This window comes from Streptomyces sp. L2, assembly GCF_004124325.1.
Lineage (GTDB): Bacteria > Actinomycetota > Actinomycetes > Streptomycetales > Streptomycetaceae > Streptomyces.
In genome coordinates, this window is record NZ_QBDT01000001.1 from 226,690 (window position 1) to 284,360 (window position 57,671).

The 57,671-nt window shown below is 74.3% G+C and carries 45 protein-coding genes, 1 pseudogene and 1 riboswitch (2 of these 47 only partly in view); of the genes and pseudogenes, 24 read left to right on the forward strand and 22 right to left on the reverse strand.

Annotation, left to right across the window (positions count from 1 at the left end; genetic code table 11):
- The 3 genes from DBP14_RS00975 to DBP14_RS00985 all read left to right on the forward strand — a co-directional run.
- Nucleotides 1–134 carry the end of a TetR family transcriptional regulator gene (locus tag DBP14_RS00975; protein ID WP_129305154.1) on the forward strand. Its footprint begins 634 nt before the window's first position, so 134 of the gene's 768 nt are visible here — the last part of the coding sequence; its start codon lies off the left edge, out of view; it ends in the stop codon at nt 132–134.
- A 146-nt stretch (nt 135–280) separates the two neighbouring features.
- Nucleotides 281–697, forward strand: a complete 417-nt coding sequence (locus DBP14_RS00980) for a hypothetical protein (RefSeq protein WP_129305155.1) — start codon at nt 281–283, stop codon at nt 695–697.
- Between the two features lie 163 nt (nt 698–860).
- A riboswitch (ZMP/ZTP riboswitch) is annotated at nt 861–948 on the forward strand.
- A gap of 19 nt (nt 949–967) precedes the next feature.
- Entirely contained in the window at nt 968–1,741 is a 774-nt protein-coding gene (locus DBP14_RS00985; RefSeq protein WP_129305156.1) for a maleylpyruvate isomerase family mycothiol-dependent enzyme, read from the forward strand.
- A gap of 129 nt (nt 1,742–1,870) precedes the next feature.
- Here DBP14_RS00985 and DBP14_RS00990 read toward each other — a convergent pair whose 3' ends face one another.
- Together DBP14_RS00990 and DBP14_RS00995 are read right to left on the reverse strand one after the other, a co-directional pair.
- The gene (locus tag DBP14_RS00990; RefSeq protein WP_129305157.1) at nt 1,871–2,257 is read right to left on the reverse strand and encodes a PPOX class F420-dependent oxidoreductase; all 387 of its coding nucleotides are present in this window, start codon (nt 2,255–2,257) and stop codon (nt 1,871–1,873) included.
- A gap of 77 nt (nt 2,258–2,334) precedes the next feature.
- Nucleotides 2,335–3,513, reverse strand: coding sequence for an aminotransferase class I/II-fold pyridoxal phosphate-dependent enzyme (locus DBP14_RS00995; protein ID WP_129305158.1), 1,179 nt, complete (start codon nt 3,511–3,513; stop codon nt 2,335–2,337).
- 24 nt (nt 3,514–3,537) lie between these two features.
- Here DBP14_RS00995 and DBP14_RS01000 point away from each other — a divergent pair, with 24 nt between their 5' ends.
- The 3 genes from DBP14_RS01000 to DBP14_RS01010 all read left to right on the forward strand — a co-directional run bounded on the left by DBP14_RS01000 (nt 3,538) and on the right by DBP14_RS01010 (nt 7,084).
- A complete protein-coding gene (locus DBP14_RS01000) occupies nt 3,538–4,638 on the forward strand; it encodes a DUF3800 domain-containing protein (RefSeq protein ID WP_206739182.1) in 1,101 nt (366 codons plus the stop codon).
- Nucleotides 4,639–4,690: 52 nt separating this feature from the next.
- A complete protein-coding gene (locus DBP14_RS01005; RefSeq protein WP_129305159.1) occupies nt 4,691–5,521 on the forward strand; it encodes an SAM-dependent methyltransferase in 831 nt (276 codons plus the stop codon).
- A gap of 174 nt (nt 5,522–5,695) precedes the next feature.
- Nucleotides 5,696–7,084, forward strand: coding sequence for a S1 family peptidase (locus tag DBP14_RS01010; RefSeq protein WP_129305160.1), 1,389 nt, complete (start codon nt 5,696–5,698; stop codon nt 7,082–7,084).
- Nucleotides 7,085–7,215: 131 nt separating this feature from the next.
- Here DBP14_RS01010 and DBP14_RS01015 read toward each other — a convergent pair whose 3' ends face one another.
- The 6 genes from DBP14_RS01015 to DBP14_RS01040 all read right to left on the reverse strand — a co-directional run bounded on the left by DBP14_RS01015 (nt 7,216) and on the right by DBP14_RS01040 (nt 11,577).
- On the reverse strand, nt 7,216–7,401 hold the full coding sequence (locus DBP14_RS01015; RefSeq protein WP_129305161.1) for a hypothetical protein: 186 nt from the start codon (nt 7,399–7,401) through the stop codon (nt 7,216–7,218).
- A gap of 123 nt (nt 7,402–7,524) precedes the next feature.
- A complete protein-coding gene (locus DBP14_RS01020) occupies nt 7,525–8,220 on the reverse strand; it encodes a L,D-transpeptidase family protein (RefSeq protein WP_129305162.1) in 696 nt (231 codons plus the stop codon).
- 170 nt (nt 8,221–8,390) lie between these two features.
- Nucleotides 8,391–9,182 (reverse strand): SDR family NAD(P)-dependent oxidoreductase, encoded by a 792-nt coding sequence (locus DBP14_RS01025; RefSeq protein WP_129305163.1) that lies wholly within the window; start codon nt 9,180–9,182, stop codon nt 8,391–8,393.
- A 55-nt stretch (nt 9,183–9,237) separates the two neighbouring features.
- Nucleotides 9,238–9,867, reverse strand: a complete 630-nt coding sequence (locus DBP14_RS01030) for an MBL fold metallo-hydrolase (RefSeq protein ID WP_129305164.1) — start codon at nt 9,865–9,867, stop codon at nt 9,238–9,240.
- Nucleotides 9,864–10,952: an S-(hydroxymethyl)mycothiol dehydrogenase gene (locus tag DBP14_RS01035; RefSeq protein WP_129305165.1), complete on the reverse strand. Its 1,089-nt coding sequence runs from the start codon at nt 10,950–10,952 to the stop codon at nt 9,864–9,866. Before DBP14_RS01035 ends, DBP14_RS01030 begins: the two co-directional genes overlap by 4 nt.
- A 319-nt stretch (nt 10,953–11,271) precedes the next feature.
- Nucleotides 11,272–11,577 (reverse strand): hypothetical protein, encoded by a 306-nt coding sequence (locus tag DBP14_RS01040; RefSeq protein ID WP_129305166.1) that lies wholly within the window; start codon nt 11,575–11,577, stop codon nt 11,272–11,274.
- Between the two features lie 170 nt (nt 11,578–11,747).
- Here DBP14_RS01040 and DBP14_RS01045 point away from each other — a divergent pair, with 170 nt between their 5' ends.
- Both DBP14_RS01045 and DBP14_RS01050 read left to right on the forward strand, forming a co-directional pair.
- Nucleotides 11,748–12,110 carry a nuclear transport factor 2 family protein gene (locus tag DBP14_RS01045; RefSeq protein ID WP_129305167.1) on the forward strand — a complete coding sequence of 121 codons (363 nt, stop codon included), beginning with the start codon at nt 11,748–11,750 and terminating at the stop codon, nt 12,108–12,110.
- 698 nt (nt 12,111–12,808) lie between these two features.
- Entirely contained in the window at nt 12,809–14,038 is a 1,230-nt protein-coding gene (locus tag DBP14_RS01050; protein ID WP_129311610.1) for a glycosyltransferase, read from the forward strand.
- Between the two features lie 435 nt (nt 14,039–14,473).
- On the opposite strand, the gene DBP14_RS01055 is transcribed toward DBP14_RS01050, so the two are convergent.
- Nucleotides 14,474–15,133, reverse strand: coding sequence for a TetR/AcrR family transcriptional regulator (locus DBP14_RS01055; protein ID WP_129305168.1), 660 nt, complete (start codon nt 15,131–15,133; stop codon nt 14,474–14,476).
- A gap of 169 nt (nt 15,134–15,302) precedes the next feature.
- Here DBP14_RS01055 and DBP14_RS01060 point away from each other — a divergent pair, with 169 nt between their 5' ends.
- Complete coding sequence (locus DBP14_RS01060; RefSeq protein ID WP_129305169.1) at nt 15,303–16,562, forward strand: YncE family protein; 1,260 nt, start codon at nt 15,303–15,305, stop codon at nt 16,560–16,562.
- Between the two features lie 39 nt (nt 16,563–16,601).
- Here DBP14_RS01060 and DBP14_RS01065 read toward each other — a convergent pair whose 3' ends face one another.
- Nucleotides 16,602–18,488, reverse strand: a complete 1,887-nt coding sequence (locus tag DBP14_RS01065) for a cellulase family glycosylhydrolase (RefSeq protein ID WP_129305170.1) — start codon at nt 18,486–18,488, stop codon at nt 16,602–16,604.
- 74 nt (nt 18,489–18,562) lie between these two features.
- Nucleotides 18,563–20,542 carry a TetM/TetW/TetO/TetS family tetracycline resistance ribosomal protection protein gene (locus DBP14_RS01070; protein ID WP_129305171.1) on the reverse strand — a complete coding sequence of 660 codons (1,980 nt, stop codon included), beginning with the start codon at nt 20,540–20,542 and terminating at the stop codon, nt 18,563–18,565.
- Between the two features lie 14 nt (nt 20,543–20,556).
- On the opposite strand from DBP14_RS01070, the gene DBP14_RS35900 reads away from it, so the two are divergent.
- Complete coding sequence (locus DBP14_RS35900; protein WP_164992226.1) at nt 20,557–20,703, forward strand: hypothetical protein; 147 nt, start codon at nt 20,557–20,559, stop codon at nt 20,701–20,703.
- 20 nt (nt 20,704–20,723) lie between these two features.
- Nucleotides 20,724–21,830, forward strand: a complete 1,107-nt coding sequence (locus DBP14_RS01075) for an XdhC/CoxI family protein (protein ID WP_129305172.1) — start codon at nt 20,724–20,726, stop codon at nt 21,828–21,830.
- A gap of 645 nt (nt 21,831–22,475) precedes the next feature.
- On the opposite strand, the gene DBP14_RS01080 is transcribed toward DBP14_RS01075, so the two are convergent.
- From DBP14_RS01080 to DBP14_RS01100, 5 genes are all read right to left on the reverse strand, one after another.
- Entirely contained in the window at nt 22,476–23,900 is a 1,425-nt protein-coding gene (locus DBP14_RS01080) for an MFS transporter (RefSeq protein WP_241740756.1), read from the reverse strand.
- 62 nt (nt 23,901–23,962) lie between these two features.
- Entirely contained in the window at nt 23,963–24,577 is a 615-nt protein-coding gene (locus tag DBP14_RS01085; protein WP_129305173.1) for a GNAT family N-acetyltransferase, read from the reverse strand.
- Between the two features lie 23 nt (nt 24,578–24,600).
- On the reverse strand, nt 24,601–25,101 hold the full coding sequence (locus DBP14_RS01090; RefSeq protein ID WP_129305174.1) for a metallophosphoesterase: 501 nt from the start codon (nt 25,099–25,101) through the stop codon (nt 24,601–24,603).
- Nucleotides 25,102–25,119: 18 nt separating this feature from the next.
- A complete protein-coding gene (locus DBP14_RS01095; RefSeq protein WP_129305175.1) occupies nt 25,120–26,121 on the reverse strand; it encodes an SDR family oxidoreductase in 1,002 nt (333 codons plus the stop codon).
- A gap of 77 nt (nt 26,122–26,198) precedes the next feature.
- Nucleotides 26,199–29,240 (reverse strand): FAD-binding and (Fe-S)-binding domain-containing protein, encoded by a 3,042-nt coding sequence (locus DBP14_RS01100; RefSeq protein WP_129305176.1) that lies wholly within the window; start codon nt 29,238–29,240, stop codon nt 26,199–26,201.
- 176 nt (nt 29,241–29,416) lie between these two features.
- Here DBP14_RS01100 and DBP14_RS01105 point away from each other — a divergent pair, with 176 nt between their 5' ends.
- Nucleotides 29,417–29,854: a MarR family transcriptional regulator gene (locus DBP14_RS01105; RefSeq protein WP_129305177.1), complete on the forward strand. Its 438-nt coding sequence runs from the start codon at nt 29,417–29,419 to the stop codon at nt 29,852–29,854.
- Nucleotides 29,855–30,205: 351 nt separating this feature from the next.
- A complete protein-coding gene (locus DBP14_RS01110; protein WP_129305178.1) occupies nt 30,206–30,790 on the forward strand; it encodes a hydrolase in 585 nt (194 codons plus the stop codon).
- Between the two features lie 77 nt (nt 30,791–30,867).
- On the opposite strand, the gene DBP14_RS35905 is transcribed toward DBP14_RS01110, so the two are convergent.
- The 4 genes from DBP14_RS35905 to DBP14_RS01125 all read right to left on the reverse strand — a co-directional run bounded on the left by DBP14_RS35905 (nt 30,868) and on the right by DBP14_RS01125 (nt 34,830).
- Entirely contained in the window at nt 30,868–31,041 is a 174-nt protein-coding gene (locus DBP14_RS35905; RefSeq protein WP_164992227.1) for a hypothetical protein, read from the reverse strand.
- A 144-nt stretch (nt 31,042–31,185) separates the two neighbouring features.
- The gene (locus DBP14_RS01115) at nt 31,186–31,542 is read right to left on the reverse strand and encodes a DUF6479 family protein (RefSeq protein ID WP_129305179.1); all 357 of its coding nucleotides are present in this window, start codon (nt 31,540–31,542) and stop codon (nt 31,186–31,188) included.
- 85 nt (nt 31,543–31,627) lie between these two features.
- On the reverse strand, nt 31,628–31,894 hold the full coding sequence (locus tag DBP14_RS01120) for a hypothetical protein (protein WP_129305180.1): 267 nt from the start codon (nt 31,892–31,894) through the stop codon (nt 31,628–31,630).
- A 488-nt stretch (nt 31,895–32,382) separates the two neighbouring features.
- Entirely contained in the window at nt 32,383–34,830 is a 2,448-nt protein-coding gene (locus DBP14_RS01125; protein ID WP_129305181.1) for a SpoIIE family protein phosphatase, read from the reverse strand.
- Nucleotides 34,831–35,133: 303 nt separating this feature from the next.
- On the opposite strand from DBP14_RS01125, the pseudogene lanKC reads away from it, so the two are divergent.
- The 4 genes and pseudogenes from lanKC to DBP14_RS01145 all read left to right on the forward strand — a co-directional run bounded on the left by lanKC (nt 35,134) and on the right by DBP14_RS01145 (nt 42,505).
- A pseudogene (gene lanKC, locus DBP14_RS01130) lies at nt 35,134–37,746 on the forward strand (class III lanthionine synthetase LanKC).
- Between the two features lie 49 nt (nt 37,747–37,795).
- Nucleotides 37,796–37,912 (forward strand): SapB/AmfS family lanthipeptide, encoded by a 117-nt coding sequence (locus tag DBP14_RS01135; RefSeq protein ID WP_129305182.1) that lies wholly within the window; start codon nt 37,796–37,798, stop codon nt 37,910–37,912.
- A 623-nt stretch (nt 37,913–38,535) separates the two neighbouring features.
- Nucleotides 38,536–40,182: an ABC transporter ATP-binding protein gene (locus tag DBP14_RS01140; RefSeq protein ID WP_241740757.1), complete on the forward strand. Its 1,647-nt coding sequence runs from the start codon at nt 38,536–38,538 to the stop codon at nt 40,180–40,182.
- 70 nt (nt 40,183–40,252) lie between these two features.
- The gene (locus tag DBP14_RS01145) at nt 40,253–42,505 is read left to right on the forward strand and encodes an ATP-binding cassette domain-containing protein (RefSeq protein ID WP_347239630.1); all 2,253 of its coding nucleotides are present in this window, start codon (nt 40,253–40,255) and stop codon (nt 42,503–42,505) included.
- Here the strand turns inward: DBP14_RS01145 and DBP14_RS01150 are convergent, their stop codons facing one another.
- Nucleotides 42,506–43,114, reverse strand: coding sequence for a response regulator transcription factor (locus tag DBP14_RS01150; RefSeq protein ID WP_129305184.1), 609 nt, complete (start codon nt 43,112–43,114; stop codon nt 42,506–42,508).
- A 420-nt stretch (nt 43,115–43,534) separates the two neighbouring features.
- Between DBP14_RS01150 and DBP14_RS01155 the strand changes: the two genes are divergently transcribed.
- Nucleotides 43,535–45,700, forward strand: a complete 2,166-nt coding sequence (locus DBP14_RS01155; protein WP_129305185.1) for a SpoIIE family protein phosphatase — start codon at nt 43,535–43,537, stop codon at nt 45,698–45,700.
- A gap of 347 nt (nt 45,701–46,047) precedes the next feature.
- Here DBP14_RS01155 and DBP14_RS01160 read toward each other — a convergent pair whose 3' ends face one another.
- Nucleotides 46,048–47,496 carry a S1 family peptidase gene (locus tag DBP14_RS01160; RefSeq protein WP_241740759.1) on the reverse strand — a complete coding sequence of 483 codons (1,449 nt, stop codon included), beginning with the start codon at nt 47,494–47,496 and terminating at the stop codon, nt 46,048–46,050.
- A gap of 614 nt (nt 47,497–48,110) precedes the next feature.
- Here DBP14_RS01160 and DBP14_RS01165 point away from each other — a divergent pair.
- The 6 genes from DBP14_RS01165 to DBP14_RS01190 form a co-directional block, all read left to right on the forward strand.
- On the forward strand, nt 48,111–48,326 hold the full coding sequence (locus DBP14_RS01165) for a type A2 lantipeptide (protein ID WP_129305186.1): 216 nt from the start codon (nt 48,111–48,113) through the stop codon (nt 48,324–48,326).
- A 108-nt stretch (nt 48,327–48,434) separates the two neighbouring features.
- On the forward strand, nt 48,435–49,241 hold the full coding sequence (locus DBP14_RS01170; RefSeq protein WP_129305187.1) for an HlyD family efflux transporter periplasmic adaptor subunit: 807 nt from the start codon (nt 48,435–48,437) through the stop codon (nt 49,239–49,241).
- Nucleotides 49,238–51,460, forward strand: coding sequence for an NHLP family bacteriocin export ABC transporter peptidase/permease/ATPase subunit (locus DBP14_RS01175; RefSeq protein WP_129305188.1), 2,223 nt, complete (start codon nt 49,238–49,240; stop codon nt 51,458–51,460). Before DBP14_RS01170 ends, DBP14_RS01175 begins: the two co-directional genes overlap by 4 nt.
- Before the next feature lies 1 nt (nt 51,461).
- Nucleotides 51,462–54,287, forward strand: a complete 2,826-nt coding sequence (locus DBP14_RS01180) for an NHLP bacteriocin export ABC transporter permease/ATPase subunit (RefSeq protein WP_129305189.1) — start codon at nt 51,462–51,464, stop codon at nt 54,285–54,287.
- 144 nt (nt 54,288–54,431) lie between these two features.
- Complete coding sequence (locus DBP14_RS01185) at nt 54,432–56,063, forward strand: FAD-dependent monooxygenase (RefSeq protein WP_129305190.1); 1,632 nt, start codon at nt 54,432–54,434, stop codon at nt 56,061–56,063.
- Between the two features lie 172 nt (nt 56,064–56,235).
- Nucleotides 56,236–57,671: the 5' portion of an MFS transporter gene (locus tag DBP14_RS01190; protein WP_129305191.1), read on the forward strand. Its footprint extends 76 nt past the window's final position; 1,436 of the gene's 1,512 nt are visible here — the first part of the coding sequence; it begins with the start codon at nt 56,236–56,238; its stop codon lies off the right edge, out of view.

Sequence of the window (57,671 nt, forward strand, 5' to 3'; positions counted from 1 at the left end):
AGCCGGCATCCGGGCCGGACGCCGATGCCGGGCAGCCGGCCGGCCCGGACGACGTGGTCGTCCTCGTGGCCCGGCGCGACGCCCCGCTGTGGCGGCTCGTCCGGGAACTGGAGGCCGTGCTCGACCGCTCGTGATCCGCGGGCCCGGCCGGACCCCGGAGAGAAATTCGGGGTACGCAGTGCCTTTACGAGTGACACTGAGTGCCATACCCTGTCGGCGTGCGCGGTGACACGGCAGCCGCGTGCGTGGGAAACCGGCCCAGCGCAGGGAGTTGACCAGCGTGTACCACCACTCAGCAAGCGTCTCGTTTCCGACGGCCGGCTCCGCGGCGGGCGTTCTCGACCCGGGAACCGCGGACACCCGGGACGCCATCCACTTCCAGCGCTGCACCTGGTGCGGCACCGCCATGCACCAGCGGCTGCTCTGCCCGGTGTGCCAGGGCAGCGAACTGCGCACGGAACGCAGCGAGGGCGTGGGCACGGTCCGCCACTCCACCGTGGTGCACCGCAACACCCCCGCGGCCCGCAACGTGTCACTGATCGAGATGGCCGAGGGATTCGTCGTACGCGGCCGGGTGATGGGCCCGCCCATCGGCATCCACAGCGGCGACCGCGTCCGCCTCTCCACCGCCCAGGACCCGGTCCGCGGCGAGCCCGTCTTCCAGCTCCTCGACGAGCCGTACCGCGCCTGGACCTGAGCACGGCCGCCCCCGCTAGGGCCTGTCTGACAATTCGCGTCTGCCGCGCGACGCCATGCACGCTCCCCCAGCCTCCGGCCGGGGGACCCCCAGAGCACGCACCTGACGCCGCGCGGCCCACCCTCCGGGCGACGACGCGAATTGTCAGACAGGCCCTAGGATGATCGCGGGCCGTGACTGGCGCTGGGGTGGGGCACCACCGGGGAGCGGCCCGGCCGTCAGGGTCTGTGCCGCGCGCCTGGGCGTCCCCGACGAGGCCCTGGAGCGCGTGTGACCCCCGTGATCGCCCCCGCCGACGCCGGCCGCCTGCTGGAGGACGTCCAGCGGTCCGGCAACCGGCTCGCCGGATCCCTGGCCGCCCTGACCGACGCGGAGGTGCGGGCGCCGTCACGGCTGCCCCGCTGGTCGCGCGGTCATGTGCTCACCCATGTCGCCCGCAGCGCGGACGCCTACGTCTGGATGCTGCGCCGGGCCCGCACCGGCGCCGAGTCCGGGCCCCGGACGACCGCGGCCGCCCTGGCCGAGGCGGTGGAGCTGGGCGCCGCCCGGCCGGCCGCCGACGTGGCCGCCGATGTGCGGGGCAGCGTGGATCGGTTCGTCGCGGAGGCCCGTCTCATGCCCCCGCACGGCTGGGAGCACCCGGTGACGGCACTGGCCGGCTGGCGGCATCCGGCCTGGTACACCCTGCTGCGCTGCCTGCGGGAGCTGGAGACCCACCACGTGGACCTCGGCCTCGGCTACGGCACCGGCAACTGGCCGAGCGGCTACGTCACGTGGGCGCTCGACGACACGCTCGGCACGCTGCGCGCCCGAGGCTTCCCGCTGGCCGCCGTCGAGGCGGCCGACCTCGGCCGGCGCTGGTCCCTCTCCCCCGAGGGCGCCACGATCGCCGCCCCCGGGCACCGTGTACTCGGCTGGCTCAGCGGCCGGACCCCGGTGAGCGAGATGGTGACCGACGGGACCGCCGCGGCGCTGCCCTCCCCGCCGCCCTGGCCCCAGCCTCCGCTGCCCGGCTGGGGCCGGGAGGGCGAGGACGGCGCCTGAGCCGAGGGACGGGACGGCGACGACTGCGTCTGAGCCGGGGACGGGACGGCGACGACGGTATCGGGGCCGGGTTCGGGAAGGCGACGACGGCATCCGGGCCGGGGTCCGGGCGGCGGATCCGGCCGTCGCTCACTGCGTGAGGGTCACCCTGATGCCGACCGTGCCGTCCCGGCCGCGGCGCAGTCGGCTGCCCAGCAGGCTGAGGCGGCCGAGGATGCCGTACTTGCGGGCGAGCAGGGTGCGGTAGCGGGCGGTGGTGGCCGCGTCGGTGATCTCGGCGGTGGCGGGGGTCTGTTCGCCGGTCGGGTTGCCGCGCACGTCGCAGGGGCCGACGAGGATGTCGGCGCGGCGCCGGATGCGTTTGACCTTCCCGCTGCCGGCGACCGTCCAGACGCCGAGGGTGGCGCCGTCCCGGACCACCCACACCGGGGTGGCGACGGGGCTGCCGTCCTTGCGGAAGCTGGTGACGAGCAGGTAGGTGCCGGCGCCGAGCCGGTCGAGCCGCGTGTCATCCATGGCGGAAGTCTAGGAGCCGGTGCGCGTCCGCAGGAGGGCCGCGAAGGCGTCCGTCGCGGCCGTGCCACCGCCCAGGTTCAGCGGATCGCCGCCGCCATCCGCCGTACGCCCTCCTCCAGCACCTCCGGCGAGGCCGCCAGGTTGAGGCGTACGTGGCCCGCGCCGCCCGTGCCGAAGGGCAGACCGGAGTTGAGGGCGACCCGGCCGCGGTCGAGGAAGGCCGCGGCCGGGTCGTCGCCGAGGCCGAGGGCGCGGCAGTCCAGCCAGGCGAGATAGGTGGCCTGGGCCGGGCGGTGGCGTACCGCGGGCAGGTGCCGGGCCAGCAGGCCGGTGAGCAGGCGCCGGTTGGTGTCGAGCCCCGCCAGCAGCGCGTCGAGCCAGCCGGTGCCGTCGCGCAGGGCCGCGGTGTGGGCGATGACGCCGAGGTGGCTGGGGCCGTGGCTCACCTCCTCGGGCAGCCGGGCGAGGTCGGCGGCGGCCCCCGGCCCGGCGAGGGCGAGGGCGGCCTTGAGCCCGGCCAGGTTCCAGCCCTTGGACGCCGACATCAGGGACAGGCCGCGTTCCGCGCCGGGGACGCTCAGATACGGCGTGAAGGGGACGCCGGGGGCGACCAGCGGGGCGTGGATCTCGTCCGCGACGACCCGGACGCCGTACCGCTCGGCGAGCGCGGCGACGGCGGCCAGTTCCGCGGCGGTGTGCACGGTGCCGGTCGGATTGTGCGGGCTGCACAGCAGGAAGGCGGCGCGGCCGCCGCCCGCGGCGGCCGCGCGGAAGGTGTCCTCCAGCGCGCCCAGGTCGATCCGCGCGTCCGCGCCGAGCGGGCACTCCACTACCCGGCGGTCCAGGTGGGTGACGAACTGGTAGAACGGCGGATAGACGGGCGAGTTGACGACGACCGGGTCACCGGGCGAGGTGACCAGCTTGAGCATCTCGACGACACCGAGCATCACGTCGGGCACGATCGCGGTGCGTTCGACGGCGAGCCCGTGCCAGTCCCAGCGCTTGCCGGCGAAGGCCGCGAGCGCGTCGGCGTAGGCGGTGCCCGCGGGGTACCCGGTGTCGCCGAGGGCGAGCGCGTCGGTGACGGCGCGGACGACGGGCTCGGCGAGCGGGACGTCCATCTCGGCCACCCACAGCGGCAGCACGTCCTCCGGGTAGGTGCGCCACTTCATGCTCGTACGGCGGCGCAGCTGATCGAGGCCCAGAACGCGCAGCGGATCGGGTTCGCCGGCCGTGTCGTGCGGGATGCTGGTCATGGGCTCAAGATAGGGGGCTGTGCGGTGGACCGGAACGGGGTGGGCGCGTCGGGCGGGGCGGCGGCGGAGGGCTTCCTGGAGGTCGCCTGTGACGAGTCGGGGTCGGACGGGGAGAACCTGACCGGCGGGAACACGGACGTGTTCGCGCACGCGAGCGTGGCGGTGCCGGTGGAGCGGGCCGAGGAGTGCCTGCGGGAGATCCGGCGCCGCATCCGGTCGCCCGCGCTGGAGTACAAGGCGAACCATCTGCTGCGGGAGAAGCACCGGGCGGTGCTGGAGTGGCTGCTCGACGCCGGCGGGCCGGTCCACGGCCGGGCGCACGTGCATCTGACGGAGAAGGCGTACGTCGTCGTCGAGCAGGCCGTGGACCTGCTGATCGGGGACGGCGGCGGCATCGAGGACAGCGGCGACGACTGCCGCGCCGGCGCCCGCGCCCTGTTCCGGGAGGGTCCGGAGGTCTTCGGCGAGCGGGGGTGGCGGGAGTTCCTGGCGGCCGCCAACCGCCTGCTGCGGGTCCGGAGCGACGGGGAGCCGCCCGCGGACGCGTTCGTCCGGACGGCCGAGGCGCTGGGCCGGGCGCACCCCGGCACCCGGCCCGGCCGGACCCTGCTGCGGCTGGCCGGGGCCCGGTCTCGCGCGGACGCCTACCGGGCCGGGCTGGCCGAGGCGCCGCCGCTGATCCCCGTCCTCAATCCGCTGCTGCCCGCGATCGTGCGGACGGCGGCGCACTGGAGCCACGGCGGGCGGGCGGTGTTCCTGGTGCACGACCGGCAGAACATGCTGACCGACGAGCGGATCGCCTGGATCGAGGAGCGGTCCCGGCGGGAGGGCACGGCGCTGCGCGGGCTGCGGCTGGTGCACTCGCGTCTGGACGCGCGTGTGCAGATCGCGGACTTCCTCGCCGGGATCGCCCGGAAGATCGCCTCCGATGAACTCGCCGGGCGCGGCGACCCGGAACTCACCGCGCGCCTGCGCCCGTTCGTCGGTGCCCGGCCGGTGTGGGGCGATGCGCCGAGCTGGTCGCGCCTCGGCCCCGCGCCCGGGACCGAGCGGCGCGAGGGGGACCACCCGGGGCACGCGACGGAAACCCCGGGACCGGCGGCGGAGGTCAACTCCGGCGTCTAGATTGCCTGGTGACCCCTGCACGTCTCGCATTCGGCATTCAGGAGTGACCCGCGTGACCGACAACCCGGGAGCCACAGACGACGTGGCCGCCTCGCTGCGCGCCCGTGTCAACACCAGTCAGCCGCACACCGCCCGGATCTGGAACTACTGGCTGGGCGGCAAGGACAACTACGAGGTGGACCGGGCGGCCGGTGACCAGATCCGCGGACTGCACCCGGGCATCGGGGAGTACGCGCGGGCCGACCGGCTGTTCCTGGGCCGTGCCGTGCGGCACCTGGTCGGCGACGTGGGCATCCGCCAGTTCCTGGACATCGGCACCGGGCTGCCCACCGCCGACAACACGCACGAGGTCGCGCAGCGCCTCGCCCCCGCATCGCGGATCGTGTACGTCGACAACGACCCGCTCGTCCTCGCGCACGCCCGCGCCCTGCTGACCAGCACCCCCGAGGGCCGGACCGACTACCTCGACGAGGATCTGCGCAACGTCGACGCGATCCTCGAACACGCCGCGAAGACCCTGGACTTCACCGAGCCGGTGGCGTTGATGCTGCTCGGCGTGGTCATTTTCATCGGTGACGACGAGGACCCTTACGCCCTCGTACGGCGGCTGGTGGACCGGCTGCCGGCCGGCAGCCACCTGGTGCTGTCGCACACCGTCACCAGCCCGTCGATGCCGGACGTGGACGAGGCCGTGGCGTTCTGGAACGAGCACGGCACGCCGAAGCTGACCCAGCGCACCCCGGAGCGGATCACCCGGTTCTTCGACGGGCTGGAGCTGCTGGACCCGGGGGTGGTGTCGTGCTCGCGCTGGCGCCCCGAGGAGGCGGAGGGCGCCGAGCCGGAGGAGGTCGCCATGTTCGGCGGGGTGGCGCGCAAGGGCTGACGCCCGCGCGGGCGGGACGCCGAATCCCGTCACTGGTGAACGCCGTGGCCAGTGAAGCCCGTTGCCGGTGAACGCCGTCGTCCCGGGCCACGTATGGACGGGCGGGCCCTCGCGACACCGGGGCCTCGTGGTGCCGGCAGGCGGCATCGCGCGTCCGGGGTTCGGGAGCCATGCATGAGGCACGCACGACGACGGGTCGTCCGGCGAGTGACACGGCTGGCGGCGGTCGGCGGACTCCTTCTGGGAGGCGCGATGGTCACCCAGGCGGCCATGGCGAGCGAGACGCCCGCGCCCTCCGGCAGGCCGCTGAGTTCGGCCGGCCCGGCCGTCGGCCCGGGTGCCGCGCTCGTGGCGAGACTCGGCACCGCGCGGACGGCGGGCAGCTGGATCGGCGCCGACGGCCACCCGGTGGTCGCCGTCACCGACGGCGCGGCCGCGCGGGAGGTGCGGGAGGCCGGGGCCGAGGCGAAGGTCGTGCGGCACAGCATGGACCAGCTGAAGTCGGCCACGGGCGCGCTGCGTTCGGCCCCGCGGGTGGCGGGCACCGCGTGGTCGGTGGACTACCGCACCAACCAGGTCGTGGTGCAGGCCGACCGGACGGTGTCGGCGGGCGACTGGTCCCGGATGACGAAAGTCGCCTCGGGCATCGGTGACTTCGTGCACATGGAGCGCACGCAGGGCACCTTCACCCCGCGGCTGAACGGTGCCCAGCCGATCCTGTCGACGGGCGGGCGCTGCTCGGCCGGCTTCAACGTGACCGACGGGCGCAGCGACTTCATCCTGACCGCCGGGCACTGCGGGCCGGCCGGGTCCATCTGGTTCGACGGCAGCCAGGGCGACCGGCAACTGGGCACGACCGTCCGGAGCACCTTCCCCGGCAACGACTTCTCGCTCGTGCGGTACAGCTCCGGGACGGCCGGGGCGGGCGCCGACGTCGTGGTGGTGGGCGGCGGCAAGGGCGTGCGGATCACCGGGGCGGCCGATCCGGTGGTCGGGCAGCGGGTGTTCCGCAGCGGCAGTACCAGCGGGCTGCACGACGGGCAGGTGACGGCGCTGAACGCGACCGTGAACTATCCCGAGGGCACGGTGACGGGTCTCGTCCAGACCGACGTGTGCGCGGAACCCGGGGACAGCGGCGGCCCGTTGTTCTCCAACGGGATCGCGCTCGGCGTCACCTCGGGCGGCAGCGGCGACTGCACCACGGGCGGGGCGACGTTCTTCCAGCCGGTGACCAAGGCGATGTCCGCGCTCGGGGTGCGGCTGATCGTGTCCGGGCAGCAGGCGGGAGGCGCCCCGAACGGCGCGGCCGCCTCTCCCGCGCCGCCGGCCGTCGGCGCCCAGGGCGCCGTGGCGCCGAGCGCGGCCTCGCCCGGCTCGGCGGCGCCCGTGACGGGCGCGGCGGAGGGGCGGACGCTGCTGGCCAGGCTGACCGACGGCCGGAACGTCGGTCCCGGCCTGCTGGTGATCGCGGGCAGTCTGATCGCGCTGGTCGCGACCCGGTGGATCAGGGCCGAGCAGGACCGCAAGGCCTACCGGCGGCACTACTCGGCGATGTGGGGCTGACGGCCGTACCGAACGATCCGGCCGCACGGCACGGCACGGCCGGTTCGTTCGGTGCTGACGGAGGTACGAGAGGGGCACCCGTGCGGTCACGGGTGCCCCGGGAGGTTACGGCGGGGTGCGCGCCGGCCGGCTCAGGCCGCCCGGCGGGCCTCCGGGGCCGCGGTGGCCCACTCCATGACGAGGCGCTGGTATTCCTTGCGCTGCTCGGTGGTCAGTGTCCCGCCCGACCGGAGCCACAGGGCCCGGATCTCCTCGTTGACCTCCGCGGCCGATCGCTCGGAGGCGGCTTCAACAGTGGTGGACATGCTGTGAAGCATATGCCGGTCGACGTGAAGGCGCCGTGAGTAAGTATGACCGATACGGACATTTCGGACCGTGTTGCTCATCACGTCAATACGGCGAACCGACAGGGCAGTTCAGCGGTCGGGGCGGACGAGGCCTCAGGTGCCGGGCTTGCGGCCGTACACGTAGACGTCGTCGCCGTTGTGCAGCAGCGACCAGTACTTCTTGGCCGTGGTCCGGGTCATGTTGACGCAGCCGTGGGAGCCCGGCGGGTTCCACATGCTGAGGCCGACCGAGTGGAACGCCTCACCGCCGTCGAAGAACTGGCTGTAGGGCATGGGCACGTTGTAGAGGGTCGAGACGTGGTCGATGTGGCGCCAGTAGATCTTCTTCAGGCCGGTCCGGGTCTCGTAGCCGTTGCGGCCGGTGCGCACCGGCACCGGGCCGTAGACGAGCTTCTTGCCGTCCTGGATCCAGCTGAGCTGGAGCGTGAGGTTCACGCAGGCGATCCGGCCCTTGTTCACCGGGCACTTGCCGGCCTTGTTGGGGTTCTTCCCGACCGCCTTCTGCTTGTTCATGAGGTCCATCACGCCCCAGGTGACCGGACCCGCGTAGCCGATGTTCGGGGTGATGCCGTGCTTGGTCTGGAAGGCGCGGATGGCCTTGCAGTCGGTGCTGGACTGCCGGCCGTCGACCGGGCGGCCGAGGAACTTCTCCACCTTCTTCTGGTACGGCCCCGACTTCGTCGTGCAGCTCGCGGCCTGCGCGGGCGCGGCGCCCAGTGCGAGTGTGAGCGGCGCCACCAGCCCCGTCACACCGAGCACCACGGCCCCTCTTCTGCTGATGTCCCTCATGTCGGCCCCTCCCGTTTTCTCCCCCGGGACTGCTTCCCCGTCGTGCCCCTCGCGACTCCCGCGACGGTCCATCAACTAGACCGCGCCGGCGGCGCCCGGGTTGTGGATCCGGCCGGGCTGTGACGAAACGGTGAACTTCGGGGCGGGGGGGGGCGGCAGGCGCCGGGGTCTCAGCTCTCGTGCAACGCGGCCCGGAAGCCGGTGTGGACGGCGGTGAGGCCGCCGTCGACGGTGAGGGTGGTGCCGGTGATCCAGGCGGCGTCGCCGGAGGCGAGGAAGGCGACCGCGGCCGCGACGTCCTCGGGCTCACCGACCCGGCCGAGCGGGTACAGGGGGCGGACGGCGTCGAGATCTCCGTCACGTCCGGCCCAGGCCGAGGTTCGGATCGTACCGGGGGCGACGAGGTTCACCCGGACCCCGCGGGCCGCCGCGTGCCCGGCGAGGGTGCGGGTGAGCGAGCCGAGACCGGCCTTGGCTGCGCTGTAGGCGTGGTTGCCGAAGTCCTGCAGGGCGTTGACGGAGCCGATGCTCACGATGGCGCCGCGACCGGAGGCGGCCAGGTGGGGCAGGGCGGCGCGGCAGCAGCGGTAGGCGCCGGTGAGGGTGACGTCGAGGTCCCGGGCCCACGTGTCGTCGGGGTCGTCCTCGAAGAGCGGCACGTCGGGGGTGCAGTGGGCGGCGCTGTTCACCAGCACGTCGAGCGAGCCGAAGGCGGCCACGGCGTGTGCCACGGCCGCCTCGACCGCGTCCCGGTCGGCGACGTCGCAGGCGAGCGCCTCGGCGGCCAGGCCCCGCTCCCGCAGTCCGGCCGCGGTCCGCTCCGCCTCGGGGCCGTCCCGGTCGGTCAGCAGGATCCGGCCGCCCTCCTCGCCGAGCCGCCGGGCGACAGCCGCGCCGATACCGCGGGCCGCGCCTGTGACGAGTACCCCATGTCCTGCGAAGCGCCTGAGATCGGTGGTCATGGGCCGACCGTACGACGGCCGGGCATCGTCGCGACGGTGCCCGGCCGGCCACAGGTCAGTGCCCGCGGGTGATCCACTCCTGAAGGTGCGGCGCCTCGGCACCGATGGTGGTGGAGTCGCCATGGCCGGTGAGCACCTTGGTCTCCGGGGGGAGGGCGAGCAGCCGGTCGCGGATGGAGTCGATGATCGTCGGGAAGTGGGAGTACGAGCGGCCGGTAGCGCCGGGGCCGCCCTGGAAGAGGGTGTCACCGGTGAACACGGCGCCCAGCGCGGGGTCGTACAGGCAGACCGCGCCGGGTGCGTGGCCGGGGGTGTGCAGCACGGTGAGGTCGGCGCCGGCCGCCTCGATGACCTGGCCGTCGGCGAGGTGCGCGTCGGGGTCGCGGTCGGGGTGGGTCAGCTTCCACAGCGGCAGGTCGTCGGGGTGGAGCCAGATGGTGGCGCCGGTGAGGTCGGCGAGGGCAGGGGCGGCGTCGATGTGGTCGTTGTGCGCGTGGGTGCACACGATGGCCTTCAGCCGGCGCTCCCCCACCGCCCGGGCGATGGCCTCGGCGTCGTGGGCGGCGTCGACGACGATCACCTCGTGGTCGTCGCCGACGATCCACACGTTGTTGTCGACGTCCCAGGTGCCGCCGTCGAGGGTGAACTGCCCCGAGGTGACGAGTCGTTCGATGCGCGCGGTCACAGGGTCACCACCGAGCGGAGGACGTCGCCGTGGTGCATGCGCTCGAACGCCTTCTCCACGTCGTCGAGCCGGATGGTCTCGCTGACGAACGCGTCCAGCGGCAGGCGGCCCTGGAGGTGCAGGTCGACGAGCATCGGGAAGTCGCGGGAGGGCAGGCAGTCGCCGTACCAGGAGGACTTCAGGGCGCCGCCGCGGCCGAAGACGTCGAGCAGCGGCAGTTCGAGCTTCATCTCGGGCGTGGGGACGCCGACCAGGACGACGGTGCCGGCGAGGTCGCGGGCGTAGAACGCCTGCCGGTACGTCTCGGGGCGGCCGACGGCCTCGATGACGACGTCGGCGCCGAAGCCGCCGGTCAGTTCGCGGATGGCCACGACGGGGTCGGTGTCCTTGGAGTTGACGGTGTGGGTGGCGCCCAGGGTGCGGGCCTGGTCCAGTTTGCGGTCGTCGATGTCGACGGCGATGATCCGCGCGGCGCCCGCGAGGTTCGCCCCCGCGACGGCCGCGTCGCCCACGCCGCCGCAGCCGATGACGGCGACCGTGTCGCCGCGGCCCACGTTCCCGGTGTTGATCGCGGCGCCGAGGCCGGCCATCACGCCGCAGCCGAGCAGTCCGGCGACCGCCGGGGAGACGGCCGGGTCGACCTTGGTGCACTGTCCGGCGGCGACGAGCGTCTTCTCGGCGAAGGCGCCGATGCCGAGGGCCGGGGAGAGTTCCTGGCCGGTGGCGGCGAGGGTCATCCGCTGCTTGGCGTTGTGGGTGTCGAAGCAGTACCAGGGCCGTCCGCGCAGGCAGGCCCGGCAGTTCCCGCAGACGGCACGCCAGTTGAGGATGACGAAGTCGCCCGGTGCGACGTCCGTGACGCCGTCGCCGACCGACTCGACGACGCCGGAGGCCTCGTGGCCCAGCAGGAAGGGGAAGTCGTCGGAGATGCCGCCCTGCTTGTAGTGCAGGTCGGTGTGGCAGACACCGCAGGCCTGGACGCGCACGACGGCTTCGCCGGGGCCCGGGTCCGGCACCACGATCGTCTCGACCCGTACGGGCTCGTCCTTGCCCGGTGCGATCACGCCGCGTACTTCCTGCGCCATGCTCTGGCCCCTTCTGTCACTGTGCCGTCGAGGTCGACCCTACGCGTGACCGGCCGGTATCGGCAGCGGCCACGACGGCAGGGAATGATCCCCTGGGGGGTGCGCCGAGGGGGGGCGCCGCGCCCCGGCTTCGGGATCTGCGCGCGGGGGCCGCCCCGGCTTCCGGGTGTGGCCGAGGGGGCCGTCTCGGCCTCGGGGTGTGCCCGAGAGCGGCGTCTCGGCCTCCGGGTGTGCCCGAGGACGGCGTCTCGGCCTCCGGGTGCGCCCGAGGGGGCCGCCCGGTGTCGGACGGCCCCCTCGGGCATGGGTGGCCGGGCGGTCAGGCCTCGACCGCGGGCAGCAGACCGGTCGCCGGGGCGGCGAGGTCGGTGAACTGGTGCAGTTCGTTCAGCCGGTTCATGTCGCTGAGCTGGTTCAGGCCGCGCAGCTGCTCCGAGACCTTCGGGACCTCCGCCTGGTGCTCGGCCGGGATGTCGCTCATGGCGAGGGAGTCCAGCGTCGTCATCGGGTTGATCCGCCCGGTGTCCGGCGCGCTCGCTTCGGCCGCGTTGGCCATCGGTACGGCGAGGCCGGTGAACCCGACGGCCAGACCAACGGCGGCGACGATACGTCGTGTTGAGATCATGTCTTCAGCAACGGCCGCACACCCCCGCCGGACACGGGCGCCGCGTCCCGCTCACCCGACAGGCGGAGCCGCGGGCCCCGCGCTTGCCGGGTCCGCCCGGTCGGAGGAGTCTCGAAGGTGGGGCCGGGCGGCCCGTGCCCCTCGGGCCGCGGGCACCGAAGGAGGTCACCATGGGCACCGCGACAGGTTCCGCCTTCGACACCGAGACGCTGCGCCGCGGTGTGGAGGGCGACGGCAACACCCTGCTGTCGCTGTACGCGGACGACGCGGAGATCCGCATCGTCGACCACCAGAGCCGGCCGAGCAGTCCCAAGGTCCTGCACGGCCGCGGCTCGATCGCCGAGCTCCTCGACGACGTCTACAGCCGCGATATGACGCACAAGCTGGAGCAGTGCGTCGTACAGGGCGACCACGCCGCCTTCACCGAGGCCTGCGAGTACGCGGACGGGACCCGTGTGCTGGCCGAGTCGATGATCACCCTGCGGGACGGGAAGATCGCCGAGCAGATCATCGTCCAGGCATGGGACGAGTAGGCAGGAGGGCCGCGAGGGTCCAGGTCACCACCCGGCTGACCTGGACCTTCTCGGCGCGCGCGGGAGCCGGCCGGGCCGCGGGGGCGCGGCGCGCCGGCCCGGCGACGGCGGTCGGGCGACGGGCGTCGGCGGCACTGGTCCGGACCCTGCTGCGAGCGGCACGCCCGCAGCCGCGGCCACCGCTGCCGCGTGCTTCCCGGCATGCGCTGCCGTGGCGGGGGCGGGCGCGCTGACCGGGCCGGGCAGGGACGAGCGCGCTGACTGCGCCTGGCTGGGGGCGCACTCGCACGGACGGTGCCGAATTCGGCGGGTTCGCCGAAGGTGCCGGGGCAGGTTGGCCCCGCTGACGGCGCCGGGCCGGGGGCGGACGCACGGGCGGTGCCAGGCCGGGCAGGTGTGTCGACCCGCCGAGCCCGGTGGCGGGGGGGTTTCGCTTGCCCGCGTCGGCGGGGTGCCGCTGCGCCCACCCGTGCCGCCCTCAGCGGCACGCATGCCCGCAGCTACGTAGGACAGCCGCTGCCGGGTGGGCGACGCCTCACCCGGCGGGCCGAGGAACTGCGTCCTGCGTGCGCGGCGCGGTGTCGGGTGCTGCGGCAGCGACTGCTGGCGTGCTGTCTGCGGCGGCTTCGTGGGCGCCGGGTCGTTCGGTGGCCGGCGGGCGGTCTCGGGCCATACTGAGGGTCGTGCGTATTGCGATCATGACGGCGGGGTCCCGGGGCGACGTTGCCCCCTTCACCGGGCTCGGGCACGGGCTGGCCGGGGCCGGGCACGAGGTCACTCTGGTCACGCACGGCTGCTTCGAGCCGCTGGCCGAGGGGGCCGGCATCGGTTTCCACGCCCTTCCCGTGGACCCGCGGGCCGAACTGGAGTCGTCGTGGGGGCGCGGGCTGCACCGCAGTACCAGCGGTGCGGGGAAGCTCGCGCGGATGGTCGTGATGGCGCGGCGGCTGGTCGGGCGGATGACCGACGACTTGGTGGCGGCGGCGCGTAACAGTGACGTGCTGCTGCTCTCGGGCCCGCTGGGGCCCCTCGGGCACACGATCGCCGAGGGTCTGGGGCTGCCGAGCATGGGCGTGTATCTGCAACCCCTCGCGCCGACCCGGGAGTTCGCGCCGCCTGTGCTCGGCGGCGGTTCGTGGGGCGGGGCCGGGAACCGGATCGCCGGGCACGGCGTGAACCTGGCGGTCGAGGAGGTCTTCGCGGCGGCGGTCCCCGCAGTGCGGGCCCGGCTGGGCCTGCGCCGGGCGCGGGCGGGTGCGGGGCGGCGGGTCCGGGAGCGGCAGCGCTGGCCGGTGCAGCACGGGTTCAGCCCGCTGGTGGTGCCGAGGCCCCGGGACTGGCGGCCGGGCCTGGACGTGTCCGGCTACTGGTGGCCCCGCGACCCCGACGACCGGCTGCCCGACCCGCTGCCGGAGTTCCTCGCCGCCGGTCCGCCACCCGTCTTCGTGGGCCTCGGGAGCGCGACCGTGCCCGATGCCGGCCGGCTGAGCGCCCGGATCGTGGCGGCACTGCGGCGGGCCGGGCTGCGCGGGGTGATCCAGCGCGGCTGGGGCGGGCTGGCCGCCGACGGGGACGACATGCTCACGATCGGCGAGGTGTCGCACGCCGCGCTCTTCCCGCACATGGCCGCCGTGGTCCATCACGCGGGCGCCGGCACGACCGCCGCGGGTCTGCGGGCCGGGGTGCCGTCCGTGCCGGTCCCGATCCAGTTCGACGGCGGCTTCTGGGCGTCCCGACTGGTCGGGCTGGGCGTGGCCCCGGCCGCGGTCCCGCTGCGCGGACTGACCGTCGACGCCCTGTCCGGCGCCCTGGCCCGGGCGACGCGCGACCCGTCGTACGGTGAGCGCGCCCAGGCCCTCGGCACCCGCGTCCGCGCGGAGGACGGGGTAGGCCCGGTGGTGGAGGCGGTAAGCCGGCTTGGCGGGTAGCCGGGTGGGCGGATAACCGTACGGGGTCTGGCGGATAGCCGGGCGAGCCGCCTGGGCGGATAGCCGTGCCAACCGGCATGGCGGGTAGCCGTACGAGGGAGCCTGGCCGATAGCTGGGCGAGCCACCTAGGCGGATAGCCGTGCCAACCGGCATGGCGGGTAGCCGTACGAGGGAGCCTGGCCGATAGCTGGGCGAGCCACCTAGGCGGATAGCCGTGCCAACCGGCTGGGCCGGATTAACAGGTGAGCCGGCTGGGCGCATAGCCGTACGAGGCAACTGGGCGGGTGAGCGGGTAGCCGCGCGAGCCGGCTTGGCGGTGGCCGCCTGGGCGGATAGCCGGGCCGGCGGCCCGGGCGCGTGGGCGGGCGCCAGGCAGCGGGCGCCGGGCAGCGGCCGCCGGATGGCGGTCGCGGTCCGCCCGTGGCACGACCTGTTCACGACCCCTGGGTCCAGCCGTCCGGGCGGAGCATGCCCAGGAGGAGGCGGACCAGTTCGTCGACGACCTCGTCGAGGGTCGCGTCCACCCAGCCGGCGCTCCAGTCGTGCAGCAGGCCATTGACGCTGCCGATGAAGGCGGTGGCCGCCAGGCGGTAGTCGCGGGGGGCCGCCTCGCCTCGGGCCGCGGCCGCCTGGGCCTCGGCGCGGATGAGGTCGACCCAGCGGGCCCGGCGAGCCAGCCGCTGCTCCTCCAGCCGGGGGCTGACCCCGATGATCTCGACGAAGGCGATGCGGATGCGGCGCGGGTCGGAGGTGACGTCCCGGGCGTAGGCGCGGAACAGGACCGTCACCCGCTCGGCCAGCGGCAGCCCGTCCGCCGCCGTGAGCGCCTCCAGCACGGCCTGCTCGGCCCAGCCGTTGACCTCCAGGTGCAGCGCGGCGAGGACGTCCTCCAGGGTGCGGAACTCCTCGTAGAACTGCCGGGTGGAGAGGCCGGCCGCCTGGCTGAGCGCCGCCACCGTGGTCCCCCGGTAGCCCGGCGTGTCGCCGAACAGTCGCAGCGCGGCCTCCAGGAAGCGGCGGCGGCGCTCGGCCTGCCGTTCCTCGGCGGAGCGTCCGCCGTACCGGCCCGTCGGAGCCCTGAGCCTGCCCGCCACGGTCCCACCCCCTTCTCCGGCCGTCGGCCAATTTTGTCGTGTACGCATCTTGCGGAGTAGGGCGCCCCCTCCTTACTTTCCAGTAAGTCCACTGTGAATGCGCCCGTGTTCAGATTTGACGACCCGCTGCCGCACGCGCGTTCCCCCACCACCAGAGGAGAGAGCAGTCATGCCTGCTTCGAGAACCAGGCACCTTTGCTCCGTGGCCGCCGCCCTCGTCCTGACCGTCACCGGCCCCGCCACCGCCGCCTCCGCCGCCGCCTCCGGGTCCGCGGACCCAGGGCTGCGCGAGGTGATGTTCGTGGGCAACAACTGGGACGGCACCGCCGATGTCATCAAGTCCACCGGCGACTTCGCGAAGATCGGCCGGATCGACGTCATCCCCGACAAGGACCAGCGGATGGCCGAGATCAACGCCGACCCGATCAAGTGGATCTACTTCCAGGCGATCCGCAACAGCGTCGGCGAGGGCCACGACCAGTTCGCCGACGACATGTACTCCACCCCGGACGGCAGGTCGGTCGTGGTCTCCCGGCCGAGCTTCGCGGACGTCGTCTCCATCGACCTGGCCACCGGAAAGATAAACTGGCGTTTCCCGGTGGCCGGTTACCGTGCCGACCACATGGCGGTCTCCCCCGACGGCAGGCGTGTCGCCGTCTCCGCCTCCACCGCCAACGTCGTACAGGTGCTGGACATCGACACCGGTAAGGAACTCGGCCAGTTCGCGACGGGCGACAAGCCGCACGAGAACATCTTCACCAAGGACGGCAAGTACATCTGGGACATGTCCATCGGGGAGGTCAACACCTCGCTGGACAGCCCCGGCTGGGACTGGACCAAGGGCGACCGGCACATCACCGTCGTGGACGCGACGACGTACAAGCAGGTCAAGGTCATCGACATGCGGCAGCGGCTGGACGCCTTCGGACTGAAGGACTTCTCCGACGCGTTGCGCCCGGCCGTGTTCTCCCCCGACGAGTCGAAGTTCTACTTCCAGGTGTCGTTCTTCAACGGCTTCTTCGAGTACGACGTCGCCACCGACAGGATCACCCGGATGAAAACACTGCCGAAGAACCCGGCGACCAGCGACGACCGCACCACCATGGTCAACGACTCGCGCCACCACGGCCTGTCCATGAACCCCTCGGGCACCAAGCTGTGCGTCGCGGGCACGATGGACGACTACGCGACGGTGGTCGACCGGGCCACGTTGCAGGAGGGCCCGCTGGTCGCGGCCTCGAAGCCGTACTGGGCGACGGTCAGCGGCGACGGCAAGGACTGCATCATCTCCGAGAGCGGCGCCGACCAGATCACGGCCATCGACTTCGCCACCGGCGAGAAGGTGACGTCGGTGGCGGTCGGGGACCATCCGCAGCGCGTCCGGCTGGGGCATGTCCAGGCCGACTGGCGCGGCCCGACCGGGAGTTGACGCGGGCCGGCCTCCCCCGAGGGACCGGCCACGCGGCTCTCAGAAGTGCGCCGCCGCCCACCCGGCCAGCTCGGAGCGGGCCGCGTCCAGCAGGGCGGCGGACGGGTTCGCGGCGCCGTTGGTGACCAGCGCGTAGTGCAGGCTGCCCGCGTCGGTGTCGGTCAGCAGCAGCCGCCTGCCGCCGGTGCCGCCGGGCTCGGGCGCCACGCCCACCGGCACCGACGGGGTGTACGCGGGCGGCGCGAAGACGGTGCCCAGGTCGGAGACGACGGTGGTCGCCGAGGCGGGGAAGGACACTGGGAGGTGCAGCTCGGTGGGCGCGCTGCCGTCGCCCGAGCGCCACACCAGCAGCCCGTACTGGCCGGAGCCGACCAGCCGGGCCACGTTGGGCAGGGAGGGCGGCACCGGGTTCCAGGTGAGGGTGGCCGCGCCGTCGCGGGAGCGGTCCTCGTAGGTGAAGGCGAGTGCGGTCCCGGCGGTGGCGGCGGGATAGATCCGGTCGAGCAGCCGGGCGTCCTGACGCAGCGTCACCTCGCCCGAGTCGTCGAGGCGTACGGCGGACAGGTCCTCGTCGTTCCAGGCGTCGCCCGCGGTGCGGACCTTGCCGGGGTCGCCGTTCATCAGCTCGTGGTGGCGGCCGCTGTAGAGGTCCCACTGCCACTGGGAGCCGGACAGCACCGGGCCGGACCCGGCCGGGTCGGTCCACCAACGTGCCCCGGGGACGCGGGAGTCGAGTGCCTGGTACATGGCCTTGAGGACGGTGGGCGCCTTGTCGGACACGAGACCGGACAGCGGGTGCCCGAACTCGCTGACGACGGCGGCGGTCCCGGCGGCCGAGGCGCGGTCGCGGACGGTGCCGAGGTCGCCGGTGTACTGGCCGTCGGCCGCCTTGCCCCACATCAGGATCCCGGAGATCGCCTTCTGGTCGTAGAAGTGCGTGTTGAAGACGTACCGGGGGCCGAGCGTGCCCACGTCCAGCAGGCCGCCTTCCTGCTTCTGCGAGGAGATGTCGGCGTTCCAGAACAGGTTCGGCTCGACGAGGGCGGGCTTGTCCTGCCAGCCGGCCGCGTCCATCCGGGCACGGAAGCGCTGGTAGAAGGGCCACAGCAGGTCGCGTTCCCAGGTGCGGGAGGTCTGCCCGGAGTCGTAGGGGCCCGCGTACGGCTCGTTGTAGGGGTCGAAGCCCACGATGCCCGCGAACTCGGCCTCACCGAGGTGCTGCCGGAGGTAGGTCATCGTGGCCGCGGCCGTGTCGAGGAAGGCGTCCTGGACGCCGTGGGCGTTGTGCCAGAAGTCGTACTGCGCCTGCCGCACGGCCGCGTTCTGGGTGATGTTCTGCCCCCAGAAGAGGCAGATGCCGCACGACTCCTTGGGGTAACCACCGGCGTCCACAGCCCACTTGGGGGCGCCGTCGCCGGTGTACCAGCTGCCCTCGTCGAACAGGTACCGGGAGTAGAGGTCCTGGTGGAAGTCGGGGTAGACCCGGATGCCGGCGTCGAGGAAGGCGCGCATCTGCGCGGTGGCGGCGGCCAGATAGGCGGTGTCCACCTGGCCGCGCCCGGGTTCGGCGGCGGCCCAGGAGAGCAGGAAGCGGACCGCGTTGCCGCCGCCAAGGGCGCGCAGCGCGGTCGCGGACTTCTCGGCGTCGGCTACGGAGGCGAAGGGCAGGCCGTCGTTCTCCGCGAGCTTGGTCTCGCCGGAGACGTTGTAGCCGCGCAGGACGATCTCGCGGCCCTGCCCGTCGGTGAAGTGGCCGTCCCGCACGGTGAGCGGGGCGCCGTCGAACCAGAGGGAGCCGGAGGGGGTGGTCGCGGTGGCGGGCGGGATGCCCGCGGTGGCGGGCGCGGCGCCCGCCACCGTCAGGAATCCGCAGAGGACGACCAGAGCGACCAGAGCGACCAGCAGACGTGCCCGGACAGTCGGCATGCTCCCTACCGTCCGGCGATGGCCGGGCGGCGTCAATAGGTTCTGACTCACGAGTAAGTTGACTATAAGTCAGATCAATTGTCCCCGTCGGCCGTTCTGCGGGTGACGTTCAGCAGGTACTCCTTGCGGTCGAGCGGGTTGTGGTCGGTGCGTGGCCGCTCGGGCGGCGTGGCGCCGGTGACGGGCGCGTAGTGGTCGAAGGCGCTCTCCAGCTCGCCCTCACCCCGGGTCAGCCCCGGCAGCCGCTGTCCGAGGGCGTGCACCCGGGCGGCGGGCACGGTCCCCTCCAGCACGCAGGTGTCGCCGCGGGTCCAGGTGGTCCGCGGTACGGCCAGCGACCGGGTCAGCAGCGGCAGCAGCGCGCCCAGGGTGTCCGCCGGGGCGTCGACGCGGAAGCGGTGCACGGGCTCGTACACCCGGCTGCCGGCCCGGCGCAGGGCCTCGACGAGGACCAGCGGGGTCAGGCACCGGAAGTCGTAGCCGGTGCTCGACATGCTCTTGTCGAAGCCCTGGTGGGCGTGGCTCTGCCGGGGCGAGTAACCCGAGTGGGTCATGGTGACCGCGCAGTCGGTGACCTGCCAGCCGTGCAGCCCCTGGCCGAGGGTCTCGCGGACGGTGTCCTCGACGGCCTTGAAGAAGGCGTACGGCATGGAGCCCAGCTCCACCTCCAGGCCGAACCGCACGCCCGAGCCGGGCGGGGCCTCCTCGACGCGCAGGCCGACGGTGGCGAGGAACGGGTTGCCGTCCTTCTTGTTGAACTCCACGGCGCGGCCGGTGCCGGCCGGGCGCTCGACGCACAGCGTGGTGGTCTCGCGGAAGGTGACGTCCAGGTCGTACTCGTCGGCGAGGGTCGCCTGGACGACCTCCTTCTGCACCTCGCCGTACAGGGACACGGAGGTCTCCTGGCGCACCTCGTCGTGGCGGACGCCGATCAGCGGGTCCTGTTCGGCCAGTTGGGTGAGGGCGAGGTGCAGCCGGCCCCGGTCGGTGCCGGGCCGGGGGACGACGACGGACTCCAGGGTGGGCGGCGCGAAGTGGTGCTCGCCGACCCGGCCCGGACTGCCGAGCGCGTCGCCGATCCGGATGCCGCCGAGGCCCCACACGCGGGCGATGCGGCCGGCGCCGGCGGCGTCCGCGCGCCGGTCCGTGCCCCGGTCGAAGACACCGAGGGCGGTGACCCGGCCCTCCTCGCGGCCGTCGCCCACCGGGATACGGTCGCGGACGCGCAGGGTGCCGGAGAAGATCCGCGCGTAGGCGATCTTCTCCCCCGCCGGGCCTCGTTCGACCTTGAACACGGTGCCGGACAGCGGGCCGTCGGCCGTGCCGACGGCGGCGGGCAGCAGCCGTTCGACGCCGTCGATCAGGTCGGGTACGCCCGTTCCGGTGAGGGCGGAGCCGAAGTACACCGGATGGACGAGCGCCTTGGCGGTCTGCTCGGCGAGGGCGCCGCGCAGGCGGGCGTCGGTGAGGCGGCCGTTCACATAGGCGGCGAGCAGATCGTCGTCGTGGTCGGTGAGCGCGTCCAGGGCGGACGGGGCGAGGCCCGGGACGAAGTGGGCGGCGGGGGTGCCCGGTTCGGCCGCCGCGCCCATCGGGACGAGCGGGACGGCCAGGGTGCGGGCCATGTTCCGGAGCAGGGCCTCGCCGCGTGCGCCGCGCCGGTCGATCTTGTTGACGAAGACGAGGGTGGGGATGCCCAGCCGGCGCAGGGTGCGCATCAGCACCCTGGTCTGCGCCTGCACGCCCTCGACGGCAGAGACGACCAGGACGGCGCCGTCGAGCACGCCGAGCACTCGCTCCACCTCGGCGATGAAGTCCGGGTGGCCGGGGGTGTCGAGCAGGTTGACGGTCACGGTGTCGAGCGGGAACGACACGACCGCCGACTTGATGGTGATGCCGCGCCGCCGTTCCAGCGCGAGGGTGTCGGTCGTCGTGCTGCCGGCGTCGACGCTGCCGATCTCGTCGATGACTCCGGCCGTGTGCAGCAGCCGTTCGGTCAGGCTGGTCTTACCGGCGTCGACATGGGCGAGGATTCCCAGGTTGAGCATGTGCACGAAGCGTCATGTCCTTGAGTGAGCGGGTGATTCCTTCCTGGGTGGACATGAACGGTGCGCGCATGATCGCTCCTGACGGTGTGGGGGACTCGACCGGGGAAGTGCAGCAGACCGGCGGCCACCGCGCCAACGGATTAACGTTCAACTACAGCTCGCCGTGAGGCGGGCCGAGGAGCGGACGATGCGTGAGATTCTCGCCGTGCTGGAGCGGTGGTACGCCGCCGGTGAGCCGTTCGGCCTGGCCACGGTCGTCGCGGTCAGCCGCAGCGCGCCGCGCGGCCCCGGCGCGGCGATGGCGGTCGGCCCGGAGGGCGAGGTCGCCGGCAGCGTCTCCGGGGGCTGTGTGGAGGGCGCGGTGTTCGAGCTGGCGCAGGAGGTGCTCTCCGACGGCAGGGCGCGGACGGCGGCGTACGGCTACAGCGACGAGGACGCCTTCGCGGTCGGGCTGACCTGCGGCGGCGAGATCACCGTCCTGGTGCGGCGCGTCACCCCGGCGGCGGATCCCGCCTTCGGCGCGGTCGCCGCGTCGGTGGCGGCCGGTGAGCCGGTCACCGTGGCCACGGTGGTCGACGGGCCGGCCCCGCACGGAGCGAGCCTGGCCGTATGGCCCGGCACGGAGGCGGGCGGTCTGGGCACGGCGGGACTGGACGCGGCGGTGACCGCCGACGCGCGCGGTGAGCTGGCCCAGGGTGCGACGGGTCTGCGGCACTACGGCGCCCACGGGGAGCGGCGCGAGGACGCCGTCGGGGTGTTCCTGCAGTCGTTCGCGCCGCCACCGCGGATGCTGGTGTTCGGTGCCATCGACTACGCGGCGGCCGTGGCCCGGATCGGGGACTTCCTCGGCTATCGGGTGACGGTGTGCGACGCCCGCCCGGTGTTCGCCACGCCCCGGCGCTTCCCGGCGGGCGTCGAGGTCGTCGCGGACTGGCCGCACCGGTATCTGCGGGGCACGGACACCGACGAGCGGACGGTGATCTGCGTCCTCACCCACGACCCGAAGTTCGACGTACCGCTGCTGCGGGAAGCGCTGCGCCGCCCGGCCGCGTACATCGGCGCGATGGGCAGCCGCCGCACCCACGAGGACCGCCTGCGCCACCTGGCCGACGCCGGCCTCGGCCCCGCCGACCTGTCCCGCCTCCGCTCCCCCATCGGCCTGGACCTCGGCGCCCGCACCCCGGAGGAGGTGGCCGTCTCGGTGGCGGCGGAGATCGTCGCCCTGCGCTGGGGCGGCACCGGGTCACCCCTGACGGCGACGGCGGGAGCGATCCATCCACGCACACGGGAGTGAGGCGGGGCACCGCCGGCCCACTGTGACAACGTGCCGGGGGGGCCGCGCGGCTACCGGCCAGAGGCGAGGCCGCCGCCGGCCCACGGTGGCGCCGCCGGGCGAAGCCACCCGGGGGCCGGCCGCCGGCACGTCCCCCGGGGGAGAGCCGCCAGTCGACGGGCAGAAGCCAGGCGCGTGGCCGCGCGGGCCCCGGTGGCGCGCCGCCAGGACGGAGCCACCCCGGGGGCCGACCGTCGGCATGTCCCGGGGAGAGCCGCGAGTCGGCGGGCAGAAGCCAGGCGCGTGGCCGCGCGGGCCCCGGTGGCGCGCCGCCAGGACGGAGCCACCCCGGGGGCCGACCGTCGGTGCGTCCCCGGGGAGAGCCGCCGGCCGGCCGGCAGCAGCCAGGCCGGCGGGGACGCGGTTCTGGTCGCGCCGCCACGAGGGGCCGCCGCACGGCCTCGCGGTGTGGCGCGGGGTGCTGCCGGGGAAGGCGGCGGGGCACAGCCGCGTCGCGAAGAGCGCCCCGGAGGCCACCAGGACCCGGCGGTGCGGCGGAGGGCGAGGGCCGGGGCTGCGGGTGCCGTCGCCGGTGTCGTCGCGGGGCTCGGTTCAACCACGGTGTGGCGGCGGGCCGGGACGGCGGGTGTCGTCGCGGGACTCCGTTCAGCGGCGGTGGGGCAGGAAGGTGCCCGGGAGCAGGGACAGGGCGAGGACGGCGGTCGCCGTGTACAGGGCGGCGGAGCCGAGGGCGACCGTGTGGAAGCCGTGCAGGAAGCTGGTCCGGTCGCTCGGTGGGCCGGCGATGGCGCCCGCTACGGCGATGCCGATCGCGCCGCCGGTCTGGCGGGCGGTGTTGTTGACGGCCGAGGCCAGGCCGGAGCGTTCGGCGGGGACGGCCGAGATGGCCGCGGCGACCACGGCGGGCGTGAGCAGACCGCAGCCGACGCCCCAGAGGAGGAACGCGGGCACCAGCAGGGCGGAGCCGGCGTGGGCGTCGGCCCGGGTGAGCAGGGCGAGTCCGGCCGCGGCGACGAGCAGCCCGGCCGCGGCCGGTACGCGGGCGCCGATGCGGCTGGTGATCCGGCCGCCGAGCGGCGCGAACACCGCGAGCGGGCTGAACAGCGGCAGCATCGCCAGGCCCGCCCCGAACGCCGACCGGCCCTGCACCGACTGCAGGAACAGCGGCAGCACGAACAGCGTGCCCAGGGTGCACAGGTTCATGATCCCGGCGGTCAGGTTGGCGGCGCCGAACGCCGGGCGGCGCAACAGGGCGAGCGGCACCATGGCGCTGTCGCCGCGCCTGGCCTCGGCCGCGACGAGCCCGGCGAGGGCGAGGGCGGCGGCGACGGCGGCCACCAGCACCGCGGGCGCCGTGGCCCCGGCGCGACCGCCCTCGATGAAGGCGTACGTCGTCGCCAGCAGCGCCAGGCCGCCGAGCAGCAGCCCGGGCAGATCCAGGCGGGGTGCGTCCTCGTCCCGGCTCTCGCGGACGACGGCCCGCGACCAGAGCAGGGCCACGAGCACGATCGGCACGTTGACCAGGAAGATCGCCCGCCAGCCGAGGCCGTCGGTGAGGGCGCCGCCGAGCAGCGGGCCCGCGGGCAGGGCGAGGCTTCCGACGCCCGCCCACACGCCGATCGCGCGGGCCCGCTCGGCCGGGTCGGGGAAGGCGCGGCCGATGATGGCCAGCGTGCCCGGCAGCAGCAGGGCGGCGCCGACGCCCTGGACGACCCGGGCGGCCACGAGGACGGGCACGTCCGGGGCGAGCCCGCACGCGAGGGACCCGGCGCCGAACACGGCGAGGCCCGCGAGCACGACGCGCTTGTGGCCGTAGCGGTCGCCCGCCGTGCCGCTGGTGAGCATGAGCGAGGCCAGGGCCAGCGCGTAGCCGTCGACCATCCACTGCAGGCCCGCGATGTCGGTGCCCAGCCCGGAACCGATCGCGGGCAGCGCGACGTTGACGATGGTCACGTCGAGCAGCACCAGGAAGTAGCCGGCACACATGACGACGAGCACGGTGTACGGCGAGCCGCCGCGGGCGCGGGGAGTCACGGTGCGGCGCAGCAGGGTCAGCGGTGACTCGGGCATACGTCACGGGTACCACGGGCCACTGACAGCACCCCCGGCCGGCCGGGGGCTCGTACGCCCGCTCAGGTGTCCCCGGCGATCCGGGCGTGCAGGTGCTGGTCGTGCCAGCCGTCGGCGTGCAGCAGGGCGCTGCGCTGGACGCCCTCGAAGGCGTAGCCGGCCTTCTCGGCGACCCGGCAGGAGGCGGGGTTGGCCGCCGAGTGGCACAGGCGCAGGCGGTGCAGCCCGAGGTCGTCCAGCGCCCAGGTGCTGAGCCGGCGGGCGGCCCGGCCGACGAGTCCGCCGCCGCGGGCTTCGGGCAGGACCCAGTAGACGACCTCGGCGCTGCCGCCCGCGAGGTCGATGTCGTTGAGCCCGATGAGGCCGACGGCCGCCCGGCCGGGCGGGGCCACGGCCCAGACGGCGCCGGTCTCGGACCGCCACCGCTCGTGCATGCGGCGGATCCGCTGCCGGGCCTCTTCCCGGTCGGCGACGGAGAACAGGTTCCACCGGCGGATCGCCGGGTCGCGGCCCGCGGCGAGGAGCGCGTCGGCGTCGGCGTCGTCCGCGCGCCAGGGCCGCAGTTCGGTGCCGCCGGGCAGACCGAGCACGGGCTGGCCCGCCCCGGCCATGCGTCCGGCGGGTACGACGGCGGGTATGCCGGCGGGTTCGCCGGAGCTGGAGATCCTGGAGATCATCGCGGCATCGTGTCACAGGCCGCTCACCGGGGCGGCAGGCGGTGCAGGGTGACGTCGGTGAGCGTGCCGGCGGCGATCTCGGCCGTGAGGTACGTGCAGTGCGGCTGGCGGCGCCGGTCGGTCGGGGAGCCGGGGTTGAGGAGGCGGAGGCCGGTCGGGGCGGTGGTGTCCCAGGGGATGTGGCTGTGGCCGAAGACGAGGACGTCCAGGCCGGGGAAGCGCGCTGCGCAGCGGGCCTCGCGGCCCTGGGCGGGGCCGGTCTCGTGGACCACGCCGAAGCGGAGCCCGCCGAGGTCGGCGTGGGCGACCTCGGGCAGGCGGGCACGCAGTTCCGGGCCGTCGTTGTTGCCGTACACCCCGATCAGCCGGCGGCTGCGGCTCTCCAGCAGGTCGAGCGTGGCGGTGTCGACCCAGTCGCCGGCGTGCACGACGACGTCGGCGCGCGGGAGTTCGGCGAGCAGCGGGTCCGGGAGCCGCTTGGCCCGCTTGGGGAGGTGGGTGTCGGACATCAGCAGCAGGCGCACGGTCCTCACCCCAGGGAGTCATGAGGTCAGGCGGCGGATGCCGGTGACCGCGCCGGCGAGTACGGCGCCCGCGCCGACGGCGGTGGCGGCGGGGTGTCGTACGAAGGTCTCCTGCCAGGACCGCGAGTGGGCGCTGTCGTCGAAGGAGCCGTGGGCGCCCTGGTCGTCGGCGGCTGTCCGGTCGGCCGGTTCGAAGAGGTTGTCCAGGCCGGCCGGCGGGATGCTGTCGGTCTGCTGGGAGTCGAAGCCGGTGCGGGCCAGGTAGCGGTCGAGCAGGGCCGGGGCGAACCGGTTGGCCCAGGTCGTGGCCACGGTGGTGGCGCCGATGTAGTACTGCTTGCGCGTGGGGTGGTCGGCCGCGTAGGCGACGCCGCGGGCGGCGACCTCCGGCTGGTAGATCGGCGGGACCGGCATCGGGTGCTTGGACAGCTTCGAGCGGACCCATTCGAACTGGGGCGTGTTGACGGCGGGCATCTGGGCGACGGTGACGTGGACGTTGCTGCCGCGGTGCAGGAGTTCGACGCGCAGGGAGGACGTGAACCCGTTGATGGCGTGTTTGGCGCCGCAGTACGCGGACTGCAGCGGGATGGACCGCTCGCCGAGCGCGGAGCCCACCTGTACGACGGTGCCGCGGTCGCGGGGCAGCATGCGCTTCAGGGCGGTGCGGGTGCCGTTGACGAAGCCGAGGTAGGTGACGTCGGTGATGCGCTTGTACTCCTCGGCGGTGATCTCGTCGAAGGGTGCGAAGACGCTGGCGAACGCGCAGTTGATCCAGACGTCGATCGGTCCGAACGCCTGCTCGGCGGCCCCCGCGACGGCCTCCACCTGGTCGGGGTCGGCGACGTCGGCGGCCTGTACGAGGGGGCGTCCGCCGAGGACGGCGACCTCGTCGGCCGCTTCCTCCAGGCCGCCCTTGCCGCGCGCGACCAGGACGACGTCGGCGCCGCGCCGGGCGAACAGGCGGGCGGTGGCGCGACCGATCCCGGCGCTGGCTCCGGTGATGACGACGGTGGGAGGCATGTCAGTTCCTTTCGGCGGCCTGGGCGGCGCGGGTGCGGTGGCGGGTGTCCGGGGGTGTCCCGGGGCTCATCGGTTCCTCATCGGTTCCTCCGCAGCCGCAGGGCCGCGCCGGTCCCGGCCGCGGCGGCGAGGGCGGCGGAGGCGGTCGTGGCCCAGCGGGCGGTGCGGGAGGGACGGTCCGGGCGGACGGCGAGGCGTTCGGGCATGCTGCTGGGGAGGTTGCCGTCGAGCCCGAGGGCGAGGACCTCGGCGAGGTGCAGGGCGCGGCGACCGGTGCCGCCCTCCTCGATCTGGGTGCGGCAGCTGAAGCCGTCGGCGAGGACGACGCTGTCCGGGGCGGCCCCGCGCACGGCGGGCAGCACGCCTTGTTCGGCGACGGCCATGGAGACCTCGTGGTGGCCGCGTTCGAAGCCGAAGTTGCCGGCGAGCCCGCAGCAGCCCTCGTCGAGGACGTCGGCGTCCAGGTGGGCCCGGCGCATCAGTTCGCGGTCGGCGTCGAACTTCATGATGGCGTGCTGGTGGCAGTGGGTCTGCACGGTCGCCTGCCGGGCCACGCGGGGCGGCTGCCAGTCCTCGGCGGCGTGGTGCACGAGCTGTTCGGCGAAGGTGCGGACCTGCCCGGCCAGCCGCTGCACGTCCTGGTCGGCGGGCATCAGCTCGGGCGCGTCGGAGCGGAACACGGCGGTGCAGGAGGGTTCGAGGCCGATGACCGGGGTGCCGGCGTCCAGGTAGGGGCGCAGCACGTCGAGGGTGCGGCGCAACACCTTCCGCGCGACGCTCAGTTGCCCGGTGGAGATCCAGGTCAGGCCGCAGCAGACCGGCTCGGTGGGTACGGCGACCTGGAAGCCGGCGTCCTCCAAAACCCGGACCGCGGAGATGGCGATGGAGGGGTGGAAGTAGGTGGTGAAGGTGTCGGGCCATACGACGACGGTGCGCGGGTCGGCCGGGTCGGGCTCCTCCTTCCCGCGGGCCTGCCACCACTGCTGGAAGGACTGCTTGGCGAACACCGGTGCGGAGCGGGCCCCGTCGACGCCGGCCAGGCGTTTTCCGGCGCCGGACACGCCGGGCGCGTGGAGCGCGGCGTTGACCAGGGACGGGGCGACGCGGGACAGCCGGGCGAGGACCGGGAGCCAGCCCAGGGAGTAGTGGGACGCCGGACGGACGCGGCCCTCGTAGTGGTGGGCCATGAACTCCGCCTTGAGAGTCGCCATGTCGACACCGGTGGGGCAGTCCGACTTGCAGCCCTTGCAGGCCAGGCACAGGTCGAGGGCGTCGCGCACCTCGGTGGAGCGCCAGCCGTCCTTGATCGCGGAGTCGGCGTGGCCGTCGAGCATCTCGAACAGCAGCCGGGCCCGGCCCCGGGTGGAGTGCTCCTCCTCCATCGTGGCCCGGTACGACGGGCACATCACGCCACCGGAGTGGCCGCGGCAGTTGCCGATGCCGACGCAGCGCATCACCGCGCGGTTGAAGGAGTGCTCGTCCTCCGGGAAGTCGAAGTGGGTGTCGGAGGTGTTCGGGCGCCAGGCGGGGCCGAGGCGGAGCTGTCCGTCGACCGGGTTGGGGTCCACGATCTTGCCGGGGTTCATCCGGTTGCCGGGGTCGAACAGCTCCTTCAGCTCGCCGAACGCGGTCACCAGGCGTTCGCCGAACATCCGGACGAGCAGTTCGCCGCGGGACTGTCCGTCGCCGTGCTCGCCGGAGAGGGAGCCGCCGTAGGAGGCGACGAGGTCGGCGGCGCGTTCCACGAAGCGGCGGAAGTCGGCGACGCCCTCGGCCGTCTTGAGCCCGAAGGGGATACGGGTGTGGACGCAGCCCTGGCCGAAGTGGCCGTACAGGGAGGGGTGGTCGTAGTCGAACTCCTCGAACAGGCCCTTGAGGTCGCGGAGATAGTCGCCGAGCCGCTCCGGCGGGACCGCGGAGTCCTCCCAGCCCTCCCAGGTCTCCCGGTCGTCCGGCGGCCGGGCGGTGACGCCGAGGCCGGCCTCGCGGGCCTTCAGCATCTCCTGCTCGCGGTCGGGGTCGTCGGAGAAGGCGACCCGGTCGTCCTTCTCGCTGCGGCCGAGTGCGCGCAGCAGCGCGTGGGCCTGTTCGTCGACCTCGTCCTGGGTGTCGCCGGAGAACTGCACCATCAGCCAGCTGTCGCCCTCGGGCAGCACCTCCAGGGAGTCCAGGTAGGCGCCCTCCTCGCGCATCAGCTGGGCCATGCGCCCGTCGAGGGCCTCCAGTTGGGTGGGTGAGCAGTGCTCCAGCAGGACGGAGACGTCGTCGCCGGCGGCGCAGATGTCGTCGTAGCCGAGGACGAGCAGCGACTGGTGTGCCGGTACCGGTACGAGGTCGAGTTCGGCGCGCAGCACGGTGACCAGGGTGCCCTCGCTGCCGACCAGGGCCTTGGCCACGTCGAAGCCGTTCTCGGGCAGCAGGGAGTCGAGGTTGTAGCCGGAGACGCGGCGCGGGATCTTCGGATAGCCGCGCCGGATGTCGGCGAGGTACTCCTCGGCGATGCGGTCGAGGCCCGCGTAGATCCGGGCGAGCGGGCCGCCCTCGTCGGCGATGCGGGCGCGTTCCGCGGCGGAGGCCGGGCCGACCCAGGCGCGGGTGCCGTCGTAGGTGAGGATCTCCAGGCGGCGCACGCTGTCGACGGTCTTGCCGTACGCCTGGGCGGAGGAGCCGCAGGAGTTGTTGCCGATCATGCCGCCGAGGGCGCAGTGGCTGTGAGTGGAGGGCTTGGGCCCGAACTGCAGTTTGTGATCGGCGAGTCGCCGGTTGAGTTCGTCCAGGACGATGCCGGGTTCCACCACGCAGACGCGCCGGTCGGGGTCGACGGAGATCAGCTGGTGGCAGTACTTGGTCCAGTCGATGACGACGGCCGTGTTGGTCGTCTGCCCGGCGAGGCTGGTGCCGCCGCCGCGGGACAGGACGGGGGCGCCGAAGCGGGCGCACACGGAGACGGCGCGGGCGCCGGCCTCCACGGTGCGGGGCACGACCACGCCGATGGGTACCTGCCGGTAGTTGGATCCGTCGGTGACGTAGGCGCCGCGTGTGCCCGCGTCGAAGCGGACCTCGCCGTCCACTTCGGCGCGCAGCGCCGCCTCAAGGCCCGACAAGTCCGGAAGGGTCATCTGCGCTCCCTGTGATCGCTGGCGTACCGGCTCATCCAGGACCAGCGGGTACCCCGCTCTTGTCCTGTGCAACGGCCCGCCGGGAATTCCACCCGACCGCACCCATCCCTCTTAGGCAGGCTGAACTGAACAGTTTGAGCTGGACAGTTTCTCCTGCCGGTCCTAGGGTGGCGGGCATGGACGAGATCTCCGACTCGGCGGCGCGGGCCGCGCGTGACCTGCGCGTGGTGTTCAGCCGGCTGCGGCGCCGCATCCGGGAGGTGGCGCAGGACACCGACCTCTCCCCCTCGCAGGAGTCGGCGCTCACGCTCGTCGGCAAGCACGGCGCCGCCACGGCCAGCGCGCTCGCCGCGGCGGAGGGCGTCCGGCCGCAGTCGATGGCCACCACCCTGGCCGCCCTGGACCAGCACGGTCTGATCCGCCGCGCCCCCGACCCGGAGGACGGGCGCCGTCAGCTGGTCACGCTCACCGAGACGGGCCGGGCCCGGATCGAGGGCAACCGGCAGGTGCGCGAGGAGTGGCTGGCCCGCGCCTTCCAGGACCGCTACAGCGAGCAGGAGCGGGAGACGGTCCTCGCGGCGCTGGCCCTGATGGACCGGCTGTCCCGCCCGTGACTCGCCGGCCCTGCCGTACGACGGCCTCGGCCCCGGCGGCCCGGGCGGCCTGGGCAGCACGCGCCCGGCCCCGCCGGCGTCCCGGCGACCGCCCACACGGGTCGCGAACGCTCACGCCGGGTCTCATGCCCGCCCGCCGCCGTGCAGCCGAAGCACGCCCATCCCGGTCTCCCCACACCGTGGGGCACAGCCCTCGCGTCTTGTGACGCCGGAGAGGTGTCCGGCCCCGGCCCGTGTGCCTCGCCGGCTGCCCCGGCTCTGATCCCGTCCGCCGGCGCCGCCCCGCGCCGGCGCGCTTCCCCCCGGACCGGTACCCGGTCCGTTCACCCCCTCGAAAGGCCTGAACGACATATGTCCGTCAGCACCCTCGACCCGCGTACCGCGCTTGTCGTGATCGACCTCCAGCAGGGCATCGTCGGCATGCCCACGCAGCCGCACGCCGCATCGGACGTGGTGGCCCGCACGGCCGAACTCGCCGCCGCGTTCCGCGCCCGGGACCTGCCCGTGGTCTTGGTACGGGTCTCCTTCGCCGCCGACGGCTCGGACGCGCTGCCCGGCCGCACCGAGCGCCAGGGACCGGCGCGCGCGTTCCCGGAGGGCTGGGACGTCGTCGTGGACGAGCTGTCCGGGCACCCGGGGGACATCCTGGTCACCAAGCGCAACTGGGGCGCCTTCCACGGCACCGGCCTCGACGTGCAGCTCCGCCGCCGGGGCGTCACCCAGATCGTGCTGACCGGCATTTCGACCAGCATCGGCGTGGAGTCCACGGCCCGCGCCGCCTACGAGCACGGATACAACGTCACCGTCGCGACCGACGCCGTCACCGACTCCGACCCGGTCTCGCACGCCCACGCCGTCGAGCGGATCTTCCCGCGGCTCGGCGAGTCCGGCAGCACCGCGGAGATCCTCGAACTCCTGGCCAAGACGCACGCCTGAGCAGCGGACGGCCCTTGTCCCGCGGCACACCCGAAGGTGTGCCGCGGGACAAGGGCCGTCACGGGCTCGTGGCCGCCTCAGTCCTCGCCCCGCACGATGTTGCCGTCCCGGTCCGTGCAGCCGTCCGGCGGCGCGGTGCGGTCGGCGATGGCGGGGAGGCAGGTGCGCGGGCCCTTGTCGCGCCGGTGCGCCTTGGACCAGCCGGTCTCGGGATGCGTAACTGCCGGTTTCTCAGTGGTGTGCGCGGTCACGGCCCTTCAACTTCCTTCTGCCTGAGGGGGCGACCCGCCGATCCCGCGGGATCCGGGGCCGGCCCGTGCGCGGTGTGTGCCGAACGGGTCCCCGCGCGCCGGGGGCGCAAACCCGGGCGAGCGGGCGCCGGTTCGGGCGCCGGCTCAGGTACGGCCGCTGCCGCCGCTGCCGAAGGAGCCGCTGGAGCCGGGGGACCACCGGCGGCGCCGCTGGTCGTCGGCGCGCCTGCTGCCGGCCGCGTTCAGTTCGTGCGGGGTGAGGCGTTCGCTCTCGTCGGCGGCCCGGGGCACCGCGTCGGGCTCGCGGACCTCGCTGGTCTCGTGCACCGGCCCGGAGGCCGGCGGCCGGGGCTGCTCGTGCGGCCGGGGCGGCGAGGGTTCCCGCTCGCGCACCTTCATGCCCAGGCGGACGGCCCACACCAGGGCGACGACGACGGCGACACCGGCGATCAGGATGAGCACGTAGCCGAACACCTGACCACCCGTGGCTGCTGCAAACATGGCACTGTCCATGGCCGTCGGGTACCCGGCGGTCCGCACCGGATGCCCGCGGCTCACCCCGATGGCGGGCAGCGTGCGTGGGCGTTCAGTCCTGGTCGGCCGCCGCGCGTTCCACCTCGGCCTCCACGTCGTGGCGGGGGCGGCCCGTGTCCCTGGCGTACTCGCTCACGGCGGTCTGCACGTCACGGGCCAGGTCCCGCCAGGCGCGCAGGGCCGTCTCGTAGGTGCCCGACTGGGCGCCGATCCGCTGCTCCGCCGGGGGGCCGTAGGTGTCGCGCAGGTCGTCGACCGTGCGATGGGCCGCCTCGGCCGCGCGCTGCTTCTGCACCAGTTCCTCGAAGGTGTGTGCCACGCCCACCGACCCTAGGCACGCGGGGCGCCCGCACCCCTCCGACCTGCCGCGTCCGCGCTCCGGCGCACCCGAGTGGCGGTCAGCCTCGGGTACCGGGCCGGCGGCTCAGCGTCAGAGGCGCGGGCCGAGAGGGCGGGTCACCGGCAGGAAGCCGGGCCGGGAAGACCGGTCACCGGCAAGGAAACCGGGCCGAGAGCCCTCGCCGTCGGAGAACCGCGCCGGGAGCCGTCGCCTCGGAGAGCCGGGCCGTGACGGCCCGTCGCCGCCGAAGATCCGCCGCGGGCCGCCCCGTCAGCCGCCCGGTACCCAACCGGGCCCGACCGCCGACCGTCACCTCCACAACGCCGCGCCGCCCCTCAGCCGCCCGGCACCTACCCCGGCCCGACCGCCGACCGTCACCTCCACAACGCCGCGCCGCCCCGTCAGCCGCCCGGCACCAGGTCCGCCCAGACCCCCGACCGTCACCTCCACAGCGCCGGGCCGCCCCGTCAGGCGCCCGGCACCAGGTCCGCCCAGACCTGTTTGCCGCCGCTGACCGGGACGGTGCCCCAGGCCGCCGACATGGCCTCCACCAGGAGGATGCCGCGCCCGCCGGTGGCCTCCCAGCCGATGCTGGTGGGCTTGACCGGGCTGCGGGGCGAGGAGTCGGCGACGGCGAGCCGCAGCCGGTGGTTGACCAGGCTCAGGTCGAGCCGGACCGGGCCCTCGGTGTGCACGAGGGCGTTGGTGACCAGTTCGGAGACGACCAGCAGCGCCGCGTCGACACAGTCCCGGGCCACGCCCCAGGTGCGCAGGGTGCGGCGGGTGAAGCGGCGGGCGTGCCGGACCGCCTCCGGGACCCGCCACACGGTCCAGCTCTCGCGCAGCGGCCGTACGGCCATGCCGTCGTAGCGCATGAGCAGCAGGGCGACGTCGTCCTCGCGGTGGGCGCCGGTGAGCAGCGCGTCGGCGACCAGGCCGAGGTGGCCGGGGTCGGCGCGGGCCAGCTCGCGGGCGAGGCGGTCGAGGCCCACGTCGATATCAGTGTCCGCGGACTCCACGAGACCGTCCGTGGTGAGCGCGAGGATCGTGCCGGGCCGCAGCCTGAGCGGGGTCATCGGGAACTCGGCCTGGCCGAGCACGCCGAGCGGCGGGCCGCCCTCCGCGTGCGCGATCTCGGTGGTGCCGTCCGGCTGGCGCAGCACCGGCGGCACGTGCCCGGCGCGGACGCACCAGGCGGTGCCCTCCTCCATGTCGACGTCGACGTAGGCGCAGGTGGCGAAGAGGTCGGTCTCCATGTCCAGCAGCAGCCGGTTGGCGTGCGCGACGACCACGTCGGGGGCGTGACCCTCGGCGGCGTAGGCGCGCAGCGCGGTCCGCATCTGGCCCATGAGGGTGGCGGCGCCCGCATTGTGGCCCTGGACGTCGCCGATGACGAACGCGACGTGGTTGTCGTTCAGCGGGATGACGTCGTACCAGTCGCCGCCGACCTCCAGTCCGGCGGTGGTGGGCAGGTACCGGGCGACGGCGACCGCGCCGGGCAGCCGGGGCAGCCGGCGGGGCAGCAGGGTGCGCTGGAGCATGCCGACGAGTTCGTGCTCGGCGTCGAAGGCGTGGGCGCGCAGCAGGGCCTGGCCGGCCAGACCGGCGCAGGCGGTGAGCAGGGCGCGCTCGTCGGGACCGAAGTCGTGCGGGCTGTCCCAGCCGATGAGGCAGGCGCCGGCCATGCGGCCGCCGGCGGGCAGCGGCAGCACGGCGAGACCGCCGGGGCCGACCTCGGCGAGCGCCGGTTCCAGGGGGCTGTCGGCGGGCCAGATCCGGGCGCGGCCCTCGCGCAGGGCGGCAGCCAGGGTGGGCATGGCGCGCACCGGCGCGTCGGGCCACTCGGTGCGCCACTCGCTGCGCCACAGCTCGGGCCAGGACTCGGGGTCGGGCGGGTCCAGGACGGTGACGACGAGGCGGTCGTTCTCCAGTTCGGCGAGCGCGATCCGGTCGGCCTGCAGGGGTTTGCGCAGGGCGGCCACGACGGCCTTGCCGACGTCCTTGACGGTGCCGGCGGTGGCGAGGGCGGCGGCGAGGCGCTGCACGCGGGCCACGTCGGTGACGTCGGAGCGCAGCTTGGTGGCGTCCGCGACGGTGCCGACGAGCCGGGCCGGCCGGCCCTCGCCGCCGGGCAGCAGCCGGCCGCGCAGCCGCAGCCAGGCGGGCGGGCCGGCGGGCTGCAGGACGCGGAACTCCAGTTCGCGGTCGCCGATGGACATGTGGTCGGCCTCGACGACCGACATCAGGGCGGGCAGGTCCTCGGGCACGGTCAGGGCGAGCAGGGTCTCCACCCGGCCGTCGAACGCCTCGCGGCCGATGCCGAAGAGCCGCAGGATCGTGTCGCCGACCTCGACCCGGCCGGTGTCCATGGCCAGGCTGAAGGCGTCGGCGGGCAGTTCGCCGGTGTCGGCGGCCGGGCCGGCCGGTACGGGCACGGCGACGGCACCGGCGATCAGCTCCAGGCAGACGCGGTCGTCGGTGCCGAAGCCGCCGGGCTCCTCGCTGACGGCGACCAGGCAGCCCGCGCCGGCCGCGCCGAGCGGCAGGACGGCCAGGCTGAACTCCGGGGACGGGGTCCGGCGGGCCTCGGGGCAGTCGGCGAGTTCCTCGGGTCCGAGCCAGAGCGGACGCCCGCCGCGGTGGGCCGCGGCGACCGGGGAGTGTCCGCCGGCCGGGTAGCCGTCGCGCAGTCCGTACAGGGTGCGGGGCAGGCCCGCCGACTCGGCCAGGCACAGCGTCGCGGGGTCGCCGCCGGGCGAGTACACCCCGGCGAACGCCGCGCCGGCGAAGACCAGCGCCTGTTCGAGGACGCGGCGCAGCCGGTCGGGCGACGGGGGCGACGAGGTGAGCGTGGCGAGGGCACTTTCGGCACGCTCCGTCCTCGTTCTGCGCACCGCAGCGCCCTCAGTGGCCACGTCGCCATTACAGCGCTTCTGGGCCGCCCGCGCAGCCCCTGTGGACCGTCCCCGTGGGCTGTTGCCGCCGGGTGGGCCTCGAAAGGTGCCGGGCAGGCGCCTCGAAAGGTGCTCGCGCGCCCCGAAGGGTGCCGACCGGGCCTCGAAGCGTGCCGGGCGCTCTCGAAAGATGTCGAACACATCTTTACGCGTGCGTTCCGCACGGGGATCTCGTGACAGTCGTGACTGTCCGCGACCCTCCGGTGCCTGAAAGTGTCAGGTCCGGGCCACGGAGAGGGAGCCGGGCCCCGGAGAGGGAGGCGCATGGACAAGCGGTACGAGGTGTACGCGCTGGCCGACGGGCAGTTCTACGACACGCCCGACCGGCTCGCGACGGCCGCCCAGGAGCCCCCCACACCGTTCGCGACGGCGTGCCGCGCGGTCCCGGACGGCTGGCACACGGGGCGCACCGGCGACTGGCTGACGATGACCCCGCTCGGCGCGGACGGCACCCCGCTCCCGGGGCCCGAACAGGGCTGGAAGGTCCACGCGTCGGCGACGGCGGCGAACGCGGACCGGATCGCCGGGATCGTGTGGGACTACTGCGTGCCGCGCCGCATCCCCTTCAAGTTCGTGCCGGCCCCGCACCTCCTGCACCTGAGGAACGCCAAGTACGCCGGCCGGGACACCAGCGGCAAGTTCGTCACCGTCTACCCGGCGGACGAGGAACAGCTGCACCGGGTCCTGTGCGAACTCGGGGCGCTGCTGGAGGGCTTCGAGGGGCCGTACGTCCTCACCGACCTGCGCTGGGCCGAGGGCCCGCTGTACGTCCGCTACGGCGCCTTCGCGCGCCGCTACGTCGTCGACGAGCGCGGCTCCCTGGTCCTCGCGGTGCGCGACGGCGACGGCCGCCTGGTCCCGGACCGGCGGACACCGACCTTCCAGGTGCCCGGCTGGGTGTCGCTGCCGGAGTTCCTGCGCCCGCATCTGGAGGCGCGCAACACGACGACGGTGGGCGACCTGCCGTACCGCATCGAGAAGGCGCTGCACTTCTCCAACGGCGGCGGGGTCTACGTCGGCACGGACACCCGGGACGGGCGGCGGGTGGTGCTCAAGGAGGGGCGGCCGCACGCGGGGCTCGCCGCCGACGGCGCGGACGCGGTGGCCCGGCTGGAGCGGGAGAAGGCGGCGCTGGAGCGGGCCGCCGGGACGGGCGTCGTACCGGAGGTGCGGGACTGGTTCGCGCTGGGCGACCACCGGTTCCTGGTGATGGAGCACCTGGAGGGCCGCACGCTCAACTCCTTCTTCGCCGAACGGCACCCGCTGCTCACCCCGGACCCGGACCCGGAGCGCGTCGCCGCGTACACCGCGTGGGCGCTGCGGATCCACGGGGCGGTGGAGCGGGCGGTCGAGGCGATCCACGACCGCGGCCTGGTCTTCAACGACCTGCACGTCTTCAACATCATGGTCGGCCCCGACGAGGAGTCGGTGCACCTCATCGACTTCGAGGCGGCGGCCCCGGCCGAGGAGAACGGCCGGCAGACCGTCGCGCACCCCGGTTTCTTCGCTCCGCCGGACCGCCGGGGCAAGGACGTCGACCGGTACGCGCTGGCCTGCCTGCGGCTGGCCCTGTTCCTGCCGGTCACCACGCTGTTCGTGGTGGACCGCGGCAAGGCCGCCCACCTGGCGGACGTGATCGCGGGGCAGTTCCCGGACGTGCCGCGCGCCTTCCTGGACGAGGCGGTCGCCGAGATCACCCGGGACGCCTCGGGGAACCGGGCCCGCAGCAGACCGGCCCCGCCGGTGGTGCCGGAAGACTGGCCGTACAGCCGGGACTCGATGGTCAAGGCGATCCTCGCCTCGGCGACCCCGGAACGCGACGACCGGCTCTTCCCCGGCGACATCGCCCAGTTCTCCGACGGCGGCGGCCTCGGCCTCGCGCACGGCGCCGCCGGTGTGCTGTACGCCCTGGAGGTGTGCGGGGCCGCCCGCTACGACGAGGGCGAACGCTGGCTGCTGGACCACACCGCCTCGCCCCCGCCGGGCACCCCGCTCGGCCTGTACGACGGACTCGCGGGCGTCGCCCTGGTCCTCGACCGGCTCGGACACCGGCAGCGCGCACTGGACCTGGTCGACGGCATCCTGCGGGAGAACTGGCAGCGCCTGTCCCCCGACCTGCACGGCGGCCTCGCCGGCCTCGGCCTGGTCCTCGGGCACCTCGCGGACACGACCGGCGAGCCGGCTCTGCGCGAACGGGCCGCCGAGGCCGCCGGGATCGTCGTACGCCACCTCGCCTAACCGGTGCCGGACACGCCCCGGCGGCGGGCCGGGCTGCTGCGGGGCGCGAGCGGGCCGGCGCTGTTCCTGCTGCGCCAGTACGAGCGGACCGGGGAGCCCCGTCTGCTCGCGGCCGCGGCCGAGGCGCTCCGCCGTGACCTGGCCGTCTGCGTCGTCCAGAAGGCGGGCGGCGGCCTGGAGGTCGACGAGGGCTGGCGGACGCTGCCCTACCTCGGCGACGGCAGCGCCGGCATCGGGCTGGTCCTCGACGACCTCGTCGCCCACGCGCCCGACCTCGCCGGGGAGTTCGAGCGGGCCCGCGAGGGCATCGTCACCGCCGCCTCCTCCCGCTTCTACGCACAGCCCGGGCTCCTCCAGGGCCGCGCCGGACTGATCCTGCACCTCGCCCGCACCACCACGCCGGGCGCCGCACGGGAACGGCTGGCCCAGCAGGTGTCGGGGCTGGGCTGGCTCGCGATGGCGTACCAGGGCCAACTGGCCTTCCCCGGGCACCAGATGATGCGGCTCTCCATGGACCTCGCCACCGGAACGGCCGGCTGCCTGCTGGCGCTCGCGTCGGCCCTCGACGGCGACCGCGCCACGCACCTGCCGTTCCTCCCGCCGCCACCGGCGGCCCACACACGCGGCTCCGCGCACTGACGGAGCCGTGACCCAACCCCCGTCCCCGAATCAAGGGAAAGGACACATCATGGCACTTCTCGACCTGCAGGCACTGGAGTCCGACGAGCACAACGGAGGCGGCGGCGCCAGCACCGTGAGCCTGCTGTCCTGCGTCTCGGCGGCGAGCGTCCTGCTCTGCCTCTGACGGCAGACCGGCACACGGCTCCGGGCTCCTCTCCCCACGGGGGAGGGGCCGCCCGGAGTCTCACCGCACGTCTCCGACACGGGAACCATCCGTTCGGCCCGCCGCCTTTCGGTTCGCGGCCGGGTGCCGCTCCCACGGGCCGGCCGCCCGCAGTCTTCCCGGGCCCATACGTGCATTCCCGAAACCGCCGCCAACGACGGAGGCCGCCCCTCCAGCGCCCCCGGAACGGTCCGGCGCGTTCCGCAACCGACCGGCCTGCTCCGGCATCCGACCGGCCCGTCACGCGACCGTCCGGGCCGCCCCGGCAAGCGACCGGCCCGTCACGCGACCGTTCCGGGCAGCTTCCGCGACCGACCAACCCGCTCCGGCAACCGAGCAGCCCGCCCCGGCAACCGACCGGACCACTCCCCGGACCGGTCGAAGTCATTCCGGAGACCACCCGCCGTTCTCCCTGAACATTCCGACCCCGACGTGAGGCCACGCAGCCGATGACCAGCCGTCTCGATGGCGCCCCTTCACCCGACACGTGCCCGGCTCCCGCCGGTGCCGTGGCTCCGGCCGGGAGCGGTCTGCCGCGTGCGCTGCTCCGGTACGGCGCGGGGCGCTGCGTCGCACTGGGTGCCATGAGCATGGGCGCCACGGCCGTCGGGCTGCTGCTGCCGGCCGTGCTGGGCCGGACCCTGGACCGGCTGCTCGCTCAGGCGCCGGCGACCCGCTGGGTGGCCTGCTGCGCGGCCCTGGTGCTGCTGCACGCGGTGCTGGAGGCGGGCACCGACGTGGTGTCCGGCACGCTCGACGCGCGGGCCACCGGGTGGCTGCGCCGCCGGGTCACCGGGCACGTCCTCGCGGTGGGCCCGCGCGCGGGGGCCCGGTTCGGCGCCGGCGACCTCGTCGCTCGCCTGGTGGGCAACGCCACGCAGGCCGGAACGGCGCCGGGTGCGCTGGCCGCGCTGCTCGCGGCACTCGCCGGCCCGGTCGGGGGTGTGGTGGCGCTCGGTCTCCTCGACCCGTGGCTGGTGCTCGTGTTCCTCGCCGGCGCACCCGTGCTGGCGCTGCTGCTGCGGGCGTTCGCCCGGGACACGACGGCGTGCGTCGCCGAGTACCAGCGGGAGCAGGGCAGGATCGCCGCCGCTCTCGCGGAGGCGGTCGGCGGCCACCGTACGATCCGGGCGGCCGGCGTCGAGGACCGCGAGACGGCCCGGGTGCTGGCCCCGCTGCCCGCGCTCTCGCGCGCCGGGCACCGGATGTGGCGGGTGCAGGGGCGGGCCGCGGCCCAGGCGGTGGCCGTGGCCCCGCTGCTGAACCTGGGGGTGGTCGCCGTGGCCGGGCTGCTCCTCGCCCGGCACCGGCTGTCGGTGGGCGACGTGCTGGCCGCCTCCCGGTACGCGGTCCTCGCGAGCGGCTTCGGGGTGCTGGTCGGACAACTCGCCGCGCTCAGCAGGGCCCGCGCCGCGACCGGCAGGCTCGCCGAGGTGCTGGCCGAACCCGCCCCCGCCCACGGCGCCCGGCACCTGCCGCCCGGCCCGGGGCGCCTCGAACTGCGCGGTGTGTCGGCTCTCCGGGGCGGCCGTACCGTCCTGGACGGCGTGGATCTCACCGTGCCGGGCGGCAGCACGCTCGCCGTGGTCGGCCGCTCCGGCGCCGGCAAGTCGCTGCTCGCCGAACTCGCCGGCCGGCTGGCCGACCCGGACACCGGCGAGGTGCTCCTGGACGGGGTCCCGCTACGGGACCTCGCCCACGACGAACTGCGGAGCGCGGTCGCCTACGCCTTCGAACGCCCGGCTCTGCTGGGGGAGACCATCGAGGACACGCTCCGCCTCGGCCTTGCCGACCCCGAGCCGTCCGCGATCCGGGCCGCCGCGCGCCGGGCCCACGCCGACGCGTTCATCCGCCGCCTCCCCCACGGCTATGCCACGCGCTGCGCCGACGCGCCCCACTCCGGCGGAGAGTCGCAGCGCCTGGGCCTCGCCCGCGCCTTCGCGCACGGCGGCCGCCTGCTGATCCTGGACGACGCCCTGTCCAGCCTGGACACGGTCACCGAGCACCACATCACCGAATCCCTCCTGTCGTCCGCCCCGTCTCCCACCCGCCTTCTGATGGCGCACCGCGTGACGACGGCCTCCCGTGCCGACCGGGTCGCCTGGCTGGCGGACGGCCGCGTACGGGCGGTGGGCACGCACGCGGAGCTGTGGCGGGACGCGGAATACCGGGCGGTGTTCGGGGGCCTCACGACAGGCCCCGGCCGCCCGGACGAGAAGCCGGACGGCTGACGGTGCGGGGCGGCAGGGAGGCGGCGGTGCCGGTGCAGAAGGACGTGGACGGGAAGCGGTGGGTGCGCGGGTGAGGGAGCTGCGGGCACAGGGCGTACGGTTCCTGCGCGGACGCTGGGGGGTGGTCGCGCGGCTCGGCGGCTGGTCGGTGCTGGAGGCGGCGCAGACCTTCGTCACCGGGTACGCGCCGGCGCGGGCGCTGGACGCCGGGTTCCTGGCCGGGAACGCGCGGCTCGGGCTGCTGTGGCTGGCGGGCGCGGGACTCGCCGTCTGCGCGGGGGCGTACGGGACGGGGCGGGTGTACGGCGTCGTCGCCGCGCTGGTCGAACCCGCGCGGGACCGGCTGGTCGAGCGGGTGGTGGCGCGCGGGGTGCGCGAGGCGGACAGCGGGGCGCTGTCCCGGCTCACCCAGCAGGTGGAGATCGCGCGGGACACTCTGGCCGGTCTCGTGATGCTCTCCCGCTCCTTCCTGTTCACCGCGGCGGGTGCGCTGATCGGCCTGTTCTCGCTGGCGCCGCTGCTGCTGGTCGTCGTCGTACCCCCGGTGCTGGCCGGTCTCGTCCTCTTCGCGGCGACCCTGCGCCCGCTGGCCCGGCGTCAGGAGCGGTTCCTCGTGGCCGACGAGGCGCTGGCCGCGGAGTTGGGCGCGGTGGGGCCGGGGTTGCGGGACATCACGGCGGCCGGCGCGCAGGGGTGGGCGGCGGCGGGTACGGGCCGGCGGATCGAGGCGGAGGTGCGGGCCGCGCGGGCGCTGGCGCGCTGGAGCGTGGTCCGGGTGGCGGCGCTGGCTGTGGGCGGCCAGCTGCCCGTGGTCCTGCTGCTCGCGGCGGCGCCGTGGCTGCTGCGCCATGACGTCACTCCGGGCGCCCTGGTCGGCGCGCTCGCCTATGTCACGCAGTCCTTGCTGCCGGCTCTGCAGAACCTCGTCCACGGCTTGGGCACGAGTGGCTCACGCCTGACGGTGATCCTGCGTCGGCTGACCTCGCCTGCGGGGCGCTCCGCTTCGGACGCGATCCGCCGTCGTCCGCCTGCGGCAGCGTCTGGGCTGGTCGCGCAGTTCCCCGCGCCCCTTCCGGGCACTGCCCTCCCCGGAGCGGACGCCGCCGAGCCCTCCACCGCAGACGACGCGGGCCGCCCTCGTTCGCCCGCAGCGCCGTCGGGGCCGATCGCGCAGATCCCCGCGCCCCTTCCGGGCGCTGCCCTCCCCGGAGCGGACGCCGCCGAGCCCTCCACCGCAGACGACGCGAACCGACCTCGTTCGCCCGCAGCGCCGTCGGGGCCGATCGCGCAGTTCCCCGCGCCCCTTCCGGGCACTGCCCTCCCCGGGACGGACGCCGCGGAGCGCTCCACTGCGGATGACGCGAACCGACCTCGTTCGCCCGCAGCGCCGTCGGGGCCGATCGCGCAGTTCCCCGCGCCCCTTCCGGGCACTGCCCTCCCCGGGACGGACGCCGCGGAGCGCTCCACTGCGGATGACGCGAACCGACCTCGTTCGCCTGCAGCGCCGTCCGGGCTGGTCGGGCAGATCCCCGCGGCCCTTCGGGGCGCTGCCGTGTGCGGGGCGGGGTTGTCCGTGGGGCTTTGGGGTGAGGGTGTTCCTGCGCTGGAGCTCTTCGGCGTCACCTTTGCCTATGGGGCGGCTAGTGCGGCCGTGCTCGATGGGCTTGACCTGGTTGTCCCGCCGGGTGGGCATCTTGCTGTCGTGGGGCCGAGTGGGGTGGGGAAGTCGACGCTCGCGGGTCTCGTCGCCGGCCTGCTGGAAGCGCGGGAGGGGGCGATTCGGGTGTTCGGGCGGGCTGTGCCGGGGGCGGAGGCGGCGGGGGCGCGGGTGTTGATCCCGCAGGAGGCGTATGTGCACGGGGGCACGCTTGCCGAGAATCTCGGCCTGTTCCGGGCGGGTCCGGTGCCCGAGGGCGAGCTGCTGGCCGCCGCCGAGGCCGTCGGGCTCGGCCCGCACATGGCCTCGATGGGCGGCCTTGGCGCCCGGGTGGATCCGGCGGCGCTGTCGGCCGGTGAGCGCCAGTTGATCGCGCTGACGAGGGCGTACCTCTCCCCCGCGCCGCTGGCGCTGCTCGACGAGGCGACCTGCCACCTCGACCCCGAGGCGGAGGAGCGCGCCGAGCGGGCCTTCGCCGCGCGCCCGGGCGGCACCCTGGTCGTGGTCGCGCACCGGATCAGCTCGGCCCGCCGCGCCGCGCGCGTCCTCGTGCTGGACGGACCGCGCACCGCCTACGGCACGCACGACGAACTCCTGCGGACCTCGGCTCTCTACCGGGACCTGGTCGGCGGCTGGACGGCGGCGCCGGCCGCCCCCGCCCGGTGATCACACCCAGCCCTCGCCCCGCGAGATGCGGATCGCGTCGACGCGGTTGCGCGCACCGGTCTTGCGGGTGATCGCCGCCATGTAGTTGCGCACGGTGCCGTGGGACAGGTGCAGGCTTCCGGCGATCTCCGCGATCGACGCACCCTGGGCCGCCAGCGACAGCACGCTCAGCTCGCGGCGCGTCAGCGGCATCTGCGCGGCCTTGAGGAAGCCGAAGCCCAGCGAGGGGTCGACGAAACGTTCCCCCTCCGCGACCCGCCGGATCGCGCGCACCAGCCGGTCGGGCGACCCGGCCTTGTCGACGAAGCCGAGCGCGCCCGCCTCGGCCGCCCGCTTCAGCAGCCCGGGCCGGCTCGCGCCCGCGAGCACCACGAGGGCGGGCGGTCTCCCCCCGGTGCCGGGCGGGCACAGGTCGGACAGCGGCGGAGCGGCGTGACCGTCACCGCATTCCAGGTCGGCCGCGCACACGTCCGGGCATAAGGACCGTACCCGCGCGGACGCGGCACGCCATGGCGTGTCGGCGACGTCGAGGCCGGGTTCCGCCCGCAGCCAGTCGGCCAGGACCGATCGCACCAGACACGCGTCGTGCACCAGAAGAACCCGGATCACTGCCCGCCCCCTCGAACTCGCCGTATCCACCTGTGCGCGCCAGACGCACCGTGTCCGTACTCCGTACTCGTGACTCGTGACTCGTGACTCGTGACTCGTGACTCGTGACTCGTACTCACCGTGCCCGTGTCCGGGCGTGTCCCGTCGTGCTCGGTGCCCTGATGGTGAGCGCGTGCCCCATTGTTGGCGGCCGTCACCGCCCGCGTGCGCGGAGAATCGGCCATCACGATGCGCGGGGGCGCACGCAGGGCGCCCGTACGCCACCGCGCGCTTCCACTGCGGGGGCATGGCCCGGGCCGGCCGGGGTACGCAGCAGGGTTTCCCCTCCCCCGCGGACCCGTGCCCGGGCCGGCGTGTCCGGTGTGCACCGCTCCGCGTTCGCCGTGCGCGGATCGCCGGTACGAGGGAGTCTTGACCCGGATGAACGCGCGGCCGTACGAGGAGGTGGTCGGCGTGTCCGACGGGCCGAGGCCGGCGGTGGCCACCGGCAGGCGGGTGCGCCGCCCGGTGCTGTCCGTCGCGCTGGCCTCGATGATGGAGGAGGTCGACGCGCACTCCGGTGCCGTGTACCTGCTCCGGACCGACGAGCCGGTGCTGGAGATGGCGGTGATGGCGGGGCTGCCGCGGGCGTTCGCCGCGCCGTGGGAGCGGGTGGGGCTGAGCGCGCCGATCCCGGTCGCCGACGCGGCGCGGGAGCGGCGGCTGGTGTGGGTGGGCGGCGAGGAGGAGATGGCCGGCCGCTACCCGCGCATCGCGGTGGTGCTGCCGTATCCCTTCGCGCTGGCCGCGCTGCCCCTGGCGACACCGGAGAAGGTGTACGGCGCGGTGTTCCTGACCTGGCCCGGATCGCATGCGCCGGAGCTGTCCGACCGGGAGCGGGACCATCTGACGGCGGCCTGCGACCGGCTGGCGACGCGGCTGGAACGGGCCGCCGAGGAGAGCCGGCCGCTGGGCGACGAGGCCGATCTGCTGGCCGCGCCGGCGATCGGCTCGACGGACACGCCGGCCTCGGTCGAGGCGGCCCGGATGGTGGCCCGGCTGCCGTACGGACTGGTGTCGCTGGACCTGCACGGCCGAATCGCCTTCGCCAACTCCGCCGCCGCCGAACTGCTCGGCCGGCCCGCGGGTGAACTCCTCGGCACGCTGCCGTGGGTGTCGGTGCCGTGGCTCAACGACCCGATGTACGAGGACCGGTACCGGGCCGCGCTGATCAGCCAGCACGTCACGTCGTTCGTGGCACTGCGGCCGCCCGGCGAGTGGCTGTCGTTCCGGCTGTATCCGACCACCACCGGGCTCAGCGTGCGGATCAGCCGCGCCCGCGCGGTCGCCCAGCTGGCGCAGGCGGCGCCTAAACCCGCGTCCGGCCCGTCCCGCCTGGTGACCATCTCCCAGGTGCTGAGTCTCGCGGGAGCGCTGACCGAGGCGGTGGGCGTGCAGGACGTGGTGCAGCTGGTCGCGGACGAGATCGCCCCGGCGGTCGGCAGCCAGGCCCTGGTGGTCCTCGGCTCGCAGGCCGGGCGGCTGCACCTGCTCGGGCACCGCGGCTACGCGGACCCACGGGTCGTGGAGCATTACGACGGCCGGCCGCTGAGCGACCGCGCCCCGGGCACGCAGGCGTTGAGCAGCGGGGTGCCCGGCTTCTTCGAGTCCCGGGAGCATCTCGAACGCCTGTACCCGGAGCGGCGCGACACGCCGGACGGGTACGCGGCGTGGGCGTACCTGCCGCTGATCGCGTCGGGACGGCCGGTGGGCACGTGCGTGCTGGCGTACGCCGAGCCGCACCCCTTCCCCGCGGACGAGCGGGCCGTGCTGACGAGCCTCGGCGGCCTGATCGCCCAGGCCCTGGAGCGGGCCCAGCTCTACGACGCCAAGTTCCGCCTCGCCCACGGCCTCCAGGAAGCGCTGCTGCCGCGCACCCTCGCCGCACCGCCGGGCATCGAGGCGGCCGCCCGCTACGTGCCGGCCACGCGCGGTCTGGAGATCGGCGGCGACTTCTACGACCTGGTGCCGAGCCGGCCCCTCGCGGCGGCGGTGATCGGGGACGTGCAGGGACACAACGTGACGGCGGCCGGGCTGATGGGGCAGCTGCGCACGGGGGTACGGGCGTACACCACCGTGGGGCAGGCGCCGGAGGACGTGATGCGCAGCACCAACCGGCTGCTCATCGACCTCGGCGTCGATCTGTTCGCCAGCTGCCTGTACCTGCGGCTGGACCCGGCGCGCGGGCGGGCCGTGATGGCGCGGGCGGGGCATCCGCCGCCGCTGCTGAGGAGGCCGGACGGGCGGGTGAAAGTGCTGGACCTGGCCGGCGGGCCGCTGCTGGGCATCGACGCGGAGGCGACGTATCCGACGACGGAGGTGTCCCTCTCCCCCGGCTCGCTCCTCGTCCTCTACACCGACGGTCTCGTCGAGTCCCCCGGCCTGGACATCGAGGACGCCCTGGCCGATCTCGGCTCTCTGCTGACGGACATCGGCGACCGGCCCCTGGAACAGCTGGCCGACGACCTGGTGGCCCACGCCGCGTCGGCACGCGAACTCGTGGACGATGTCGCGGTGCTGCTGCTGAGGGCCTGCCCGGTCGGCTGATGGCTGCCGGGCGTGCCGGGCCGGCGGACCGCTGCGAGCGCGCCCGGCCGACGGACCGCCCGGAGCGCGCCGGGCCGGCGGACCGCTGCGAGCGCGCCCGGCCGACGGACCGCCCGGAGCGCGCCCGGCCGACGGACCGCTGCGAGCGCGCCGGGCCGGCTGACGGCCGGGAGGGCACAGCCGCCGCTGGTCCGGCCCTCCGGGCGGAGGGCCGGACCGTTCCCCGCCGGCCGGAACCGCGGGCGGGGCCGGACGGGGGCTGGGGGGAGACCCGGTGGGGCGGGCCCCCGGTCACGGGGTCGGGACGGCGGTGCCGTGGCCTGTCGCCGGTCCCCTGAGCGGACGGGTCAGTTGGTCCCGGTGAGGGACGACCCGTCGTTCCCGCCGGAATAGGACGGGGCGTCGGCACCCGACTGGTCCCCGGCACCCGACTGGTCGCCCGCACCCTGGTCGCCCGAGCCCTGCTGGCCCGCGCCCTGGTCCTGGCCCTGGCCGCCGCCGTTCTGGTCACCGCCGGTGGCGGACGGGTCGGCCGTGCCACCGGTCTGGTCGCCTCCGGCCTGGTCCCCGGCACCGGCCTGAGCCCCCGAGCCCGACTGGTCACCCGCACCGGACTGGTCCCCGGCGCCCGCCTGGCCCCCGGCGCCGCCGCCCAGCGTGGCGCCCGTGGCCTGGAGCGCCGCCGTCACCGGCTGGAAGAAGGTCTCGCCGCCGTTGGTGCAGTCGCCGCTGCCGCCCGAGGTGAGGCCGACCGCGCCGCCGTCCTGGGTGAAGAGGGAGCCGCCGCTGTCGCCGGCCTCGGCGCAGACGTTGGTCTGGATGAGGCCGTTGACGGTGTCGACCCCGCCCGGGTCGGTCTCGCTCTGGAAGTTGACCGTGGCGTCGAGGCCGGTGACCTGGCCGTCGTGCAGACCGGTGGTCGAGCCCATGCGGAACACGGTCTCGCCGACGGTGGCGTCCTGGGCCTGCGTGATCTGCACCGTCTGCCCGTTGCCGGCGTTGACCTCGCTGGGCGCCTGGGTGGTGGCGTCGTCGTACTTGACGAGGGCGAAGTCGTTCCCGGGGAAGGTGGCCTGGTCGACGGTGGCGAGGGGCTGCCCGGTCTGCGAGTCGGACCACTGCTTGGCGGCCACCCCGCAGTGACCGGCCGTCAGGAAGGCCGGACTGCCGTCGGACGCGGTGACGTTGAAGCCGAGGGAGCAGCGGACACCGCCGCCCTGCACCTGGGCGAAGATGGCGTCGCCGCCGGAGAGGAACGTCTTGAAGGTGCCCGAGGACTTCTTCAGGGTCGCCATGCCGGAGCCGAGACCGCGCACGGTCGACCGCACCTTGTCCCACTTGGCGCCGGTGACGGTGCTGTCGGCGGTGACCAGGATCTTGTCGGTGCGCGGGTCGACGGCCCAGGCGGTGCCGGGCACGGTCGCCCGGGTCTTCAGGGTGTGGGCGGCGGCCTTGAGTTCGGCGGTGCTGTTGGCGACGTGCCGGACAGCCGCGCCCGCCTTCTCCGCCTGTGCGGCCGCCGTGCCGTCGCCGTCGGCGACGTTGACGACGAGCTGTTTCTTCGCGTCGTCGTAGTAGGTGCCGGCGATCGAGTCGCCGAGCGTCTTCTGCAACCGGGCGGCGAGGTCCGAGGCGTCAGCGGCCTTCAGGGTCCGGGCGGTGCCGCCGGCGTTCGAGGCCTTGCCCTGGTCCTGTGAGGCCATGGCGTTGGGCAGCAGGAGTGCCGCCGCTCCGAGCGCCGCGACGCCGCCCACCGCTATCGCGGCCTTGCGCTTGGGCATTCGCTTGTGACTCAACTTCTCGACCTCCTGGGGACGGGGGTCTGCCGCTGTCGGCAGGTGATCGGGGGCGCCTGGATGGCTGTAGGTACGGGCGGTTCGCGTGGCGCGTTCAACGCGGGGCGTCAACTCCCGTCCCACGGAGGCGAATCAGCCGCGCACCGAAGAGCCCTCGCCCGACACGTTCGGCTACCGATCGGTAACGGTCGGTTCCGGACACGTACCGGAATCCCGGCTTCAGCGAATCTGCACATCGAATGCCCAAGCGGGTCACGGCGGCCAGGGGATCTGCACATCCGCGCGCCCCTCAAAACGCCTTTGGGGCGGAGTGCCGGATTCCGCCTCCGCTGGGCAAGGGGCGTGCCGTACCGATGCCGTGCGGCTTGTGAAGGAGTCGCCGACATGCCGTGCGCACACCTGCACGGTTAGGTGGCTCCCGGAGCCAAGTGTGCTGGTGAGAGCCCTGTTTGAGTGGAAGGGGGCCGCGCGTGCGTGCTTTGATCCTTCGCATCGCGGGGGCCGCTGCGGGCCCCGGAGACGGGTGCCCGGCACCCGCGTTCGCGGCCGTCCGTCTGTCCCCAGAGGGGGCCGCTCCCCCCTTGTGAAATATCCATACGAAGGGAAGTTCCACCATGAACTCCACCCCCCAGGTCGAGACCGCCGAGATCTCGGACGCCGCCCTTGACGGCATCTCCGGCGGTCTCTCCGTGAACGCCCTCAACACCGCCACCGGCGCCCTGAACGGCGTTGCCCCGGTCGCCGGCCTGGCGGACACGCTCGTCGGCACCGTCGAGGGTGTCACCGGCCTGAACGTCCAGCCGGTCACCAACCTGGTCGCCGGTCTCTGACCGCACCGAGGTGTCACCGCGGGTCCCGGAGCCGTCCCTCGGCTCCGGGGCTCTCGGATGCCCGCACACATGCCGTGACGTCGTCTCTCCCCGGGTGAGGGAAGTTCCGTGCAGTTCCGCCAACAGGCCCTCGCCAAACTCCAGTCGCCGGAAGAACTGGATCTTCCCGTGCGGCTGGCCCGCCCGCAGGGGTGGCTCGCGCTGGCCGTCACCGTCGTGGTGATGGCGGCCGCCACCGTGTGGGCGCTGACCGGTTCGGTCGCCTCCACCGTGAGCGCGCCGGCCGTTCTCACGCACGGGCAGGGCAGCTATGTGCTCCAGAGCCCCGTGTCCGGGCAGGTGACGGCCGTGCTCGCCCAGCAGGGCGAGCGGCTGGCCGCCGGCGCCCCAGTCGTCAAGGTCCGTACCGCGCAGGGCGATTCGATGGTCCGCACGGTCGCCGCCGGCCGGGTCACCGCGCTCGCCGCCACCATCGGGCAGATCGTGCGCACCGGCACCGCCGTGGCCGCGGTCGAGAAGGTCGCGCACGCTTCCGACCCGCTGTACGCGACGGTGTACGTCCCCGCCGAGAACGCCGCCTCGATCCCCGCGCACGCCGCCGTGGACCTCACCGTGCCCTCGGTGTCCACGCAGCGGTACGGCGTGCTGCGCGGGCACGTGAAGTCGGTGGACCGCGCGGCCCAGTCCGCCCAGTCGATCTCCGCGTTCCTCGGCGACAGTCAGCTCGGCGAGCAGTTCACCCGCAAGGGGCGCCCGGTCGCCGTCCTGGTCTCGCTGGACCGGTCGGCGTCGACGAAGAGCGGCTACCGCTGGTCGTCCGCGGACGGACCGCCGTACCGGCTGGACTCCATGACCCTGGCCTCCGGTTCGGTCAAGCTGGCCGACCAGCGCCCCGTCGACTGGCTGCTCCCGTGACCGCCGCGCAGGAGACCGGTGGCCGCAGACGCGCCGCCCCGGCCAAGCGGCAGGTCCCCCGGCCCCGCGGCCGCGCTGTGCGCACACCCACCGTGCTGCAGATGGAGGCCGTCGAGTGCGGCGCCGCCTCGCTCGCGATGGTGCTCGGCCACTACGGCCGGCACGTCCCGCTGGAGGAGCTGCGCATCGCCTGCGGCGTCTCCCGGGACGGCTCGCGCGCCAGCAACCTGCTGAAGGCGGCCCGCGGTTACGGCCTCACCGCCAAGGGCATGCAGATGGACCTGGCCGCCCTCGCCGAGGTGCGCGGGCCGGCCATCCTGTTCTGGGAGTTCAACCACTACGTCGTCTACGACGGCATGGGGCGCCGCTTCGGCCGGCGCGGCGTGTACGTCAACGACCCCGCCAAGGGCCGCCGGTTCGTGCCCATGGAGGAGTTCGACGGCAGCTTCACCGGCGTCGTGCTGGTGCTGGAGCCCGGTGACAGCTTCACCCGGGGCGGGCGCAGGCCGGGCGTGCTCGGCGCGATGCCGGCCCGGCTGCGCGGCACCGCGGGCGCCCTGCCCGCCGCGGTGCTGGCCAGCCTGCTGCTGGTCGGGGTGGGCGCCGCGCTGCCCGCGCTCAGCCGCACCTACATCGACCTGTTCCTGCTCGGCGGCCAGACCTCGCTGCTGGGCGTGCTGTTCGCCTCGATGGCCACGTGTGTGCTGCTCACGCTGGCCCTGACCTGGCTGCAGCAGGCCAATCTGCTGCACGGCCGGATCATCTCCTCGACCCTGTCCAGCGCCCGCTTCCTGCGCCATCTGCTGCGGCTGCCGGTGACGTTCTTCGCCCAGCGCTCCCCCGCCGACCTGGTGCAGCGCCTGCAGTCCAACGACCAGGTCGCCGAGACCCTGGCCCGCGACCTCGCGGCGGCCGGCGTCGACGCGATCGTCGTCGTGCTGTACGCGGTGCTCCTCTACACCTACGACCCGCAGCTGACGTTCCTCGGCATCGGCGTGGCCCTGCTGAACGTGGTGGCGATGCGCATAGCCGTACGGCTGCGCGCGACCCGGACGGCCAAGCTGCGCGCGGACACGGCCCGGCTCACGAACACGTCGTACACGGGTCTGCAGCTGATCGAGACGATGAAGGCGACCGGCGGCGAGGACGGCTACTTCCGCAAGTGGGCCGGGCAGCACGCCACCACGCTGGAGGAGCAGCAGCGGCTCGGGGTGCCGAGCGCCTGGCTGGGCGTGGTCGCGCCGACGCTGGCGACGTTCAACAGCGCGCTGATCCTGTGGATCGGCGGGATGCGGGCGGTGGAGGGGCACATCTCGGTCGGTCTGCTGGTCGCCTTCCAGGCGCTGGTCACCCGGTTCACCGCGCCGCTGACCCGGCTCAACGGGGTCGCGGGCCGCATCCAGGACTTCGCCGCCGACGTGGCCCGGCTGAAGGACGTGGAGAACTTCCAGGCCGACCCGCTCTACGCCCGCCCCGGCGCCGGCGACTCGACGCGCCGGCTGCACGGGCACGTCGAGCTGGAGAACATCGCCTTCGGGTACAGCCCGCTGGACCAGCCGCTGCTGACCGGGTTCGACCTGACGGTGGGTCCGGGTCAGCAGGTGGCGCTGGTCGGCGGCTCGGGCAGCGGCAAGTCGACGGTGTCCCGGCTGATCTCCGGCCTGTACACGCCGTGGGACGGGGTGATCCGGATCGACGGCCGCCGGCTGGAGGACATCCCGCGCGGCGCGCTGGCGGCCTCCGTGTCCTTCGTCGACCAGGACGTGTTCCTCTTCGAGGGCTCGGTCCGCGACAACGTGGCGCTGTGGGACCCGTCGGTCCCGGACGAGGCCGTGGTGGAGGCGCTGAGGGACGCGGCGCTGTACGACGTGGTGACGCGTCGGCCCGGCGGCATCCACAGCCCGGTCGAGCAGGACGGCCGGAACTTCTCCGGCGGGCAGCGCCAGCGCCTGGAGATCGCCCGCGCGCTGGTGCGCCGCCCGAGCATCCTGGTGCTGGACGAGGTGACCAGCGCGCTGGACGCGGAGACCGAGCAGGTCGTGATGGACAACCTGCGGCGGCGCGGCTGCGCCTGTGTGGTCATCGCGCACCGGCTGAGCACGGTCCGCGACAGCGACGAGATCGTCGTGCTCCAGCACGGCACGGTCGTCGAACGCGGGCGGCACGAGGAGCTGGTGGCGCGCGGCGGCGCGTACGCGGCGCTGGTCAGGGAGCGGTGAGATGACGTCGGTTCAGGAGGGGTACGACGGCGACCTCGTGCTCGGCGCGCTCGGTGCGCTGGGCACGCGCGTCGACTGCGCCGGGTTCACCCGCGTCGACCTGGAGGGTCCGCAGGTGCTGTGGCTGGTCGCGGCCGGCGCGCTGGACCTGTTCGCGGTGGACGCCGCCGAGCAGGGCCACTGGCACCACCTGGGCCGGCTGGAGGCGGGCGCGCTGCTGCTCGGCCCGGTCGCCGGGCCCCGGCACACCCTGGTCGCCCGCCCGGTGCGGGACTGCGTGCTGCACCGGGTCAACCTGCGCGAGCTGTACCAGCCGGCCCACACCCAGACCTGGTCGTACGACGAGTACGGCAACCCGCAGTACGTGCCGCCGGCGACGAGCCCGCTGGAGTACGCCGTCGCCCTGGGCGTGGGCCGCGGCCTCTCCGTCCTCTTCCAGGCGCCGATGGCCGAGGAGCGGACGGCGGCGCCCTCCGACGACGACGTGTTCTGGATGCAGGTCCCGCCGGGCAGCGTGCAGTACGGCTCGGTCTACGGCGCGGAGGCCGCGGCCGACCTGCTGATGGACCCGGCGCTGTGGCAGAGCATGGTCGACCAGCAGTACCGGCTGCTGACCGCGCTGGACCGCTGGATCGAGCAGCTGGAGCGCAGCCACGAGACACGGACGGCCGCCGGGATCAAGGCCGGTGAGGCGGTCCGCGCGCAGGCCGACCAGACCCTGCTGGCGTCCATCGGCCGGCGCTCGCCGCGCCGGACGACGGCCGCCGACACCGACGCCACCTACGCGGCCTGCGCGCTGGTCGCCGAGGCGTCCGGGATCACCCTCGCCGAGCCCGCCCGGGGCGGCGCGGAGAGCGAGCGCCTCGACCCGGTCGAGCGGGTGGCACTCGCCTCCCGCGTGCGCACGAGGGCCGTACGGCTGGACGGGCGCTGGTGGCGGGAGAACGTGGGCCCGCTGGTCGGGCACCGGGCGCTGTCCGGGGCGCCGGTGGCGCTGCTGTGGCGGCGCGGCGGCTATGCGGCCGTGCATCCGGGGACCGGGCGTGAGACGCCGGTGGAGAAGGAGAACGCCGAGGAGTTCGAGGCGCGCGCGGTGATGTTCTACCGGCCGCTGCCCGAGCGGCGGCTCGGGCCGCTCGGGCTGCTGCGGTTCAGCCTGCGCGGCACCCGCGGCGACGTGCTGCGGCTCCTGCTGGCGGGGCTGGTGACGGTGGCGATCGGCGCGCTGGTGCCGGTCGCCACCGGCAAGGTCCTCGGGGAGTACGTGCCGAAGGCGCAGCAGGACCTCATCGTCCAGGTGTGCCTGGCGGTGATGGTGAGCGGGGTGGTGTCGGCCGCGTTCACGCTGCTGGAGAACCTGACGATCTTGCGGCTGGAGGGCCGTATCGAGGCGGCGCTCCAGCCGGCCGTCTGGGACCGGTTGCTGCGCCTGCCCACCCGGTTCTTCACGCAGCGCTCGACGGGTGAACTGGCCAGCGCCGCCATGGGCATCAGCGCGATCCGCCGGCTGCTCGCGGGCGTCGGCCCGGTGGTCGCCCAGTCGGTGACGGTCGGCGCGATGAACCTGGGCCTGCTGTTCTGGTACAGCGCGCCGCTGGCGCTGGCGGCGATCGGCATGCTCGTCGTCATCGGGGGCGTCTTCCTGGGACTCGGGCTGTGGCAGGTGCGCTGGCAGCGGCGGCTGGTGGTGCTCGGCAACAAGCTGAACAACCAGGCGTTCCAGACGCTGCGGGGCCTGCCGAAGCTGCGGGTCGCGGCGGCGGAGAACTACGCGTACGCGGCCTGGGCCCGGCAGTTCGCGCACAGCAGGGAGCTGCAGCAGAAGGTCGGCCGGATCAAGAACCTCACCACCGTGCTGGGCGCGGTCTATCTGCCGGTGTGCACGCTGGCGATGTTCATGCTGCTGGCGGGTCCGGCGCAGGGCACGATGTCGGCGGCGGCGTTCCTCACCTTCAACACGTCGGTGACGATGGTGCTGACCTCGGTCACCCAGCTCACCGGCTCGTTCGTGTCGGCGGTGGCCGCGCTGCCGCTGTTCGAGGAGATCAGGCCGGTCCTGGACGCCACGCCCGAGGTGCGCACGGCCAGCACCCGGCCCGGTCCGCTGTCGGGCGCGCTGGAGGCGCGGCGGCTGTCGTTCCGGTACGCCGACGACGGCCCGCTCGTCCTGGACGACGTGTCCTTCGCGGTCCGCCCGGGCGAGTTCGTGGCGATCGTCGGCCCGAGCGGCTGCGGCAAGTCGACCCTGTTGCGGCTGCTGATCGGCTTCGACAAGCCGGTCTCGGGCAGCGTCCTGTACGACGGCCAGGACCTGGCGGCGCTGGACCAGTCGGCGGTGCGCCGCCAGTGCGGGGTCGTCCTGCAGCACGCGCAGCCGTTCACCGGCTCGATCCTTGACGTCATCTGCGGCACCGAGCCGTACACGCCGGAGGAGGCCATGGCCGCCGCCGAGCTGGCGGGGCTCGCGGAGGACATCCGGCGGATGCCGATGGGCCTGCACACGATCGTCTCGGGCAGCGGCGCCGTGTCCGGCGGGCAGCGGCAGCGGCTGATGATCGCGCAGGCGCTGATCCGCCGACCGCGGATCCTGTTCTTCGACGAGGCGACCAGCGCCCTGGACAACGACACCCAGCGCACGGTCATCGACAGCACCCGCAAGCTGAACGCCACCCGGATCGTGATCGCCCACCGGCTGTCGACGGTGCTGGACGCGGACCGGGTCGTCGTCATGGAGGACGGCCGTGTCGTCCAGCAGGGCCCGCCCGCAGACCTGCTCGCCGACACCGGCGGCCGGCTGCACGAGCTGGTGCGCAGGCAGCTGGCCTGACCGTGTCCGGCTCCCCCGGGCCGAGTCGCAGGGTGGCGGGCGCCGGGGTGAGCATGGAACGGACAGGCAAGACGGCACAGGGCGGTCGCGCGGGAGCCGCGCAGCGGGTCCGGCCACCGCCCGGACGCCCGGCGGGAGCAGCGCATGACGGACACCGAGGTACTGATCGCCGGGGCCGGCCCGGTCGGCCTGACCGCCGCCCTGGAACTCAGTCGCCGCCAGGTCCCCTGTCGCCTCGTCGACCGGCTCGACGGACGGCTGCCGTACGCGAAGGCCGTCGGGATCCAGCCGCGGACGCTGGAGATCTGGGACCGGATGGGGGTGGCCCGCGCGGCACTGGACGCGGCGGTGCCCATGCTCGGCCAGCTCACCTACGTCAACGGGGGCGAGCAGCCGCGGCTGGACCTGTCTCTGCCCGAGCAGGTGCCGTACGGCTTCGCGGCCCTGCCGCAGTACGACACCGAGCGCATCCTCGAAGAGGCCGCGGCCCGGCACGGCACGCGGATCGAGCGGAGCACGGAACTGGTGTCCTTCACGCAGGACGCCGACGGCGTCACCAGCACGCTGCGCACCCGGTCCGGCGAGGAGACCGAGGTCCGGTCACGCTTCCTGATCGGCTGCGACGGCGCGCACAGCATCGTCCGCAAGACGCTCGGCCTGTCCTTCGAGGGAGGCGCACTGCCCGAGGAGTACATGCTCGCCGACGTGGAGGTGGACTGGGACCTTCCGGCGGGGTATTCCGTGCGGTCCATGCACCGCGCGGACGACGGCACGGTGAACGACATCCTGGTGTGCATCCCGCTGCCCGGCCGGTGCCGCTACCGCATGTCGATGATGGTCCCGCCGGAGCTGTCGCCGAGGGAGCAGCCGGGCGGTCCGGACGCGGTCGCGCACGGACTGGAGTCGGGCCGCGCCCCCGGCCTGGAGCACATCCAGGCGGTCATCGACCGGCTGTCGCCCCGGCCGACCACCGCCTCGGCGATGCGCTGGTCGTCGGTGTTCCGCATCAGCCACCGGCTCGTCGACCGGTACGGCGACGGCCGGGTGTTCGTCGCCGGCGACGCCGCGCACATCCATCCGCCGACCGGCGCCCAGGGCATGAACACCGGTATCCAGGACGCCTGCAACCTGGCCTGGAAACTGGCTCTCGTGGCGAACGGCACCGCCCGCCCGACGCTGCCGGCCAGCTACGACGCCGAGCGCCGGCCGGTCGGCGAGGAAGTGGTGGGCCGCACCCTGCGGCACGCCGCGCACGGCGTGCAGGCCGATCCGGAGGACGCCGCGACCGTGATGATGCGCGAGGCGCAGCTGCTCATCGCCTACCCGGACAGCCCGCTGACCGAGCCGGACCCGTCGCCCGAGCCCGGGTCCGGCCCGGCCCCGGGCGACCGGGCCCCCGACTGCGGCGGCCTGATGGACGAGATCGCGGCCTTCCCGCTGCGCCTCCACGACCTGCTGCGCGAGCGCGATCACGTCCTGCTGCTGTACGCCGACTCCTCCGACGGCGCTAAGGGGTTCCCCGAACTCGCCGAGGGCGCCGAGGAGTCGGCGCACGGCCGGCTGCTGACGTACTGCGTGCTGCCCGAGCAGGTGGACGCCGGGCACGTGGTCACGCTGCCGGTGCTGCGGGACTGCCGGGGCGAGTTCCGCAGCCAGTACGCCAGTGACGGGCCGACGGCGTTCCTGGTGCGGCCGGACGGACACCTCTCCGCGCGGGTGAGCCCGGCCGACGCGGGGACGCTGGCCGCCGCCCTCCGGCGGGTCTTCGCGGCCTGACCGCACGGACCGCACGTCGCCGCCTGCCCCCTGCCTCTCCGGGCCCGGCAAACGAAACGTTGCCGTTTCGCTGAAAGTGTTCTAGCCTCGTCGTGTACGAAACCGTTTCGTTTATTTCCGCGGGACGGTTTCCCGAACGGCTTCCCGAACGACTTCCCTGGAGTGGTTCTCCATGTCCCAGAAGACCCTGACCGGAGGCTCCCGCACGGGAGCCCCCGTGGAGGCGGCGGCCCCCGGCCACGCCTCCGCCCGGCGGTGGTGGATCCTCGCGGTCATCGCCGTAGCGCAGCTGATGGTCGTGCTCGACGCCACCATCGTGAACATCGCCCTGCCGTCCGCCCAGGCCGACCTCGGCTTCTCCGACGGCAACCGGCAATGGATCGTGACGGCGTACGCGCTCGCGTTCGCCTCCCTGCTGCTGCTCGGCGGCCGCATAGCGGACCTTTTCGGACGCAAGCCCGCCTTCCTCATCGGCGTCGTCGGTTTCGCCGGGGCCTCCGCGCTCGGCGGCGCCGCGAACGGCTTCACCATGCTGGTCGTCGCCCGCGCCCTGCAGGGCGTCTTCGGCGCCCTTCTCGCACCGGCCGCGCTGTCGCTGCTCAACACCACGTTCACCGACGCCCGGGAACGGGCCCGCGCGTTCAGCGTCTACGGCGCCATCGCGGGCGCGGGCGGTGCCGTCGGACTGCTGCTCGGCGGCGTGCTGACCGACGCGTTCGACTGGCGATGGACGCTGTACGTCAACGTGGCCATCGCGGTCGTCGCCTTCGCCGGCGGCTGGCTCCTGCTGGGCAGCCACCGGGACGCGGCCGGCGCCAAGCTGGACGTGCCCGGCACGGCCTTGGTGGCCGGCGGTCTGTTCGCCCTGGTGTACGGCTTCTCCAACGCCGAGACCCACGACTGGGGCTCCCCGCTGACCTGGGGCTTCCTGCTCGCGGGCGGCCTGCTGCTGACCGCGTTCGCCTGGTGGCAGACCCGGGCCGCGCACCCGCTGCTGCCGCTCAGGATCCTGCTGGACCGCGACCGGGCCGCCGCCTTCCTCGCGGTGCTGATCAGCGGCGCGGGCATGTTCGGCGTGTTCCTCTTCCTGACCTACTACCTCCAGCTCAATCTTGGCTTCAGCCCCACGAAGACGGGGGTGGCGTTCCTGCCCATGGTCGGCGCCCTGATGGTGGCCGCACAGCTCGGCACCACCGTCCTGCTGCCCCGGATCGGCCCGAAGGCGGTCATCCCGCTGGGCTTCGCGATCGCCACGGCCGGCATGGCCTGGCTGACCGGGATCGGCCTCGGCTCGCACTACGCCAGTGCGGTGCTGCCCCAGGTGATCGTGATCGGCGCGGGCCTCGGCCTGGTCATGCCGCCCGCGATGCAGCTGGCCACCGGCGGGGTCGCGGCGGAGGACGCCGGCGTCGCCTCGGCCACGGTCAACGCGATGCAGCAGGTGGGCGGTTCGATCGGCACGGCCCTGCTGAACACCCTCGCCGCGAGCGCCGCCACCGCCTACCTGTCGGGACACGACGCCGGCAGCAAGCTGGTCCGGGCGCAGGCCACGATCGAGAGCTACACCACCGCCTTCTGGTGGTCGGCGGGCTTCTTCGCCGCGGGCAC

Bases quoted from the DNA above. Each gene is read 5' to 3' on its own strand.
- DBP14_RS00990 (WP_129305157.1), bottom strand. From the start codon at position 2,257: ATGGATGACACGCGGCTCGACCGGCTCGGCGCCGGCACCTACCTGCTC.
- DBP14_RS00995 (WP_129305158.1), bottom strand. From the start codon at position 3,513: ATGACCAGCATCCCGCACGACACGGCCGGCGAACCCGATCCGCTGCGC.
- DBP14_RS01010 (WP_129305160.1), top strand. From the start codon at position 5,696: ATGAGGCACGCACGACGACGGGTCGTCCGGCGAGTGACACGGCTGGCG.
- DBP14_RS01015 (WP_129305161.1), bottom strand. From the start codon at position 7,401: ATGCTTCACAGCATGTCCACCACTGTTGAAGCCGCCTCCGAGCGATCG.
- DBP14_RS01020 (WP_129305162.1), bottom strand. From the start codon at position 8,220: ATGAGGGACATCAGCAGAAGAGGGGCCGTGGTGCTCGGTGTGACGGGG.
- DBP14_RS01025 (WP_129305163.1), bottom strand. From the start codon at position 9,182: ATGACCACCGATCTCAGGCGCTTCGCAGGACATGGGGTACTCGTCACA.
- DBP14_RS01035 (WP_129305165.1), bottom strand. From the start codon at position 10,952: ATGGCGCAGGAAGTACGCGGCGTGATCGCACCGGGCAAGGACGAGCCC.
- DBP14_RS01040 (WP_129305166.1), bottom strand. From the start codon at position 11,577: ATGATCTCAACACGACGTATCGTCGCCGCCGTTGGTCTGGCCGTCGGG.
- DBP14_RS01045 (WP_129305167.1), top strand. From the start codon at position 11,748: ATGGGCACCGCGACAGGTTCCGCCTTCGACACCGAGACGCTGCGCCGC.
- DBP14_RS01050 (WP_129311610.1), top strand. From the start codon at position 12,809: ATGACGGCGGGGTCCCGGGGCGACGTTGCCCCCTTCACCGGGCTCGGG.
- DBP14_RS01060 (WP_129305169.1), top strand. From the start codon at position 15,303: ATGCCTGCTTCGAGAACCAGGCACCTTTGCTCCGTGGCCGCCGCCCTC.
- DBP14_RS01065 (WP_129305170.1), bottom strand. From the start codon at position 18,488: ATGCCGACTGTCCGGGCACGTCTGCTGGTCGCTCTGGTCGCTCTGGTC.
- DBP14_RS01075 (WP_129305172.1), top strand. From the start codon at position 20,724: ATGCGTGAGATTCTCGCCGTGCTGGAGCGGTGGTACGCCGCCGGTGAG.
- DBP14_RS01080 (WP_241740756.1), bottom strand. From the start codon at position 23,900: ATGCCCGAGTCACCGCTGACCCTGCTGCGCCGCACCGTGACTCCCCGC.
- DBP14_RS01085 (WP_129305173.1), bottom strand. From the start codon at position 24,577: ATGATCTCCAGGATCTCCAGCTCCGGCGAACCCGCCGGCATACCCGCC.
- DBP14_RS01095 (WP_129305175.1), bottom strand. From the start codon at position 26,121: ATGCCTCCCACCGTCGTCATCACCGGAGCCAGCGCCGGGATCGGTCGC.
- DBP14_RS01100 (WP_129305176.1), bottom strand. From the start codon at position 29,240: ATGACCCTTCCGGACTTGTCGGGCCTTGAGGCGGCGCTGCGCGCCGAA.
- DBP14_RS01105 (WP_129305177.1), top strand. From the start codon at position 29,417: ATGGACGAGATCTCCGACTCGGCGGCGCGGGCCGCGCGTGACCTGCGC.
- DBP14_RS01110 (WP_129305178.1), top strand. From the start codon at position 30,206: ATGTCCGTCAGCACCCTCGACCCGCGTACCGCGCTTGTCGTGATCGAC.
- DBP14_RS01115 (WP_129305179.1), bottom strand. From the start codon at position 31,542: ATGTTTGCAGCAGCCACGGGTGGTCAGGTGTTCGGCTACGTGCTCATC.
- DBP14_RS01135 (WP_129305182.1), top strand. From the start codon at position 37,796: ATGGCACTTCTCGACCTGCAGGCACTGGAGTCCGACGAGCACAACGGA.
- DBP14_RS01140 (WP_241740757.1), top strand. From the start codon at position 38,536: ATGAGCATGGGCGCCACGGCCGTCGGGCTGCTGCTGCCGGCCGTGCTG.
- DBP14_RS01155 (WP_129305185.1), top strand. From the start codon at position 43,535: ATGAACGCGCGGCCGTACGAGGAGGTGGTCGGCGTGTCCGACGGGCCG.
- DBP14_RS01165 (WP_129305186.1), top strand. From the start codon at position 48,111: ATGAACTCCACCCCCCAGGTCGAGACCGCCGAGATCTCGGACGCCGCC.
- DBP14_RS01180 (WP_129305189.1), top strand. From the start codon at position 51,462: ATGACGTCGGTTCAGGAGGGGTACGACGGCGACCTCGTGCTCGGCGCG.
- DBP14_RS01185 (WP_129305190.1), top strand. From the start codon at position 54,432: ATGACGGACACCGAGGTACTGATCGCCGGGGCCGGCCCGGTCGGCCTG.